At 62.1% G+C, this 57671-nt stretch carries 48 protein-coding genes and 5 tRNA genes (2 of these 53 running past the window's edge); 31 read left to right on the forward strand and 22 right to left on the reverse strand.

The features are described from left to right. On the forward strand, window positions 1-331 hold the end of the coding sequence (locus M1D89_RS10855; RefSeq protein WP_498650438.1) for a cysteine desulfurase family protein. The gene continues 836 nt to the left of window position 1, outside the view; the window shows 331 of its 1167 coding nt (coding positions 837-1167); the start codon falls outside the window, past its left edge; the stop codon is at window positions 329-331. 18 nt (window positions 332-349) lie between these two features. On the opposite strand, the gene M1D89_RS10860 is transcribed toward M1D89_RS10855, so the two are convergent. From M1D89_RS10860 to M1D89_RS10875, 4 genes are all read right to left on the reverse strand, one after another. Continuing rightward, window positions 350-835 carry a GtrA family protein gene (locus M1D89_RS10860; protein WP_498650440.1) on the reverse strand — a complete coding sequence of 162 codons (486 nt, stop codon included), beginning with the start codon at window positions 833-835 and terminating at the stop codon, window positions 350-352. Window positions 836-853: 18 nt separating this feature from the next. After that, on the reverse strand, window positions 854-1702 hold the full coding sequence (locus M1D89_RS10865; protein ID WP_498650442.1) for a fumarylacetoacetate hydrolase family protein: 849 nt from the start codon (window positions 1700-1702) through the stop codon (window positions 854-856). Window positions 1703-1802: 100 nt separating this feature from the next. Beyond that, complete coding sequence (locus M1D89_RS10870) at window positions 1803-2423, reverse strand: DM13 domain-containing protein (RefSeq protein ID WP_498650444.1); 621 nt, start codon at window positions 2421-2423, stop codon at window positions 1803-1805. 80 nt (window positions 2424-2503) lie between these two features. Then, entirely contained in the window at window positions 2504-3172 is a 669-nt protein-coding gene (locus tag M1D89_RS10875; protein WP_498650446.1) for a DUF1684 domain-containing protein, read from the reverse strand. Between the two features lie 54 nt (window positions 3173-3226). Here M1D89_RS10875 and M1D89_RS10880 point away from each other — a divergent pair, with 54 nt between their 5' ends. Together M1D89_RS10880 and M1D89_RS10885 are read left to right on the forward strand one after the other, a co-directional pair. Then, window positions 3227-4081, forward strand: a complete 855-nt coding sequence (locus tag M1D89_RS10880) for a RodZ family helix-turn-helix domain-containing protein (protein WP_498650448.1) — start codon at window positions 3227-3229, stop codon at window positions 4079-4081. Between the two features lie 69 nt (window positions 4082-4150). Next, complete coding sequence (locus M1D89_RS10885) at window positions 4151-4957, forward strand: transglutaminase-like domain-containing protein (protein ID WP_498650450.1); 807 nt, start codon at window positions 4151-4153, stop codon at window positions 4955-4957. A 15-nt stretch (window positions 4958-4972) separates the two neighbouring features. Here the strand turns inward: M1D89_RS10885 and M1D89_RS10890 are convergent, their stop codons facing one another. The 7 genes from M1D89_RS10890 to bcp all read right to left on the reverse strand — a co-directional run bounded on the left by M1D89_RS10890 (window position 4973) and on the right by bcp (window position 14056). After that, window positions 4973-5434 (reverse strand): MarR family winged helix-turn-helix transcriptional regulator, encoded by a 462-nt coding sequence (locus M1D89_RS10890; RefSeq protein WP_011775186.1) that lies wholly within the window; start codon window positions 5432-5434, stop codon window positions 4973-4975. After that, entirely contained in the window at window positions 5434-6558 is a 1125-nt protein-coding gene (locus M1D89_RS10895) for an LLM class flavin-dependent oxidoreductase (RefSeq protein ID WP_498650452.1), read from the reverse strand. Before M1D89_RS10895 ends, M1D89_RS10890 begins: the two co-directional genes overlap by 1 nt. Window positions 6559-6709: 151 nt before the next feature. Beyond that, entirely contained in the window at window positions 6710-9949 is a 3240-nt protein-coding gene (locus M1D89_RS10900; RefSeq protein ID WP_498650454.1) for an efflux RND transporter permease subunit, read from the reverse strand. Window positions 9950-10016: 67 nt separating this feature from the next. After that, complete coding sequence (locus M1D89_RS10905) at window positions 10017-11522, reverse strand: malate:quinone oxidoreductase (RefSeq protein ID WP_498650456.1); 1506 nt, start codon at window positions 11520-11522, stop codon at window positions 10017-10019. A gap of 79 nt (window positions 11523-11601) precedes the next feature. Next, on the reverse strand, window positions 11602-13269 hold the full coding sequence (locus M1D89_RS10910) for an ABC transporter substrate-binding protein (RefSeq protein WP_498650458.1): 1668 nt from the start codon (window positions 13267-13269) through the stop codon (window positions 11602-11604). 168 nt (window positions 13270-13437) lie between these two features. Continuing rightward, a tRNA-Leu gene (locus M1D89_RS10915) sits at window positions 13438-13519 on the reverse strand. 63 nt (window positions 13520-13582) lie between these two features. Further along, window positions 13583-14056 carry a thioredoxin-dependent thiol peroxidase gene (gene bcp / locus M1D89_RS10920; RefSeq protein WP_498650460.1) on the reverse strand — a complete coding sequence of 158 codons (474 nt, stop codon included), beginning with the start codon at window positions 14054-14056 and terminating at the stop codon, window positions 13583-13585. A gap of 84 nt (window positions 14057-14140) precedes the next feature. On the opposite strand from bcp, the gene M1D89_RS10925 reads away from it, so the two are divergent. Continuing rightward, entirely contained in the window at window positions 14141-14608 is a 468-nt protein-coding gene (locus tag M1D89_RS10925) for a MarR family winged helix-turn-helix transcriptional regulator (protein WP_498650462.1), read from the forward strand. 104 nt (window positions 14609-14712) lie between these two features. On the opposite strand, the gene M1D89_RS10930 is transcribed toward M1D89_RS10925, so the two are convergent. From M1D89_RS10930 to M1D89_RS10945, 4 genes are all read right to left on the reverse strand, one after another. After that, window positions 14713-14788: transfer RNA gene (locus M1D89_RS10930), tRNA-Lys, on the reverse strand. A 194-nt stretch (window positions 14789-14982) separates the two neighbouring features. Then, window positions 14983-15058: transfer RNA gene (locus M1D89_RS10935), tRNA-Lys, on the reverse strand. Window positions 15059-15175: 117 nt separating this feature from the next. After that, on the reverse strand, window positions 15176-16339 hold the full coding sequence (locus M1D89_RS10940; protein WP_498650940.1) for a PQQ-dependent sugar dehydrogenase: 1164 nt from the start codon (window positions 16337-16339) through the stop codon (window positions 15176-15178). A gap of 37 nt (window positions 16340-16376) precedes the next feature. Beyond that, window positions 16377-17354, reverse strand: a complete 978-nt coding sequence (locus M1D89_RS10945; protein ID WP_498650464.1) for a sunset domain-containing protein — start codon at window positions 17352-17354, stop codon at window positions 16377-16379. A gap of 180 nt (window positions 17355-17534) precedes the next feature. Between M1D89_RS10945 and M1D89_RS10950 the strand changes: the two genes are divergently transcribed. From M1D89_RS10950 to metG, 9 genes are all read left to right on the forward strand, one after another. Then, window positions 17535-18467 (forward strand): LysR family transcriptional regulator, encoded by a 933-nt coding sequence (locus M1D89_RS10950; RefSeq protein WP_498650466.1) that lies wholly within the window; start codon window positions 17535-17537, stop codon window positions 18465-18467. A 131-nt stretch (window positions 18468-18598) separates the two neighbouring features. Then, complete coding sequence (gene ilvD, locus M1D89_RS10955) at window positions 18599-20320, forward strand: dihydroxy-acid dehydratase (RefSeq protein ID WP_498650468.1); 1722 nt, start codon at window positions 18599-18601, stop codon at window positions 20318-20320. Between the two features lie 293 nt (window positions 20321-20613). After that, a complete protein-coding gene (locus M1D89_RS10960) occupies window positions 20614-22518 on the forward strand; it encodes an acetolactate synthase large subunit (protein ID WP_498650470.1) in 1905 nt (634 codons plus the stop codon). Window positions 22519-22520: 2 nt separating this feature from the next. Further along, window positions 22521-23033, forward strand: a complete 513-nt coding sequence (gene ilvN, locus M1D89_RS10965) for an acetolactate synthase small subunit (protein ID WP_011775174.1) — start codon at window positions 22521-22523, stop codon at window positions 23031-23033. 67 nt (window positions 23034-23100) lie between these two features. Beyond that, window positions 23101-24126, forward strand: coding sequence for a ketol-acid reductoisomerase (ilvC, locus tag M1D89_RS10970; protein ID WP_498650473.1), 1026 nt, complete (start codon window positions 23101-23103; stop codon window positions 24124-24126). Between the two features lie 289 nt (window positions 24127-24415). Then, entirely contained in the window at window positions 24416-26011 is a 1596-nt protein-coding gene (gene serA / locus M1D89_RS10975; protein ID WP_017199597.1) for a phosphoglycerate dehydrogenase, read from the forward strand. Window positions 26012-26220: 209 nt separating this feature from the next. Beyond that, entirely contained in the window at window positions 26221-29031 is a 2811-nt protein-coding gene (locus M1D89_RS10980) for an FtsX-like permease family protein (RefSeq protein WP_498650475.1), read from the forward strand. Then, on the forward strand, window positions 29028-29783 hold the full coding sequence (locus M1D89_RS10985) for an ABC transporter ATP-binding protein (RefSeq protein ID WP_498650477.1): 756 nt from the start codon (window positions 29028-29030) through the stop codon (window positions 29781-29783). Before M1D89_RS10980 ends, M1D89_RS10985 begins: the two co-directional genes overlap by 4 nt. A gap of 34 nt (window positions 29784-29817) precedes the next feature. Next, window positions 29818-31377 (forward strand): methionine--tRNA ligase, encoded by a 1560-nt coding sequence (metG, locus tag M1D89_RS10990; RefSeq protein ID WP_498650479.1) that lies wholly within the window; start codon window positions 29818-29820, stop codon window positions 31375-31377. A gap of 113 nt (window positions 31378-31490) precedes the next feature. On the opposite strand, the gene M1D89_RS10995 is transcribed toward metG, so the two are convergent. From M1D89_RS10995 to M1D89_RS11010, 4 genes are all read right to left on the reverse strand, one after another. Further along, window positions 31491-33956 carry an ABC transporter permease gene (locus tag M1D89_RS10995; RefSeq protein WP_498650481.1) on the reverse strand — a complete coding sequence of 822 codons (2466 nt, stop codon included), beginning with the start codon at window positions 33954-33956 and terminating at the stop codon, window positions 31491-31493. A 3-nt stretch (window positions 33957-33959) separates the two neighbouring features. Continuing rightward, on the reverse strand, window positions 33960-34754 hold the full coding sequence (locus M1D89_RS11000; RefSeq protein WP_498650483.1) for an ABC transporter ATP-binding protein: 795 nt from the start codon (window positions 34752-34754) through the stop codon (window positions 33960-33962). An 88-nt stretch (window positions 34755-34842) separates the two neighbouring features. After that, complete coding sequence (locus M1D89_RS11005; protein WP_498650485.1) at window positions 34843-35556, reverse strand: response regulator; 714 nt, start codon at window positions 35554-35556, stop codon at window positions 34843-34845. A 3-nt stretch (window positions 35557-35559) separates the two neighbouring features. Then, window positions 35560-36744 (reverse strand): sensor histidine kinase, encoded by a 1185-nt coding sequence (locus M1D89_RS11010; protein ID WP_498650487.1) that lies wholly within the window; start codon window positions 36742-36744, stop codon window positions 35560-35562. A 135-nt stretch (window positions 36745-36879) separates the two neighbouring features. Here M1D89_RS11010 and M1D89_RS11015 point away from each other — a divergent pair, with 135 nt between their 5' ends. The 10 genes from M1D89_RS11015 (at window position 36880) to M1D89_RS11060 (ending at window position 47495) form a co-directional block, all read left to right on the forward strand. Further along, a complete protein-coding gene (locus M1D89_RS11015) occupies window positions 36880-37932 on the forward strand; it encodes a 3-isopropylmalate dehydrogenase (protein ID WP_498650489.1) in 1053 nt (350 codons plus the stop codon). A gap of 119 nt (window positions 37933-38051) precedes the next feature. Then, window positions 38052-39164, forward strand: a complete 1113-nt coding sequence (locus tag M1D89_RS11020; RefSeq protein ID WP_498650491.1) for a branched-chain amino acid aminotransferase — start codon at window positions 38052-38054, stop codon at window positions 39162-39164. 431 nt (window positions 39165-39595) lie between these two features. Continuing rightward, a complete protein-coding gene (locus M1D89_RS11025) occupies window positions 39596-40393 on the forward strand; it encodes an MBL fold metallo-hydrolase (RefSeq protein WP_498650493.1) in 798 nt (265 codons plus the stop codon). Between the two features lie 23 nt (window positions 40394-40416). Continuing rightward, window positions 40417-41193 carry a fumarylacetoacetate hydrolase family protein gene (locus M1D89_RS11030; protein ID WP_011775161.1) on the forward strand — a complete coding sequence of 259 codons (777 nt, stop codon included), beginning with the start codon at window positions 40417-40419 and terminating at the stop codon, window positions 41191-41193. A gap of 123 nt (window positions 41194-41316) precedes the next feature. Then, window positions 41317-42837: a glutamate--tRNA ligase gene (gene gltX, locus M1D89_RS11035; protein WP_498650495.1), complete on the forward strand. Its 1521-nt coding sequence runs from the start codon at window positions 41317-41319 to the stop codon at window positions 42835-42837. Window positions 42838-42851: 14 nt separating this feature from the next. After that, a complete protein-coding gene (locus M1D89_RS11040) occupies window positions 42852-43580 on the forward strand; it encodes an HAD family hydrolase (protein ID WP_498650497.1) in 729 nt (242 codons plus the stop codon). A 137-nt stretch (window positions 43581-43717) separates the two neighbouring features. Next, window positions 43718-43789 (forward strand) — tRNA-Gln (locus M1D89_RS11045). Between the two features lie 127 nt (window positions 43790-43916). Beyond that, window positions 43917-43989 (forward strand) — tRNA-Glu (locus M1D89_RS11050). Window positions 43990-44097: 108 nt separating this feature from the next. Next, the gene (locus M1D89_RS11055; protein ID WP_498650498.1) at window positions 44098-45879 is read left to right on the forward strand and encodes a dynamin family protein; all 1782 of its coding nucleotides are present in this window, start codon (window positions 44098-44100) and stop codon (window positions 45877-45879) included. After that, window positions 45876-47495, forward strand: coding sequence for a GTPase (locus M1D89_RS11060; protein ID WP_498650500.1), 1620 nt, complete (start codon window positions 45876-45878; stop codon window positions 47493-47495). Before M1D89_RS11055 ends, M1D89_RS11060 begins: the two co-directional genes overlap by 4 nt. 11 nt (window positions 47496-47506) lie before the next feature. Here the strand turns inward: M1D89_RS11060 and M1D89_RS11065 are convergent, their stop codons facing one another. Both M1D89_RS11065 and M1D89_RS11070 read right to left on the reverse strand, forming a co-directional pair. After that, complete coding sequence (locus M1D89_RS11065) at window positions 47507-48043, reverse strand: DUF1697 domain-containing protein (RefSeq protein ID WP_498650941.1); 537 nt, start codon at window positions 48041-48043, stop codon at window positions 47507-47509. Window position 48044: 1 nt separating this feature from the next. After that, window positions 48045-48764: an IclR family transcriptional regulator gene (locus M1D89_RS11070; RefSeq protein ID WP_014922101.1), complete on the reverse strand. Its 720-nt coding sequence runs from the start codon at window positions 48762-48764 to the stop codon at window positions 48045-48047. A 123-nt stretch (window positions 48765-48887) separates the two neighbouring features. Here M1D89_RS11070 and leuC point away from each other — a divergent pair, with 123 nt between their 5' ends. The 6 genes from leuC to M1D89_RS11100 all read left to right on the forward strand — a co-directional run bounded on the left by leuC (window position 48888) and on the right by M1D89_RS11100 (window position 55461). Then, window positions 48888-50339 carry a 3-isopropylmalate dehydratase large subunit gene (gene leuC / locus M1D89_RS11075; protein WP_498650503.1) on the forward strand — a complete coding sequence of 484 codons (1452 nt, stop codon included), beginning with the start codon at window positions 48888-48890 and terminating at the stop codon, window positions 50337-50339. A 9-nt stretch (window positions 50340-50348) separates the two neighbouring features. Continuing rightward, the gene (leuD, locus tag M1D89_RS11080; protein WP_402933435.1) at window positions 50349-50957 is read left to right on the forward strand and encodes a 3-isopropylmalate dehydratase small subunit; all 609 of its coding nucleotides are present in this window, start codon (window positions 50349-50351) and stop codon (window positions 50955-50957) included. Between the two features lie 208 nt (window positions 50958-51165). Beyond that, entirely contained in the window at window positions 51166-52491 is a 1326-nt protein-coding gene (gene murA, locus M1D89_RS11085; RefSeq protein ID WP_017199616.1) for a UDP-N-acetylglucosamine 1-carboxyvinyltransferase, read from the forward strand. 11 nt (window positions 52492-52502) lie between these two features. Further along, window positions 52503-53276: a lysophospholipid acyltransferase family protein gene (locus tag M1D89_RS11090; RefSeq protein WP_498650506.1), complete on the forward strand. Its 774-nt coding sequence runs from the start codon at window positions 52503-52505 to the stop codon at window positions 53274-53276. Beyond that, on the forward strand, window positions 53273-54325 hold the full coding sequence (locus tag M1D89_RS11095; protein WP_498650508.1) for an NAD(P)H-dependent glycerol-3-phosphate dehydrogenase: 1053 nt from the start codon (window positions 53273-53275) through the stop codon (window positions 54323-54325). The genes M1D89_RS11090 and M1D89_RS11095 overlap by 4 nt, the downstream gene beginning before the upstream one ends. Continuing rightward, on the forward strand, window positions 54325-55461 hold the full coding sequence (locus M1D89_RS11100; protein WP_498650510.1) for a D-alanine--D-alanine ligase family protein: 1137 nt from the start codon (window positions 54325-54327) through the stop codon (window positions 55459-55461). Before M1D89_RS11095 ends, M1D89_RS11100 begins: the two co-directional genes overlap by 1 nt. Window positions 55462-55465: 4 nt before the next feature. Here M1D89_RS11100 and M1D89_RS11105 read toward each other — a convergent pair whose 3' ends face one another. Next, window positions 55466-55975 (reverse strand): DUF3515 family protein, encoded by a 510-nt coding sequence (locus M1D89_RS11105; protein ID WP_498650512.1) that lies wholly within the window; start codon window positions 55973-55975, stop codon window positions 55466-55468. Window positions 55976-56144: 169 nt separating this feature from the next. On the opposite strand from M1D89_RS11105, the gene thiL reads away from it, so the two are divergent. Next, window positions 56145-57158, forward strand: a complete 1014-nt coding sequence (thiL, locus tag M1D89_RS11110; protein ID WP_498650514.1) for a thiamine-phosphate kinase — start codon at window positions 56145-56147, stop codon at window positions 57156-57158. 22 nt (window positions 57159-57180) lie between these two features. After that, window positions 57181-57671 carry the start of a DAK2 domain-containing protein gene (locus M1D89_RS11115; RefSeq protein ID WP_498650517.1) on the forward strand. The gene runs 586 nt beyond the window's last position, so only the first 491 of its 1077 coding nucleotides appear in the window; its start codon is at window positions 57181-57183; its stop codon lies off the right edge, out of view.

The following is a 57671-nucleotide window of genomic DNA, read 5'->3' on the forward strand; positions in this document are numbered from 1 at the left end:
CACCGTTCCGGACGCCTTGCTCACGGGGCACCGAAGCCAACGGCTGCCTTCAGTAGCCTCTTTCTGCTTCCCGGGCACCAGCGGCGAGTCGGTGCTGCTTGAGCTCGAGCGGCTTGGGGTGGTGTGTTCCAGTGGCTCGGCCTGCGCGGCAGGATCGGACGCGCCCTCGCCGGTGCTGGTTGCCGTCGGCATCGCCCCTGAAACGGCACAAACTGCGGTGCGTTTCAGCTTCACGTCAACTGTCACTGCCGCCGAACTGGAACAGGCAGCCCTTGCCGTGGAAACCGCCGTCGGACGTGTCCGGAATCTGGCGGCACCTCAGCCAGGCTAGCACCGGCGGCCGGGCTGGTTACACGTGCCGGGCTCGCCGAAAAATCCAATGCCGCAACAAGGTAAACCGAACGGCCGTGGCCACGAACCCGGACAATGTAGTGGTCCAGAGCTCCTCCGTGACGGTGGCTTCCGGACGGAACAAGTGCAGGACGCCCAGGCTCCCGCCGGTAATGACCAGCGCAATGCAGATCACGATCACTCCACTCAGGTGGTCCTGTGCCCGCTTCTTACGGCCAGTAATTTTGAATGTTAGACGGCGGTTCAAGGCCGTGTTCATCAGCGACGTCAGGATCAGTGCCACAGCGTTGGCCAATTGGGGATCAATCCAAGGACGCAGCAAGGCATAGATGGCCAAGGAACTTGCCGTGCATACGACACCAACCCCGGTGAAGCGGATCACTTGCCGGACCACCGGGTACTTCAGGATGCCGCGATGCCGTTTGCGTTGGAGTTTAGGGGAGGGAGACGGGCGCAGCTCAGTGGCGTCCGCGGCTGTCTCCATACCTTCAAGCCTGACACACTATGCAGGCAGGTCCTCCCAGGAAGCGCCTGTGACGGGGTTGTGAAGCTCGCCGATTCCTTCCACCTTGCACACCACGGTGTCGCCGGGTTGGATTCGCGCACACTCTGCGGGGAACCCTGAGAGCACAAGGTCGCCGGGTTGGAGGGTCATGAACGAGGTCAGATAGACCATGATCTCGTCCACTTTCCAGCCGAGATCAGCTGAACCGGCGGTCCTGAGGGCGTGGCCGTTGTGGACAATGCCGATTTCAAGGTTCGAGTCATCCAGGTCCGTGACTATCCACGGGCCGACCGGGGTGAACGTGTCCTGGCTTTTGGCGCTGATCCAGAGTTCGTCGGTCTTCTGGAGGTCTCGGGCGGAGACATCATTGCCGATGGTGTATCCAAGGATTGCCGACCTCGCCGTTGCCAGGGTCAAACCTCGCGAGATACGCCCGACGACGACGGTCAGTTCAGCTTCCGGATCCACGTAACCCACGGTGGAGCTCAATTGGATTGCTTCGCCGGGTCCGATCACGCTGGATGCTGCTTTGTGGAAGGCCTGGGGCGGCAGGTCACGGCCAGGCTGACCGGTGTTGTGAGCCATGCCGAAGACGTTGACAGGTACCGACGGGGCCAGGAAGGTGAACGCGTCTTGGCTGACCACATCGCCAAGCTCCCAGCCCTCCGTGGCAGGACTGTTGGCGTTCGCCCTCGATCCCGGGAAAGGGGAGTCCACTACGGTCCACTGTGTTCCGGCGAACGAGTCGAAATCCGTGGCGTTGTTGGCCACGAAGAACTGCTCGTCCGGTGCCTGCGGCGAGGTGGGCCGGACACGGGCGAGGCGATGGGGAAGCGGCGAAGTCATGATGACATCCTACGTCCTCCCTGAGCTTCACCCTGCGTTGCGAGGCCTGTTTTACGCCCTTCGACACAATTTTGGCGCGCAGAGCGGGCCTTCCAACGCGTCAGCTGAGGGGCGCCGACCCGAACGCAACGCTGAAGCGGTCACACCATAGGACCACAGACGTCAGTCCGGCGACGTCGGTCCCAGGAGGGATGGCGTAGTTGTGGTTGCCGTGCGTGGCTTTGATTGCACCCAGATCCACGTATCGTCCGGAACGGTACTTGAACCAGTCACCGCCGGCCTCCAGGCTGCTCAACCAGACTTTAACGTCGGGCCCGTCGCTGCTGGCCAGGTTCTCGAGTCGTAGCAGATGGCTACCGTCGGCGAGCTTCACCAGATGGGCCGTGCCATGTGTCTCATGCTCCTGGGATTGGAAAGCACCCGAGCTCAGAATCAGCGGAGCTGCGGGGACGGGCGGGGTGGGAGCAGGTGCCGTGGGACCGGATGCCGTGGGCGATGGTGTGCCTATGGCTGCGGGCTTGTCGGCAGGTTCCGAGCTCGTGGAAAACGGTGCAGCTGGCAGGGCTTCGTTGAGGCTGCTGCTGGTGAAGAGGCGCCAGGGCTGGAACAGTGCGGCCCCCACCACTACCGTTGTAAGGATCACCAAACCTGCCACCGACGCAAGGATCCTGTGGGTCCGGACCACTCTCCGGAACCGGTTCAAACTCCACAGCGTGTTCATGCTCCAAGGCTAGGCTTCCCCGTACCGCTGTGGGTGCTCCATTGCTTACGGTCCGATGACGCGTTGTCAGAACTCGTCGGCTAGCCCAGATAAAGTTCCCCCACAGGTACTTCTGCCGCCAAGCGGTTTGCGGGTCCAGCCAGCGGGCACGCCCAAGCTTCGTTGTAGGCGCACGACGGGTTGTACGCAAAGTTGAAATCCAACACGAGCTCTTGTTCAGCGCCGGTTCCGCGCGTCCCATGGAACGAGCCTTTGACTGTGTCCAGCAGGTATCTTCCCGCTCCGTAGCTTCCGCCATCTTTTCCTGCTGTGGAATCACGGAAGGGCACGAAGATGCCGCCGCCATAGCTCCGTAGCCGCCAGGCCGCCAGGGAGCCCAGCCCGGGTAGCTCAAGCGTGCCGATCCTTGTAAAGGGCACCACGCCGTCAGTCCCTGTTTCGACGTTCATCTCCTGACCGGCTCCTTCGGGGGATAGTGCGGCGTACATCCGAAAGGAGGGATCGTAGTCAGCGGTTCGCAGCCCGGAAAATGAGGCTTTCATGCCCGCGGTCAGCGCTGAAGCAGGATGGGTAGCGAACATCAGGTCCCGTTCCTGTCGCCAAAAGACATGCGCGTCGAACGGGTTGGTGGCTGCGAGTTGACGCACTTTGTCGTAGAGAGCGAACGTCCGCAGGCGCCAGTCGGCAATATCAACCGCTGACATAGTGGGGATGTCGTCCTCGAAATAGTCCTGCTGATCGGGAGCCATACCCTCAGCCTAGTCCTGTGCGTGTCGCGGGATCGTCGCAGCTAGGCTGGGCTAATGAAGGGCATCCTGAACCTGCGCCGCATTCCGATGCGGTTCGCTGCCGTGGTACTGGCGGGTTTCGTACTCGCGGCCACCACCTCCTGCTCCGCTGAAAACAAAGGCCCGCGAATAACCTCCACGGCCACCTCCCAGCCCAACAGTTCGGAATCAGGGACAGGCACTGCGGAAAGCACGACGCCGGCAACGGGCACCGCGGCCAGCTCGCCATCCGTATCCCCTGGCGCAGACGACAGCGCGTCGGCCAGCGCGGAACCAAGCCCGGCCGCAACGGCGGTGTCTTGGAAGACGTACACGGACTCCGCCAAAACCGTCAGCTTTGAGCTACCGCAGGAGTGGATAGCCCAATCGGTGACGCCGGAGGCAGGCTCGCTGGCCCATGCCGTGAAGGTGGAGGTCAAGGATGCTGAAGGACGCTACATCGCCACCCTCCAGACAGGCCTGCCTTCGGCTGCGCCCGTTGCATGCCCCGCCGGGCAGGCGCGCCCGTACGTCGTGATCAGCAGCGTTCCCTTGGACGTCCCGCACTCGGATGGCCCTGAGACCATTGATCCGCGTGTGGTTTTCCGCGTAGTCCAGGGTTACAAATTTTTCGGCTCCTACGGCATCACCAACATGGTGGCGGGTGCTGACGGACAGTCCTGCGAACTGAGGAATCGTGTTCAGGGCCCTGCCGGAAAAGGCGATATCTCCTTTGGGGATGTCCTGGCGATCCATGCCTTCGCCGCTGACGAGAAGGTGGCACCGGCCAAGGCTTTCGATACTCTGGACCTGGCCGCGAAGTACGCGGTGCACGGACCTGAATTCGCCAATGTCCAACGGATGCTACTGTCTCTGAAGGTCAATCTGTAGTCCTTCGATTGGCTGATTCACACATACGGCGGCGATAGGGATGCCCGCCGCAACCCACCCCGGAGATCAATGGAACGCAATGTTGCTGCCTCGCTCGTTTTCAAGACTGCAGCCAACACCAAGGTGGCCATGGCCATAGCTGTGGCCAACAACCTTGGCTACGACGCAGTGGAGGAAACCCTGTCCATCACCATGGATGGTGCTGAGGTTCCCTTTGCCGAACTCAGCGACCACCATGGCGGCCGCTTCCACTACCTGGAGTTCACTGAGCCCAGCGAAGTGACAGTGGACTACCGGGCAACTGTTCATGGCTCGGGAGAGCCGGATACGTCGAGCCCGATGGAACTCATCAGGTACGTTCGACCCAGCCGGTACGCGGAGTCAGACAGGTTGCTGCCTACTGCCTATGCCGAGTTCGGCAGCCTGCAAGGTCCCGAACTGCTTCAAGCGGTACGCAACTGGGTGAACGGGGAATTGCGATACGTCAGCGGTTCGTCGCGTGGAACTGACGGAGCCGTGGAAACCCTGCTTCATCGGAAAGGCGTGTGCCGGGACTTCGCCCACCTCGCCATCGCCCTTTTGAGGTCCAAGGACGTTCCTGCACGCCTGGCAGCGGTGTATGCTCCAGGGCTGAGTCCCATGGATTTCCATGCTGTTGCCGAGGCACACATCAACGGAGCCTGGCACATCATCGACCCCACCGGACTCGCTCCCCGCGAATCCATGCTCCGCATTACCGCCGGACGCGATTCATCGGATACGGCGTTCCTGTCCACCGTAGGCGGCAGCCTGACCCTGAAAACACTCAAGGTCAGTGCGTCGGTCAACGGAGAGCTCCCGGTGGAGGACCCCCGGGAGCTCGTCAGCTTGCGTTAGTGCCCGCGAATTACGTTAATGACCAGCTACCGAGGCGCGGAGCTTCTCGGTCAGCCGCAAAAGCTCCCGCTGTTCCTCAGCTGTGAGCGCAGGCGCCACCAGGTGCGCGATGTCCCGCACATGTTCGCGGCCGATGGTTTTTTGAAGCTCGCTACCCGCTTCGGTGAGTGAGAGCAGGACTCCGCGGCCGTCGTCGGGCGCTGTTGTTCTTTCCACCAAACCGCGCTTCTCCAAACGGTCCACCAAGCGGCTCAGGCTGGACTGGCTCAGCAGGACCTTGTCGTTGATTTCATTGAGCCGAAGCTGGCCCGAAGGGCATGTGGACAACGTGAAGAGCACATCGTATTCCTTGACGGGCAGGGTCTTGAATGCCGGTCCCGACTGCAGCTTCCGCATCACCGCCACCTGGGAGCGGAACAACGACTCCCAGGTTTCGGCGGCGAGGCGAACGGCGGAGGACGCCGAGGGGCTGGACATCAGGCGTCCTGCCCCGCAGCGCCAGCGGTAGCGGATTCGCTGACCGTGGCTTCCAACGTGGCGGCGACGCGTGAGGCGTGCGTCGGTGCGTCCGGAACGTGCGCTGGCTTCATGGCGGCGTATTCCTTGCGGAGTACCGGCAGGACTTCTTCGCCGAAGAGATCCAGCTGCTCCAGCACAGTCTTCAGGGGCAGGCCGGCGTGGTCGATCAGGAACAGCTGCCGCTGGTAGTCACCGAAGGCCTCGCGGAATGTCAGCGTCTTCTCGATGACTTCCTGCGGGCTGCCCACGGTCAGCGGAGTCTGCGAGGTGAAGTCTTCCAAGGACGGTCCGTGTCCGTAGACCGGCGCGTTGTCGAAGTAGGGACGGAACTCCTTGACGGCGTCCTGCGAGTTCTTCCTCATGAAGAACTGACCACCAAGGCCAACAATTGCCTGGTCTGCCTTGCCGTGTCCGTAGTGCTCGTAGCGCTCGCGGTACAGGCCGATCAGCTGCTGGTAGTGCTCCTTGGGCCAGAAGATGTTGTTGGCGAAGAACCCGTCGCCGTAGTAAGCGGCAACTTCTGCGATCTGCGGCGTGCGGATGGAGCCGTGCCACACGAAGGGGGCCACACCGTCGAGCGGCCGCGGTGTCGAGGTGAAGTTCTGCAGGGGTGTGCGGAACTTGCCGGACCAGTTGACCGTGTCCTCATCCCACAGCTTGCGGAGCAGGCTGTAGTTCTCGATTGCCAGTTCGATGCCATCTTGGATGTTCTTGCCGAACCAGGGGTACACCGGTGCTGTGTTGCCACGACCGAGGACCAAATCCACGCGGCCATCGGAGAGATGCTGCAGCATGGCGAAGTCTTCGGCGATCTTGACTGGGTCATTGGTGGTGATCAGGGTGGTGGCCGTGGACAGCGTGATGCGCTCGGTCTGGGCCGCGATGTAAGCCAGGGTGGTGGTGGGCGAAGAGGAGAAGAAGGGCCGGTTGTGGTGCTCGCCCAGGGCATAGACATCCATGCCGATTTCTTCCACCTTTTTGGCGATGGCAACGGAGGCTTTGATGCGTTCGTTCTCCGTGGGCGTGTGGCCCGTGGTGGGGTCAGTGGTGATGTCGCTGACGCTGAATACGCCGATCTGCATGATGTGCCTTTCTCCCTGCCCGAGGTCCCGGGCTCTGTAAACAGTGTACCTCAAACTAGATGCATTTGCATGTATCGGCATCTGTAACAGGGCAGGGCCGGGAATTGTTCCCGGCCCTGCCTATCGAGGGGTTAGTGCGTTGGGGCGCTCGTTATTCTCCGGGATTGTGCGCCGCGCGGCGGCCTGTAACGCGCGGAATCATTCCAGTGGTCCAGTCCTGGAACTCGCCCGATCCGCTGCTGGAGCTACCGTTGCTGTCACTGCCGCCGGGTCCGTCGTCACGTTTCGTCGCAGGCTTGTCCTGCAGGGCCTTCAGCAGTTCTTTCTTCTCCCGGCGACCCTCCACAAGCTTGTAAAGGACCGGGACCAGGACCAGCGTCAACGCAGTGGATGAAACCAGCCCACCGATCACCACGATTGCCAGTGGTTGCGAAATGAACCCGCCGCCACCCGTGAGGCCCAACGCCATGGGAGTCAAGGCGAAAACGGTGGCCAGCGCGGTCATGAGGATGGGACGCAGGCGCTGCCGTGCACCGTGCGTGATGGCATCGGCAACGTTCATGCCCGTACTGCCGTCATGTGGTTTGCGGTATTGGTTGATGAGGTCGATCAACACGATGGCGTTGGTGACCACGATGCCCACCAGCATCAGCATGCCAATCAGTGACGGCAGCCCCAGTGGAACGCCTGTCAGGAGCAGCAGACCCACGGCGCCGGTAGCAGCGAAGGGCACAGAGACCAACAGGATCAGCGGCTGGATGAGTGACTTGAACGCCGCCACCATGATCACGTAGACGATCGCGATGGCTGCCAGCAGTGCCAGGCCAAGCTGCCGGAAGGACTCAGCCTGCTGGGTGGTGGCACCGCCGATAGTTGCCGTGACCCCCGGGGGCAGTTCCACTGCTGCCAGCCGCTCCTGCACTGCGGCGCTGACGCTGCCCAGATTGGAACCGGAAGGCGTCACGGTCACCCTCGCGGTCCGCTGCCCATTGCTGCTGGTGATGGATACGGGGGTATCAACCTGCTCGACGGCGGCAATCGTCTCCAGTGCGACGCCACCGCGGGCTGTGGGGAGCTGGAGCGCACGGACTGCGGCGATGCTGGTGAAGCGCGTGCCCTCGCCAATTTGCACAGGGTAGTCGTTGGTCTCGATCCGGACGGTACCGGCCGGAATGGGGCTCACGGTGGATGCGAGGAAGGCGCCTACTTGCTCTTCCGTCAAGCCCGCTGCAACTGCTTTGGCGCGGTCAACGCGGACCTGCACCACGGATTGTTTTGATGCAAGGTTCGTGGCGACTTCCGAGCTGCCCGGAACGCCTTCCATGGCCTTCACCATGGCGTCGCTTGCCGTCTGGAGGTCTGTGGAGTTCGCGGCCCTGATGGTGATGTCCACAGTGGAGGAAGTACCGAATCCGCCCTGCTGGGATCCCACAGTGACTTTTCCGGAGGCCCCCACCAGCTTGGCGCGGACCTCGTCCTGGAGTTTGCTTTGATTTACTTTCTCGTCGGTGACAACGGTGAACGTCGAGTTGGAGGACCCTGTTGACGTAAGGGCGGCGAAGCCCGTTTGGGCATTCCCTGAAGTGACCTGAACGTCCTTGATACCCTCAATGCCCTTGAGGGATTCCTCAATTTTGGCCGCCTCATCGCTGGTGGCCTGCAGGCTGGTGCCCGGCGGAAGGACTTGGCGCACTGTCATGCTGTTCTCTCCGGAACGGCCCAGCAAGTCGGTAGCCAGAAGCGGCGAGACGGCGATGGTTGCGACCAGCACCAGCGCCGCCGCGGACAACGTGATGACCGGATGTTTCTGCGTCTTCGCAAGAATGGGAAGGTAGCCGCGCTGGAGTCGACTCCGCTGTTCGGCCTCACGGGCCTTTTCGGCAGCTTCCTTTGCAGATGCTTGTGCCTCAGCGCCTTTTCGGGGGGAGGACAGGAACCAGTAGGCCAGGACCGGAACGATTGTCAGGGAAACCAACAGTGACGACAACAGTGCAATAGTCACGGTCAAGGCGAAGGGACGGAACAGCTCACCGGCGAGGTCGCCCACGAAAGCGATGGGGAGGAACACGGCCACAGTGGTCAGGGTGGATGCCGTGATGGCCCCGGCCACTTCCCGGATGGAGGTCAAGATGGCTGTCAGCTTGTGTTCGCCATAGCTGAGGTGCCGCTTGATGTTCTCGATGACCACGATCGAATCGTCCACCACGCGCCCGATCGCAATGGTGAGGGCACCCAGGGTAAGGATGTTCAGCGAATAGCCTGTGGCGGAGATGCCGATGAAGGTGATCAGCAGGGACAACGGGATGGAGACGGCCGTGACCAAGGTGGAGCGCACTGACATCAGGAAAACCAGGATGACAGCGACGGCGAAGCCCAGACCGAGGAGGCCTTCCGTAGTGAGGTCCTTGATGGACTTCTCAATGAAGGGTGCTTGGTCGAAGACCGGCGTGAAGGTCGCGTTGTTGCCGAGCTCATCTTCCATAGGGCCGACGGCGTCACGCACGGCATGCGAAATCGCCACTGTATCGCCCTCGGGCTTCTTGGTGACGGACAGCGCCAGCGTGGGCTTGCCGTTGGTGCGGGTGATGGAAGTAGCGGCGTCGTCCTCAATGCTGACGTCGGCCACGGCTCCGATGGTTGCAGCACTCTTGGTGCCGGCCAAGGGAAGTCCCTTGATGATGTCCAGGGAATCCACCGGGCTGCCGAGTTGGAGGGATAGGGTCTTGCCTTGATCCTCGATGGTGCCGACAGGAACCAGGGTCCCGTTGTTTTTCAACGCATTGCTGATGGACTGGACCGAAGCCCCTGTTGTTGCGAGGTCCGCGGGGCGGGGCTGAATCAGGATGTGTTGGCTGGACCCGCCGGTCACATCGGCGCCCCGGACGCCGTCGATCTTCTGCAACCGTGGAACGCTGAGCCGCAAGAGGTCAGCGTTGAGCTCGCTCAGGGGTTTGTCCGAGGAGACCGCCAAATAGACGATCGGAAAGTCGCTGATGTTGCCCGCGATGGACTGGGGTTCGACGTCGGCCGGCAGCACCCGCTTGGCGTTGGAGATCGCCCGGTCAATCTGGTTGCGTGCCCGGTCCAGGTTGGAGCCGTACGTGAATACCATGGTGATCTGCGAAACGCCGTTGCGGGACGTCGATGTAGTGGACTCCAGACCCTCGACGCTGTTCAGGGCTGTTTCCAGGGGTTGGCTCAGCTGCTTGTCCACAACCTCCGGGGAGGCTCCGGGCATGGAGGTCACCACGGTGATCTGCGGGAACTCGATGGAAGGAATGAGTTCCTGCTTAAGCGACCCCATGGTGATCACGCCGAACACCGCCGCAAAGACGGTGATCAGCGCGATCAGGGCCCGGTTTCCCAGGGACAGTTTGGCCAAGCGGAACATTGCATTGACTCCTGCGGTCTACGTAACGATTCGACTGACGGGAACCGGCCGCAGCCCCGGGTGTGGCCTAGCTTTGGATAGCGTTGGCCACTTCCAATTGCAGAGACCTGGCGGTGCTTGCTTCCAGTTCCGCGGCCAGGTCCGGGTTCTCATTGAGCTTGACGCCGTAGCCCGGCATCATGTCCTTGAGCTTGGACTGCCATCCCTTGAAGTTCTTGGGGAACGACTTTTGCAAGAGTTCGATCATGATGGGCACGGCGGTTGAAGCACCCGGAGAAGCGCCCAGCAGGGCGCCAATGGATCCATCGCGGGAAGCAATGACTTCCGTGCCGAACTGCAGGACGCCACCCTTCTGAGGGTGCTTCTTGATGATCTGTACACGCTGGCCGGCGGTGATCAGTTCCCAGTTGCCTCCTGCTGCCTCCGGGTAGTACTCGCGCAGGGCATCCACTTTGGCCTCGTGCCGCTTGGCAACCTCCTTGATGAGGTACGCGGTGAGGTCCATGTTGTCTTTGGCTACGGCCAACATGGGAATGATGTTTCCCGGTCGGATGGACAGCGGAAGGTCAAGGTAGCTGGAGGTCTTCAGGAAGTTGGTGGAGAAACCGGCATACGGGCCGAAGAGGAGGGAACGCTTGCCGTCCACGTAGCGGGTGTCCAGGTGCGGCACGGACATGGGCGGGGCGCCGACCGATGCCTGGCCGTACACCTTTGCGCTGTGCTGGGACGTGATGGCGTCATCCGTGCAGCGGAAGAACTGGCCGGAGACGGGGAATCCGCCGTATCCCTTGCTCTCAGGGATACCTGAGGCCTGAAGCAGGTGGAGGGCACCGCCACCGGCTCCGACGAAAACAAACTTGGCATGGATACGGCCGTGCTCGCCGGACTTGGGGTGCTTGATGGAGAGGTCCCATCCACCGCCTGCTGCGCGGTGGATGTTGGTGACGTCATGTCCGTAATTGACCTCGGCGCCGCTGCTTTGCAGGTAGCCGGTCAGTTCGCGGGTCAAGGCGCCGAAGTCGACGTCGGTGCCTTCCGCCGCGCGGGTTGCGGCAACGCGCTGCTTGCGGTCGCGGCCCTTGACGATCAAGGGGGCCCACTTGGCGATGTGGTCCTGGTCCTCGGTGTACTCCATGCTGCGGAACAGGGTGTTGGGCTTCAGTGCCTCGTACCGGGTCTTCAGGAAGTTCGCGTGGTCATCGCCAATGACGAAGCTCATGTGCGGGACGGTGTTGATGAAACCCTTCGGGGACCCGACCACGTTGCTGTCCACCAAGTGGGACCAGAACTGGCGGGAGAGCTGGAACTGCTCGTTGATGTGCAGGGCCTTGGAGGGGTCTACGGAACCATCTTTTGCAGCGGGAGAGTAGTTAAGCTCACACAGCGCAGCATGGCCGGTGCCGGCGTTGTTCCATGGTCCGGAACTTTCGAGCCCTGCTTCGTCGAGTCTTTCGAAGAGGGAGATGGTCCAGGTGGGTTCAAGTTGCTTGATGAACGCACCAAGGGTGGCACTCATGATTCCACCGCCAATAAGGACGACGTCGGCATGTTGAGTCTTGGAAATGAAGGTCACGATCAATCTCCGTTAGCGGCGGCACTGGCTGTCACAGAATATCCCCGCGCAGACTCAATACTGAAATTGCGGGGAATCGTCAAGGCTTTAGGCGGACGTTTGTGAAAACTTCGTTGAGGACGGGGGAAGCCGGGTAGCTTTCCACCTTGTTGGACAGCGCCAGGGCAGAGATGGGGAAGGCGATGGGCACAGCCGGTACCGACGCCGCGATCTCTGCGTTGATGGCTTGATACTGGGTGTTGCGGTCGTCGCCTTCGGGCATGGCCCGCGCGCGTTCTATCTTGTGGAAGACTTCCGAGTCTGCGTAGCCGAACTCGGCGCGTGATTCGCCGAACAAGGGTCCCAGGAAGTTGTCCGCGTCAGCGTAGGAGCCATTCCAACCGAGCAAGTGCAGGCCGCGGTCACCGGCCGATTGGACCCGTTGGAGGTAGCCGTCTTCCCAGTCGATGGGAACCGGCTTGATGTTGAAGCCGACAGCCACGAGTTGGCGGCTGAGTTCGGCGTAGATCTTTTCCGGGGTGGGCATGTAGGCCCGCGTGGCGTTGAGGGGGTAGTAGAACTTCAGCTCTTCGCCCTTGTAGCCGGCCTTCTTCAAGAGCTCTTTTGCTTTCTCCGGGTTGTACCCCAAGGAGGGTGCATTGTTGTTGAAGCCACTAAGTTTGGGCGGCACGAACTGTGATGCCTGCGCAGTGTTGTCGATGAAGAACTTGCGGATCAACGCTTCCTTGTCGATCGCCATTTCGATCGCTTGGCGGACCTCGGGCTTTTCCAACGGTGCCACAGCCTGGTTGATGCCGAGGTACATCACCGAGAACGGGTCGCGCTGGATGATCTGGACACCCTTCTTGACCAACTGGTCAAAGGTCCCGGAGGTCACAAGATCGTAGGCGTCGATCTTGCCGTCCAGCAAAGCCTGTTGACGCGTTTCCGCGCGATCGTAAGGGATGAAATTGATGGTTGCTATCTGTCCTCTGTTGCCCCAATAGCCCTTGTAGCTGGACAGGGTGAGCTTCTTCTCGTCCCATCCAGTGAAGACATACGGGCCCGTACCCACGGGATGACCGGCGTAGCTGGACATGGCTTGGCCATTCCGGACCTGGTCAAGGACGTTGGCCTTTTGTGCCTCCAGGGCGGCGGGAGACGATATTGCGAAGGCAGGCAGTGTCAAAGCCTGGAGGAATCCCGTGAAGGGACGCGTCAGATTAATCCGGACGTCGCTGGCCGAGACCACTTTGCAATCTTTGAAGATGGAGAACACCGGCTGGTCCGAGTAGGCCTTGAAGACGCTTTGGAAGGAGATCCCCGGCGCTTGCTTCCTGAGGTCTTCGGGGAAGGTGAACCAGCGGTTGAAGTTGGCGCATACTGCGGTTGCATCCAGTGGAGTTCCGTCGTGAAAGGTCACGTTGGAGCGGAGCGTGAAGTCGTAGCTCAGCCCGTTGTTGCTGTCCTTCCACTCCGTGGCCAGCAGGGGAGTGGTTTGGCCTGTCTCGCCGTCCACCCCCACGAGTCCTTCGAGGACTTGACGGGTGACCCGATAGGACTCTGAATCAGCGGTGACGGCAGGGTCGAGGCCAAGAGGCATGGACGCCGTGCCGAAATTGAAAGTTGCCGAGGGTTCAGCGGCGGGGGAATTACTGGCAGATGAAGTCAGGGCGGGGCCCGGTGCCCCCGTGCACCCTGCCAGTCCCAAAGCCAACACGGCAGCTCCGAACTGAATGCTTAGGCGCCGCATCTTGCTGCTTGCCACTCTTGTCCCCTCAAGCCGGTTGGAAGTGCTGTGGCCGGCTTCGGCCAGACCGCATTCCAGTCTAGTTGAACGTCCTGAGTGCACTTCCCAGCGCACCTTCAGGATGGCCCCGTCTGCTTGAGGAGAAAAATACCCCCGGTCCTGCAACCGGGGGTATTTGTGTATCTGTGCGCAAGGGGGGACTTGAACCCCCACGCCCGAAGGCACAGGAACCTAAATCCTGCGTGTCTGCCAATTTCACCACTCGCGCTGGCTGGCAACCGGGCCGCCTGGTTTGGCGGTCAATCCCATATACCGGCCTCCAGTGTACCCGCTACTTGTCCAGCTTGAGATCCCGCCGGAGCTTGGCAACGTGCCCCGTAGCACGCACGTTGTATTGCGCCAGGGAGAGCTTTCCATCGGGATCAACCACAAAGGTGGATCGGATCAGCCCCATATAGCTGCGGCCGTAGTTCTTCTTCTCGCCCCAGGCCCCATACGCCTCGGCAACGGAGTGGTCCTCGTCCGAGAGCAGGCGGAAGGTCAGCTGTTCTGCCTCACTGAACTTTGCAAGCGCTTTGACGGGGTCGGGGGAGACTCCCACCACTTCGTACCCTGCGGACTGCAGGGACCCCAGCGTGTCGCGGAAATCGCAGGCTTCCTTGGTGCATCCGGGGGTCGAAGCGGCCGGATAGAAATAGAGGATGGTTTTCCGTCCCCGAAGGTCCCTCAGGCTCATGCTTTTGCCGGTTTCGTCCTGAAGTGTGAAGTCCGGGGCGGTGTCGCCCGGGATAAGTCGTTCAGCCAAAATGTGCTCCTTGCCAGTGATCGCGATTTCCCAGTTTAGTGCGGGAAGCCGCGTCCTCACCGCTTCCGCGCATATACTGTCGGCATGCCAGATATGGAGAGATGGCCCACCACCCGATTGCTTTCGACAGCTGCACGCCTGGTGGAAATCTCGTGGAACGAAAAATTGAAGTCCATCGGCCTTACCCACGCCGGTGTCATTGCCATGCAAGTGTTGGCTGCCAAAGGTGCCATTACGCAAGCGGCTTTGGCCGAAGTAGCGCGGGTTAAAGCCCAGACAATGGGAACCACTCTTGCGAGGCTTGAGCTGCACGGGCATGTCACCCGACAACGCAGTGATTCCGACCGCAGAAGTCACGTGGTGACCCTTACCGACGCCGGCGTTGCGGCTCTTGCAGAAGCAGTAAAGCTCGAGCAGGATGTCTTGTCGCCCGTTGCAGTGGACACCGCCCGCCTCCGCGAGGAGCTTCGGATCGTTGTCCGGGGCCTTGCAGGGTTGCCGGCGCCGGAGCAGGAATCCCACGAGGTTGACACCGACCTGCCTCAAGTCTGACCAAAGCCTGTGGCCGGGGTTTCCTTTGGAAACCCCGGCATGGAACCCGGGCATGGAAACAGAAAGGCTCCGGATCGTATCTACGATCCGGAGCCTTTCCTCTTTGGTGCACCCCCCGGGACTCGAACCCGGAACCCATTGATTAAGAGTCAATTGCTCTGCCAGTTGAGCTAGAGGTGCAGCTATTGTTTCGGGTTATCCGGTGAATTCGCATTCCCCGTTGACCTCCGCAACGACAAATAACTCTACACCACTATTTGGTTGCTGGAGACCAAAAGGGGCAATGCGTGATGCACGCCATTTGCTTGCGCCCGAAAAGAGTATTGAACAACGAAAAAGGCCTTGGAGTGATATTCACTCCAAGGCCTTTCGCTTGGTGCACCCCCCGGGACTCGAACCCGGAACCCATTGATTAAGAGTCAATTGCTCTGCCAGTTGAGCTAGAGGTGCAGCTGTTGATTTTGATCGAACCCGGAAGCTTTTCTTTCTCCGGCGATCTCCGCAACGACATGTAACTCTACACGACTTCCACCGAAGAGGGAAATCGGCGGCTTGTCGCCTCCGGCTTCACGGGCCGAGCTTCAGAATCACCGCAAAATCAGGGTTTCTGTTGTTGCTGACAACCCAGAGAGTGCCGTCGGGGGCTCGAGCTACGTCCCTCAGCCGCCCGTACTGTCCTGTGAAATAGGCCACAGGGGTGCCCGCGTTCTCGCCCTCGAGCGGAACCGCCCACAGTCGTTGACCACGAAGCGCACCCGTATAGGCAATGCCATCAACGATTTCGAGACCACTTGGTGAGGCGTCCGACGTTGATGGCCAGACGACCTTCGCATCAATCAGCCCGCTTCTGCCCGGCGCGCCGGTCACGGTAGGCCAACCGTAGTTTCCGCCGGGCGTGATCAGGTTTAGTTCGTCATCCACGTCCGGCCCGAACTCGCTGGCCCAGAGGCGTCCGTCCGTGTCCCACGCCAGGCCCTGCACGTTCCGGTGGCCATAGCTGTAGACGGGGTTATCGCCGAAGGGATTACCCGGGGCCGGGCGACCCTCCGGAGTGAGTCGAAGGATCTTGCCTCCCAGTGCGTTTGTATCCTGGGGTTGCTCCCGGCGCTGCGAATCGCCGGTGCCTACGTAGAGGAACCCATCCGGGCCAAAACGGATTCGACCACCGTTGTGGGTTGAGGCCTTGGACATTCCGGAGAAGATCACTTCAGCCTCACCCAGAGCCAATTGACCACCTGTATCCTCGGTCAATTTCATCCGCGCAATCCGGTTGTCGCTTGGTGAAGTGAAGTATGCGTACAGCCACCGGTCCGTTGCGAAGTCGGGGGAGAGGGCCAAGCCGAGCAATCCTCCTTCTCCGCCGGGGTCGACGCCGGACACCTCACCTATGGTGGTGGCCTGGCCGTCTCGGATGCTCTTCACCTGGGCGGAGTCCCGCTCGGACACCACAGCTGTGCCGTTTGGCAAGAAGACAACTGACCACGGCAGCTGCAATCCGACGTCGAGCTTTTGAGCGACTTCCGGGATCTGTGGCGGTGCGGGCGTTGTTTGCGTGGTTCCGGGGGCGGATGTCGCTGAAGTGGCTGTCCCCTCCCGGGTGGCTGACGCGTTCGGTGTTGCCGCGGTCCCCGGCGACGATGGACTGCCGGTGCATCCCGTTACCGACAGGAGCAGCACAAGCGCGGAGGCGGGTATGAGTCGATCACGCCTTACCAGAGAGTGCCTGCCCATGTTCTTGCCTGCCTGTATCCTGGCCGCCGGGTTCTCCTCAGTGCCTGCTGCGGCGAGGTGGGCGGAAACCGGCAGCCTCCGCATGCGCGGATGATTCGAACCACACATCGGCAACAGCGTCGTCATACCCGGCTGTGTCTTCGTCGTGGTACGTCATGGCCGAGGCGTTGGCCTTGACGGGATAGGCATCCCCTGGTGCGCTGGAGGATCCGGTGCCGTAGGGATGCTCGACGGCCAGGTGCCCGGAGCCCGCCGAATCTTCGGCCGCTGCAGACTCTGCGCCCGGCAGGGTGGGTGAGTGTGCATCGGTGTACTCGTGGTGATGGACCGGAGTGCCGCTCGCATCTGTCCAGGAAGACTCCCACTCAGCCTTGTCTGCTGCCTCGTTGGAGGCGGCAGCGGGAGAACCCGCATCCCAATCGTCCACGTCGCCGGCGTCGGCGTCGGCCGCATGGATCTTTGTGTCTGTGTGCACCACGGGTTCCGCCACCACTGGTTCGTCAATCACGGGCTCGGCCACTGCAGGGGTTTCGATGATTGGTTCCGCCACGGTCAACCCGGGCGTGGTGGCCGGCTGAACATCGGAGGCTGCAGCGGCTGGTGAATCGTCGACGGCGGTGCGCGGCTCGGCTTGCACGTCATCGGTGACGGGGGAGGCCCCGTGGATTTCTTCGGAAGGTCCGGGTTCGGCAACGTCCGGTTCGGCAAGGTCAGGTTCGGCAACCCTTGGCTCCTCGACAGTCGGGCCGCTGCCCTCGGCTGCGGTCTTGCCCAGATTGGTTACCCCTGCCAGGCCGGCCACACCTGCTGCCGTTGCCGCGGGGTCCGGCATGGAGGCCGTGTTGCTGGGCTCCATCGCTGCCGGGGCAGTGGTGCTGGTTGTCCCGGAAAGGCGATCGTCGGCGGGGGCATGGCTTGGGGTGGTATCGATGTTTCCTGTCTTGTTGCGGTTCATTAGCCACCAAACAATTGCGACGACCAAAACAATGACAATGACCCAAATTAACCAGTCCATGGTGGAGGCCCTTCTGCTCACTGGGGTGAAGCTCGTGGTAATGCCGACGTTACGTGCCTGCTTATGGGCTGTCCAGCGTTTGACCTGCTGGTTCGCCCGAATTGTCAGCCCCCTTACTAATTCGGGACCCAAGAAAATTCATGGTCAGGCATTTCTCCGTGAGTCGCCTAGTCTGGCTCCATGGACTTCAAAAGGCTGCAGATTCTGCGCGAATTAGCGGACCGGCAAAGTGTTGGCGCCACAGCCGAGGCCCTGAATGTCACAGCCTCGGCGGTATCACAGCAGCTGAAAACGCTGCAGGCGGAGATTGGTGTTGTCCTCGTGGAGAAGGTGGGCAGGAGCGTTCAGCTGACCGAAGCAGGACTGGCCATGGCGGCAGCAGCATCGGACATAGCCACAGCCATGGCCAGGGCGGAGTCCACCATTGACATCTACCGGAAGGGTTGGCAAACACGCGTCTCCGCAGCCTTCTTTCCCAGTGCGGCGGAAATGCTCCTTCCAGGAGTGCTGCACCGCGTTTCCTCTGTGGATGGACTGACTTTCGATGCACATTTCGAGGATCCGGGAACTGCCCATTTCGCTCCCTTGGTGGCGGACTACGACATTGTGCTGGCGCACAGCGTGGATGGGCCTGAGGTTTTTGCCCGGCGGGGCCTCACTGTAGTGCCGCTCCTGGAGGAAGCGCTGGACGTCGCCATGCCGGCCGGCCATCCCTTGGCCGCAAAAGTCCGGCTTAGCCCCCAGGACGTTGTTGACTATCCGTGGATCGGCGTCCCGGAGGGCTTCCCGTTCGACACCGTCCTTCGCCAGATCGAACTCCATGCAGGCAGGCAGGCCTTGAGGGGCCAGCGATATCCGGATCTGAGGGTGCTTGAGGCTTTGGTGGGCGCGGGGCACGGCATCTGCCTTTTGCCCCGATACACTGCCCGGGCAAGTGCGCGGCGGGGACTCGTTCTTCGGCCACTTACCGACGTCAAGGCAAGCCGAAGCATCGTGGCATTGTCGCGGCAGGAAGTTGCCGCGCGGGCCACCATCGCCATCGTCCTGGACATGCTCAAGAGCGAAGCTGAATCCATTGCCAAGGAACTCAATGAGTCACGCCCCAACGTCTAAGGTACAGACCACCCCGACGCGGACCATTGCTTGTGGTCAGAGTGGGCGCAAAACCGCAACATTCGGCAGTTTAGGCTTAACCCGGCGTGCAGCAACGTTCGCAAACGCCCCGTGCACATAGACTTTGGACCATGAGTGACACCACCCGAATTGCGACAGACAACACCCCGGACATCAAACCCCGCAGTCGGGTGGTGACCGACGGCATTCACGCGGCTCCTGCCCGTGGCATGTTCCGTGCGGTGGGCATGGGGGACGACGACTTCGCCAAACCCCAAATTGGTGTTGCCAGTTCGTGGAACGAAATTACCCCCTGCAACCTTTCCCTGAACCGCCTTGCGCAGGGCGCCAAAGAAGGCGTCCATGCTGGCGGTGGCTTCCCGATGCAGTTCGGCACCATTTCTGTCTCGGACGGTATTTCCATGGGCCACGAGGGAATGCACTTCTCCTTGGTTTCCCGTGAGGTCATCGCCGACTCCGTGGAAACAGTGATGCAGGCCGAGCGCATTGATGGCTCGGTGCTCCTGGCGGGCTGTGACAAGTCCCTTCCGGGCATGCTCATGGCTGCTGCCCGCCTGGACCTCGCGTCCGTCTTCCTTTACGCAGGCTCCATCATGCCGGGCTGGGTCAAGCTGGAGGACGGCTCGGAGAAGGAAGTCACCCTCATTGATGCCTTCGAGGCCGTGGGTGCCTGTGCCGCCGGCAAAATGAGCATGGAAGACCTCACCCGCATCGAAAAAGCTATCTGTCCTGGCGAAGGTGCCTGTGGCGGCATGTACACGGCCAACACCATGGCCTGCATTGGCGAGGCCCTGGGCATGTCCCTTCCCGGTTCAGCCGCCCCGCCGTCGGCAGACCGCCGTCGTGATGATTTCGCCCGCAAGTCCGGCGAAGCGGTAGTCAATCTGCTGCGCCTGGGCATCACAGCGCGGGACATCATGACCAAAAAGGCGTTCGAGAACGCCATCGCCGTCACCATGGCCTTTGGCGGTTCCACCAACGCTGTCCTGCACTTGCTCGCGATTGCCCGCGAAGCCGAAGTCGAGCTGACGCTGGACGATTTCAACCGCATCGGCGACAAAATCCCCCACCTGGGGGATCTCAAGCCCTTTGGGCGCTACGTTATGACCGACGTGGACAAGATTGGCGGCGTGCCGGTCATCATGAAGGCGCTCCTCGACGCCGGACTGCTGCACGGTGACTGCCTCACCGTTACCGGCAAGACGCTTGCCGAAAACCTGGCCTCGATCAACCCGCCGGACCTTGATGGCAAGATCCTCCGTGCCCTGGACAACCCCATCCACAAGACCGGTGGCATCACTATCCTTCACGGTTCCATGGCCCCCGAAGGCGCCGTAGTGAAGAGTGCCGGCTTCGATGCTGACGTCTTTGAAGGAACTGCGCGTGTCTTCGAGCGCGAGCAGGGCGCCCTCAGCGCGTTGGACAACGGCGAAATCAACAAGGGTGACGTGGTGGTCATCCGCTATGAAGGACCCAAGGGCGGCCCCGGTATGCGCGAGATGCTGGCCATCACCGGAGCCATCAAGGGTGCGGGCCTTGGCAAGGATGTCCTGCTGCTTACTGATGGCCGCTTCTCCGGTGGTACAACAGGTCTGTGCATCGGGCACGTTGCGCCGGAAGCCGTCGACGGCGGCCCCATCGCCTTCGTGAAGGACGGCGACCGTATCCGTGTGGATATTGCTGCCCGCTCCTTCGATCTTCTGGTGGACGAAGCTGAGCTCGGGGCCCGCAAGGAGGGCTGGGAGCCGCTGCCAGCCAAGTTCACCAAGGGCGTGCTTGCCAAGTACGCCAAGCTTGTCCACAGTGCCTCCACGGGAGCGTACTGCGGGTAGTTCCTGCTTGGACTTCGGCTGCCAAGGAGCGGCCGGAGTCCGGCAGGCGGACATAGCTGTCCAAATAGTGAGATACGATAGTGGTCAATTGACACGTATCTCACTTTGAGGGAACACTGAACGCATGATCACATTCGTTACCGTCGGCATCGTCGTCCTTACCAAGCGCGTGGCTTAGCCCGACTGGTAACGAACCGTCACGCGCAAACCCCTCGAAGAGCCGGAAGGCTGAGGGGTTTTTTTATTCCCCGAAGCAAGACCCACCTATTGAAGATCCACTAAGGAAGAGTCCGATGAGCAAAGGATCGCCGATCAGCCCCTCGCTGATGGCTGCAAAGTCCGCTGGAGCCCACAAAGCTCCGGAAAAGGTCGACCGTACGGCTGAGGCCGTCGTCGTCGACGCTGCTGCACCTCTCTCTCCTGTACTTGGGCCGAACACCGTTGTACCCCCAACGGTGATGTCCGGCTCGCAAGCAATTGTCCGTTCGCTCGAAGAACTCGGCGTGGACGATATTTTCGGTTTGCCCGGTGGCGCGATCCTGCCCACCTACGACCCCTTGATGGCCTCCAGCATGAATCACATCCTGGTCCGTCACGAACAGGGAGCCGGCCACGCCGCGCAAGGCTACGCCATGGTTACCGGACGGGTTGGCGTTTGCATCGCCACCTCGGGACCCGGTGCCACCAACCTCGTTACCGCCATCATGGACGCCCACATGGATTCCGTGCCAATGGTGGCCATCACCGGCCAGGTTTCCAGCGGAGTCATCGGCACCGATGCCTTCCAGGAAGCGGACATCGTGGGTATCACGATGCCCATTACCAAGCACTCGTTCCTGGTGACTGACCCTAATGACATTCCGCATGTCATGGCTGAGGCTTTCCACCTCGCGTCCACTGGCCGCCCAGGCCCCGTTCTGGTGGATATCGCCAAGGACGCCCAGGTTGGCCAGATGACCTTCTCCTGGCCGCCGAAGGTGGATTTGCCGGGCTACCGCCCCGTAGTGCGCGGCCACAACAAGCAGGTCCGCGAAGCGGCCAAGCTGATCGCTGCCGCCAGCAAGCCGGTCCTCTATGTAGGCGGCGGTGTGGTCAAGGCCCACGCCTCCGCAGAGCTCATGGAGCTCGCGCTGGCTACCGGCGCTCCCGTGGTCACCACCCTGATGGCGCGAGGTGCATTCCCTGATTCGCATCCGCAACACGTTGGCATGCCGGGCATGCATGGTTCTGTCTCCGCCGTAACTGCGCTTCAGCAGGCCGACCTGCTGATCACCCTCGGTGCCAGGTTTGATGACCGTGTCACCGGCGTGCTGAAGACCTTTGCCCCGTTTGCCAAGGTCATCCACGCTGACATCGACCCCGCGGAAATCTCCAAGAACCGCACAGCCGATGTCCCGATTGTTGGCTCGGTTAAGGAAATCATTCCCGAACTCACCGAGGCCGTGAAGACGCAGTTCGAACTGAGCGGAACCCCGGACCTGGACTCATGGTGGGCCTTCCTGGGCAACCTTCGCGACACGTACCCGCTGGGATGGACCGAGCCCGAGGACGGGCTCACCGCCCCGCAGCGCGTGATCAAGCGCATCGGTGAGCTCACGGGTCCTGAAGGCATCTACGTAGCCGGCGTTGGCCAGCACCAGATGTGGGCCGCCCAGTTCATCAAGTACGAACGGCCTCACGCCTGGCTGAACTCAGGCGGCGCAGGAACCATGGGATACTCGGTTCCGGCAGCCATGGGCGCCAAGGTCGGTGAACCGGACCGTGTGGTCTGGGCCATCGACGGTGACGGCTGCTTCCAAATGACCAATCAGGAGCTGGCCACCTGCGCCATCAACAACATCCCGATTAAGGTCGCCATCATCAACAACTCCTCGCTGGGCATGGTCCGCCAATGGCAGACGCTGTTCTACGAGGGTCGCTACTCGAACACGGATCTGAATACAGGCCACGACACCATCCGGATTCCGGACTTCGTGAAACTGGCCGATGCCTACGGTTGTGCCGCACTGCGTTGTGAGCGCGACGAAGACATTGATGCCACCATCCAGAAGGCACTCGAAATCAATGACCGTCCCGTGGTCATCGACTTCGTCGTCAGCCCGAACTCGATGGTGTGGCCCATGGTGCCTTCGGGCGTCAGCAACGACCAGATTCAGGTTGCCCGCAACATGACCCCGGAATGGGAAGAGGAGGACTAGGCATGAGCCGTCACACACTGTCCGTTCTGGTAGAAGACAAGCCCGGCGTGCTCACTCGCGTGGCCAGCCTCTTCGCCCGGCGTGCGTTCAACATCAATTCCCTGGCTGTGGGACCCACCGAGGTTCCAGGCATGTCCCGCATGACGGTTGTCGTCGACGCCGACGGCGACCTCATCGAGCAGGTCACCAAGCAGCTCAACAAGTTGGTCAACGTCATCAAGATTGTTGAGCTGACTTCCGAATCTTCCGTACAACGTGACCACATCCTGGTCAAAGTACGTGCGGATGCCGCGACACGTCTGCAGGTTACCCAGGCTGCAGACCTGTTCCGTGCCGCCGTCGTCGACGTGTCCACAGACTCGTTGGTGATTGAGGCAACCGGTACCCCCGAGAAACTCGCTGCGCTGCTTTCAGTGCTCGAGCCGTTCGGCATCCGTGAAATCGTGCAGTCCGGCACCTTGGCCGTTGGACGGGGATCCCGCTCCATGAGTGACAGGGCGCTCCGTTCCGCGTGAGCGTTGCGTCCAGTACCGCAGCACCACTATCAATATCTACGAAAACCACTCAAGAGGAGTTACGCAAGTGACTGAAATGTTCTACGACGACGACGCAGACCTGTCGATCATCCAGGGCCGCAAGGTAGCCATCGTTGGCTACGGCTCCCAGGGCCACGCCCACGCACTGAACCTGCGCGATTCCGGCGTCGAGGTTGTTATCGCGCTGAAGGACGGCTCCAAGTCGGCCGCCAAGGCACAGGACGCAGGCTTCACTGTCAAGAACGTTGCGGACGCCGCCGAATGGGCAGACGTCATCATGATCCTGGCACCGGACCAGCACCAGCGCTCCATCTACAACGACTCCATCAAGGACAAACTGACCGAGGGCAAGGCACTTGCCTTCGCTCACGGCTTCAACATCCGTTTCGGCTACATCGAAGCTCCGGCCGGCGTTGACGTTATCCTGATCGCCCCGAAGGCTCCGGGCCACACTGTGCGCCGCGAATTCGAAGCCGGCCGCGGTATCCCGGACATCATCGCTGTTGAGCAGGACGCAACCGGTTCCGCTTGGGACCTGGCGAAGTCCTACGCCAAGGCAATCGGCGGAACCCGCGCCGGCGTCATCAAGACCACCTTCACCGAAGAGACCGAGACCGACCTCTTCGGTGAGCAGTCCGTTCTCTGCGGCGGCGTTTCCCAGCTCGTTCAGTACGGCTTCGAAACCCTGACCGAAGCCGGCTACCAGCCGCAGATCGCCTACTTCGAGGTTCTCCACGAGCTCAAGCTCATCGTTGACCTCATGTGGGAAGGCGGCATTGCCAAGCAGCGCTGGAGCGTTTCCGACACCGCAGAGTACGGCGACTACGTCTCCGGCCCGCGCGTCATCACCCCCGAGGTGAAGGAAAACATGAAGGCTGTCCTCGCCGACATCCAGAGCGGTGCTTTCGCCAAGCGCTTCATCGACGATCAGGACAACGGTGGCACCGAGTTCAAGGAACTGCGTGCCAAGGCAGAGCAGCACCCGATCGAAGAGGTCGGCCGCGAACTGCGTTCCCTGTTCTCCTGGCAGCAGCAGGACGCTGACTACGTTGAAGGTTCCGCAGCGCGCTGATCCTTTGGTGCTGGCCTAACGGCCGGTGCACTACGACGCCCGTCCGGACAACATAGCCGGGCGGGCGTCGTCGTTTCTCCGCCAACACCATTTCTCCAGTGAATTGCCCAGCCTCATGGGCTGTGAACTTCTTCACAACGGGTACCGGTCCGGCCGTAACATCCCTCCCCGGCACCGGAAACCCCGCCCGGATTCGATATTCTGGGCTGGTCCCGGCGCCGTGCCCCGGGCCACGCATCCGCTCCTTGTCCAGTTCTGTCCAAAGTTGTCCAAAGTAAGGTGCCACCCCGTGTCAGTCAGCAAACCCGTCGTCCTCCTCGCCGAGGAACTTTCGCCCGCCACAGTCGAGGCATTGGGCCCGGACTTTGAAATCCGACAGACCGACGGCGCCGACCGTTCCCAGCTGCTGTCCGCCATTGCCGACGTCGACGCCATCCTGGTGCGTTCGGCCACCCAGGTGGATGCCGAGGCCATCGCTGCGGCCAAGAACCTCAAGGTCATCGCCCGTGCCGGCGTGGGGCTGGACAACGTTGACATCAAGTCCGCAACGCAAGCAGGCGTCATGGTGGTCAACGCCCCGACGTCCAACATCGTTTCTGCCGCAGAGCTCACCGTAGGCCACATCCTGAGCCTCGCCCGCCACATTCCGCAGGCCAGCTCTGCTTTGAAGAACGGCGAGTGGAAGCGCTCAAAGTACACCGGCATCGAACTCTTCGAGAAGAAGATCGGAATCATCGGCCTTGGACGTATCGGTGCCTTGGTGGCAGCACGCCTCCAGGGCTTCGAAACCGAAATCCTCGCCTATGACCCCTACATTACGGCTGCTCGCGCAGCCCAGTTGGGCGTCAAGCTTGTCACCCTTGACGAACTTCTGGAAAACGCCGACTTCATCACCATCCACATGCCCAAGACGCCGGAGACGGTAGGCATGCTGGGCGCGGACGCCTTCCGGAAGATGAAGGAATCGGCGTACGTCATCAACGTGGCACGTGGTGGCCTCGTGGACGAAGAAGCGCTGTACACCGCTCTGAAGGAAGGCCAGATCGCGGGCGCCGGCGTGGACGTCTTCGTCAAGGAACCCAGCACCGACCTGCCGTTCTTCGAGCTCGACAACGTCGTTGTCACTCCGCACCTCGGCGCGTCCACGGATGAGGCGCAGGAGAAGGCCGGCGTGTCAGTGGCCAAGTCGGTTCGCCTTGCCCTTGCAGGCGAACTGGTGCCCGATGCCGTGAACGTTGCCGGAGGCGTCATCGCTCCGGATGTTCGCCCGGGTATCCCGCTGATCGAAAAGCTGGGCCGGATCTTCACGGCGCTTACCCACGCGTCCCTGACCCAGATCGACGTAGAGGTGGCCGGCGAAATTGCCGCGCTGGACGTCAAGGTACTTGAACTGGCTGCGCTGAAGGGCGTCTTCGCTGATGTGGTCACCGAGCAGGTCTCCTACGTGAATGCTCCGGTGATCGCGGAACAGCGCGGCATCAACACCCGGCTGATCACCACCCCCGACGCCGAGGACTACCGCAACGTCCTGACCATCCGTGGTGCCCTCAGCGATGGTTCGCAGATCTCTGTTGCCGGTACCCTCACGGGTCCCAAGCAGGTGGAGAAGCTCGTAGGCGTCAACGGATACGACGTCGAAATCCCCATCAGCGAGCACCTGGTTGTTGTGGCCTACGCCGACCGTCCGGGTGTCATTGGCACCATCGGACACATCTTGGGCATGAACAACATCAACATCGGCGGGATGCAGGTTGCGCGCCAGACCGAAGGCGGCCAGGTTCTCGCGCTCCTGACCATCGACAGCTCGGTTCCGCAGCAGGTGCTGGAAGCCATCAAGGCCGGTATCGGCGCAGAGATGGTTCGCGAAGTGGACCTGGAGGACTAGCACTGATCTTCATCAGCTAGGTTCGCGTGCCGGCGACACACCATGGCACGCAGGAGTGGCCGGTCTGCTTACAATGGCTGGGTCCGGGATTCGGACCCGGCAGCAGGCCGGCCACAACTTTTTGCACATACCGCCCGGTCTTCCTCTGTGTCTTTTGAGGAATCACGGTGCGTGTGTGCGCGCCCGCAATCAAGGTCTCAGGGAGCCCAATGAACGCCGTCCAAAGGTTCATCAGAAGCCGTGTGCTGCTGCTGACCGCGGCCATTTTGATCGTCGCCATGTGCTTGTCCGTCCTCGTCCAGAGCCAGTCGCAGGCGGCTCTGAACAGGACAGTGGACGAGAACTCGCGGGGACTCTACGACATCCTGGTCCAGGCAAAGCCTGACCAATCACAAGATGGCGACGGCGGTGCATTGATTCAGCCGGAAATCGCCAACGGCCAAGGCGGCATCAGCTTTGAGCAGCTGGAGAAGATCCGGACCATGGGTCAAACGGCCGTGGCCGCACCTATCAGCCTGGTTTCGCGCGTATCGCAGAACCTTGAGGCTCCGCGCCTCAACGCCATGGACTACCTGGGCTATAACGCGGGCCTTGCCGGCGCAGTGACGGCGGGGGATCCGTCCGCCATGGATTCGAACAAGTGGCCTGCAGCGGAATCAGTACTGCCTGATTCCCCCAAGAAGTACCGCCTCACCGCCTCGGCCACGAGCTCGGACGGAGCTAACGAGAAAACCCTTTTCAAAACCAGCGCTGAAGGCACCTTGGGCAAGGGTCGCCTGATCCAGGAACAGACTGCTGGCGGCACCAATGTCCGGATCGCCGGCCCTGAGGGCGAGACAGGTGTTAAGTTCCCCGCTCCCGCCCTGGGCTCGGAGCACAATCTTTTCAATCTCTCCGTGGCGCTTCCCCTGGCGCCTGAGGTGACAGAGTCCGTCGTCGCCGTCGACCCTGCCGCTGAGCGGGCGCTGCTGGGCTCGGCAGGAGACTTCCTGGCACCCTTGGAGAAGGCTCCTCCGGCGGATGCCCGTGACGCGGGCGCCATTGGACGACACTTCGAGAGTCTTTTCACCACCGGCCTCAGCATGGACCAGCTGGAAGAAGGCCCCGATTTCCTGGGCGTCAAGCTCAAGCACTGGGCGCCGCTGATGACACAGTACCAACAGGCCAAGCGCGACGGCCTGCTGACGGAGGACTCCCAAGCCATTCCGCTGATTGTCCGTTCAGGCACATCCCTTGACCTGCAGTACTCGGTGAAGATCGAGGAACTTGACGCAAGCGGCAAGGTGGTCAATGAGGTGGGCACTGTAACGCGTTCCCTGGACAAGGACTACCTTCCGTTCGTGTCCAAGTCCCCGTTCGCCCTCGAATGGCCCGGATCAACCGATCACAGCAAATTGCTGGGCAGCACGGCCTCCTTCAGCCAGGGTTTGTACAACCCGGCCACGTGGAGCACGGCATTTGCCGCAGCACCTCAGTACAAGGACGGCGACGAAGCCTCCAACGGCGCATCGGATAAGAGCGCCACACCGGGGGACTGGGTAACGGTGAACCGTCTGCCGGAGAAGTCGTCCTTCGGGGCGCCCGTGGATCAGACCCAGCGTAAGCCGGTTGAGGAACGCTCCTACCGGGAAGACCTGGAAACAGGCAAGAAGCCGGCCACGCCGCTGCCCATGGTGTACGGCACCTTCGACCCTGCCGCAGTGAAGTCTGCTGCCGGGGACGTCAACAAGCTGCCCTTGGGCGGCTACGACCCCACGCCGATGACTCTCACCAAGGACGCTGAGGGCAAAGAGGTTGAGGGCACGGAACTGAAGCCATCGCTGAGTGCTACAGGCTTGGTCAGCCAGTCCGCCGGCGCCATCACCGATTACTACGGACTGGCAGCTGCGCGTGGTTACGACACCAATGCGGACGTCATAGACGCTATCCGTGTCAAGGCGTCAGCCACCGGAAACTGGAAGACGGCACAGCCCGAGGTGGAGAAGTTGGCCACCCAGATCCGCGAGCTCGGCCTTGAGGCTACCGTCGTGGCGGGTTCCGCCCGTGAAGATGCCAATATTTTTGTCCCCGGCTACAGCAAGGACGACGCCGGCAAGGAATCGCCCCTGGGCACCGTCCAGCAGTCGTGGGTGCGACAGGACGCAGCCGATGCCGTCTCAGGTTCCCTTACCGGAACCAACATCACCCTTCTCTTCCTGACACTGCTGGGTGCAACGCTCCTGACAGGTGCTTCCACAGTCAGCTACATTCGACAACGCCGAAGCGAAGCCGGAATCCTCCGCGCCATGGGGTGGACCCAGAAACGGATCCGCTCCTGGGTCCTGGAAGAATTCGCTGTGGGAGCTGCCGCCCTCGCAGCAGCGGGACTCATCCTCAGCTTGCTGAGCTGGAACATTGCCACCGTGATCGTCTCGGTCACGATGCTGGTCATCTACAGCGCTGCTGCATTGCTCGCCGCCCAGCAGTTGCGCCACCGCGTGGTGATTGATCAGGAACCGCAGCATGACGAACGCCTGGTGACCGTTGACTCGCCCCTGACGTTCGCCAACAGGCAGCTCACCACCAACCGCTTCAACTCGATCTCCCTGGCTGTGGCAGTGGGTGTGTTCGGTGCCGCAGTGGGTGCCCTGATCGCACTCCTGATCGACATTCCCCGAGCAGCCGGTGCCAGCGCCCTGAGTGGTCTGGCCGCTGCCAGCATCGCGTTGCCGAGCGTCATCCTCGCTGTATTCGGTGTGGTGGTTGGCCTCCTCCTTACCCTGGTCACCGGTCGCTTCGAGCTCCACGCCAAACGGGAGTACCTCGGTACGTTGCGTGCCATGGGCTGGAACCCGGACATGCTTGGCCAAGTCCGCTTCTTCGAAAATGCACTTGTGGGCACAGTGGCACTTCCCTTGGGTGTCCTTGGTGCCCTGGGGCTGGGATTGCTCCTGGCTCCCTACGCGGCTCTTTGGGCCGGGCTGGCCGGTCTGCTGGCCGTAATTTGCTGGATTCCGATTGCAACGAAAGTAGTCAAATGACTGACAACCTCAACCCCGAGCTGAAGGCCACCCCGGAATCCGCGGACGAGTCGCTGCAGACCCGTGCCAACACCATCGTGAGGGCCACGGATCACGCGACTCCCTTGGAACTGAGTCGGGTCACCATCCACTACGGCGGCGACAAGGGCGGTGCCGAGGAAGTCGACGTCGTGGACGACTTCAACCTCACCCTTCACGCTGGTGAGATGCACTGCATCGCCGGACGAAGCGGTTCCGGTAAGACCAGCATCCTGACGGTGAGCGCGGGACTTACGCTTCCGACGTCGGGCAAGGTCTTCTGGGAAGGCCAGCCGTTGGACACCATGGGCGACGACGAGATCGCGGACCGCCGACGGGCCCTGATTGGTTACGTGGACCAGGGCGGCGCCTTGATCGACGGAATGAGTGCCTTGGAGAACGTCCTGCTCCCCGCCGTACCCGACGGCGAAGTGGAACAGCGTACGGAGATGGCGAAGGACCTCCTGGACCTGGTGGGCCTCGGACGCCGTATGCGCCACCGTCCCGCGCAGCTCTCCGGAGGTGAACGCCAGCGTGTCGCTATCGCCCGTGCCCTGATTTTGGGCACCCGCGTTCTGGTGGTGGACGAGCCCACGGCCAGCCTTGACCGTGCAGCGGCCAACCGCATTATCGGCATTCTCAAGGACACCACCAGCGATGGCATTGCCGTCCTGGTTGCTTCCCACGACCATGAGTTGGTCCGGCTCAGCGATACGCTGACCGAACTTAACTAAGCTATTTCATCCCAAAAAAAGGTAACTTCTTAGAGTGACGTCTCCAGAGAAATCCCCGTTCTACATCACCACCGCAATCAGCTACCCCAATGGCGTGCCGCACATCGGCCACGCCTACGAGGTCATCGCGACTGATGCCATGGCGCGATTCAAGCGCCTTGACGGCCATGAGGTATTCTTCATGACCGGAACGGACGAGCACGGACTCAAGATGCAGCAGTCAGCCGAGAAGGAAGGCATTACTGCCAAGCAGCTCGCTGACCGCAATTCGGCAGCCTTCAAGCAGATGAGCCAGGACTTGGGGATCTCCCACGACCGCTTCATCCGCACCACGGATAAGGACCACTACGCAGCTTCCCAGGCCATCTGGAAGAAGATGGAAGCCAACGGTGATATCTACCTGTCCAAGTACGAGGGCTGGTACTCCGTCCGCGACGAGGCGTACTACGTCGAGGACGACACCGTGGTGAAGGAAGATGGGCTCCGCTACTCCAAGGAGACGGACACCCTTGTCACCTGGACTGCCGAGGAAAGCTACTTCTTCCGGCTCTCCAACTACCAGGACAAACTCCTTGCCCTGTATGAGGAACAGCCTGAATTCGGCGCGCCGCAATCCCGCTTCAATGAGGTCATCAGCTTCGTGAGGCGTGGCCTGGAGGATCTGTCCATCAGCCGTACCACCTTCGACTGGGGCGTTCCCGTCCCGGGTGACGAGAAGCACGTCATGTACGTCTGGGTGGACGCGCTCACCAACTACCTGACCGGCGTTGGCTACCCGGACATCGAGTCGGAATCCTTTAAGAAGTTCTGGCCGGCCGATGTCCACGTCATCGGCAAGGACATCTCACGCTTCCACGCCATCTACTGGCCCGCGTTCCTCATGAGCGCCGGACTGGAACTGCCCAAGCGCGTCATGATTCATGGCTTCCTCACCAACAACGGTGTGAAGATGTCCAAGTCCTTGGGGAACGTGGTGGCACCCCAGGATTTCGTGGCGCAGTACGGCCTGGACCAGTGCCGCTACTTCTTCCTCCGTGAAGTTCCCTTCGGAGCGGATGGCAACTACAACCACGAAGCCATCGTGGGCCGCATGAACTCGGACCTGGCCAACAACTTCGGCAACCTCGCCCAGCGTTCGCTGTCCATGGTCGCCAAAAACTGCGAAGGCAAGGTTCCCGTTCCAGGCGCGTTGACACCTGAGGACAGCGCCTTGCTGGCTCAGGCGGGCGAACTGTTGGGCACTGCCCGTGCCGCCTTCGACAAGCAGGAATTCAGCAGGGCACTCGAGGCGATCTGGACTGTCCTCGGCGATACCAACGCCTACTTCGCGGAGCAGGCTCCGTGGGTGCTGCGCAAAACCGATCCGGAACGCATGAACACGGTCTTGTACGTCACCTTGGAGGTTGTCCGCATCGTGGCGATCCTCGCCCAGCCGGTCATGCCGTCGTCGGCCGCGAAGCTCCTTGAGGTGCTCGGGCAGCCTGAAGGCGAGTCGCGTCAGTTCGCCGCCGTCGCCACCCCGATTGTTGCCGGCACGGAATTGCCCGCCCCGACGCCAGTCTTCCCGCGCTACGAAGAACCCGCCGAGGCCTAGACCCTCTTTCACATAACAGTCATAAACACGAAACGCTCTCTCACTTCCTTCCGGTCCCGTCCGGGGGAGTGAGAGAGCGTTTCTTGTTACAGGGCGATGAGGTGGGAGGGAGTCTAGGCTGTGGCCAGTCCCTCCACCGGTGACAAGCGTGCCGCGCGGCGGGCAGGGACCACCGAAGCCAGGAGTCCGGCCACCACGGCGACCCCAAAGACAGCCGCCAGCTGGAACCACGGCACGGCCGGAACAACAGTGGCTACACCTCCCAGGCTTGCCTGCGCGCCGAGCCAGCCATAAACGATGCCCAAACCCGCCCCCATGATCGCAGCCACACCCGCGACGAGCACGGCCTCGATGGCCAGCATGCCGCGGAGTTGGCCCCTGGTCAGCCCCAAGGCACGGAGCAGCGAGTTCTCGCGCGTCCGTTCCAGGACCGAAAGCGACAATGTGTTGGCAACACCGATCAACGCGATGACCACCGCGACACCAAGGAGCCCTGTGACTACCAGCAACAGGACATCGATGATGCTGTTGAAGGTCACCCGCTCAATCGCGGCACCGCTGACAGTGCGCTCATGCACGCCCAACTCTGCGGCGATCTCCTTTTGGATGGCCTGAACCCGGTCCGCAGACACGGAATCATCCAGTTTCACCCACACCATGCCGGGCGTTTCCGGCAAAGTACCTGCGGACACGCTGGAGCTTTCCACGAAGGCAGGCACGTGGCGGGTACGCAGGACTTTGGCATCGAGCGAAACCGTGCCGGTCGCCGTCGTGATGCTTGCCGGTCCTTCGGGGGAGTCCTCAGGCAGGTACACCGTGCCCGCGGACGGCTTCAGGTGGTTATCCCGCACCACGGATGCAGCGTCGGCGGCGGAGAGACCGTAGATGGTCATGCCGCCGTCCGGCCATGCCTCGTTGTTCAGGGTTCCCAACGGCTGCAGCAGCACTGCAGCACTGACGCCGTCGAGCGCTTTGATCCGGGATACAGCCTGGGTGGGATCACCGGCGTCCACCGCGGTCTGGGCGGACAGGTCCACCGGGTAGTTTTCCGCCAAGGTGTCGTTGAAAGCGTGCCTGGAGGTAGCCGCCCCGGTCATCATGAGGGAAACCAAAGTGACGCCGATCAGCAGCGCGGCGGCAGTAGCGGAGGTACGGGCAGGGTTTCTCGTCGCATTGACGGCGGCAAGCTTGCCAGGCACGCCGGCCGGCGCGGCCAGACGGCCGGCCAGGGCCACCACGGAGGGGATGAACAGGGTGGAACACAGCAGGATGCCCACAAACGAAACAGCACCACCGAGCAGCGCCACCAACAACGAAACAGTCATGCTGCCGTACACTAACAAGGCTGTTCCGCCCAGCAGGGCCACCAAGCCCAGGACAAGGCGAATCCTGCCACGGCGGTTGCTTACGGAGGCGTCGTCTGCCGGGCGGAGGGCGGCGAGTGGCGCGACGGCGGTGGCCGCCTTCGCGGGTACCAGCGCAGCGACGACGGTCAGAAGCGTTCCTGCCACCAGGCCGGCAATGATGGCCGACGGCGGCACCGCCAACGTCGCGAACGCCTGCTCGGGCTGGGACTTAGCCCAGGCGATCAAGCCGGTCATCAGGCCTGTGGCAGCAAGGACACCCAAAACGGACGAGATGAAACCAGCTACAACGGCCTCCAGCATGACCGACCCACGGATCTGTGCCCGACCGGCGCCCAGGCAACGGAGCAAGGCCAACTCCCTGGTCCTTTGAGCCACCAGCACTGAGAACGTATTGGCCACCACCAGAGTGGAAACGAGGATGGCCACTCCTGCGAAGGCGAGCAGCACGACGGTCAACTGGTCCTGGCCTGCACTGAGCATGGCCACTGTGGAGGTGACCTTCTCCTGCGCCGTTTCCAGAACGGGCGCAACGGCACCTGCTGCTTCCATACGGTGTGCAATGTACTCCTTGGCGGCGGTGACGTCTTCGCCGGGCTTCAGTGCGAACTGTAGGCCCGAGTACCCGGCGCCAGCGTCCTGGACCGCGTTCAACACTGACTCAGAGCCCACCAACTGGGCAGCCGATGACGAGAAGGGATCGTTGGTGGCCTTGGTCAGGCCCGTAATGGTTACCTTTGCAGTCTTGACGGGTCCTGCACCCCGCAGCTCCAAAGTGCTGCCGACTGTGAGGCCCAGATGATCCGCCGTCTTGACGTCAATGACGGCTTCCGAGGCGCCCGATGGCATGGACCCGGAGGACAGCACTGCACCCTCCAGGGAAGCCGGCGCCGCATTGCGCAGCCGGCCGTATTGTTCACCCCCGCCAGCCTCGAACGTTACGTAGGTGGAGCGCTCGGCATAGCTGTCCTGCACTGCGGGTGAGGAAACCGCCGCGTCCACTGCTTCCTGCGTGAACGGCTCCCCGTTCTTGGAAGTAGCCACAACATCGGCGTTGCGGTACGCCTCGCCTATGCTCGCGCCCAGTGACGCATTGGTGCTCGCGCCCACCATGAGCGTGGCCGAAAGGAACATGACAGACAACATGACTGCAAGCCCGATGGCCACGAAACGCCGGAAATGGGTGGTCAATTGGGAAAGGGCAACACGCAACATGCCTTAGGCCCCCAGCTTGCCGAGCGCAGCCAGCACGGAGTCGGCAGTGGGATCGTGGATCTCGCCCACCAAGCCTCCATCGCTCATCAGCACCACGCGGTCCGCGTAGCTCGCTGCCACGGGATCGTGGGTGACCATGATGATGGTTTGCCCCATCTCCTGGCTGCTCCGGCGCAGCAACGCCAGGACTTCCCCGCCCGCCCTTGAATCCAGGTTTCCTGTAGGTTCGTCGCCGAACACGACGTCGGGACGCGTCAGCAACGCCCGGGCTACAGCCACGCGCTGCTGTTGGCCGCCCGAGAGCTCATGCGGCCGGTGCTTCAATCGATCCTTGAGCCCAAGCGCTGTGACAATGGTATCCAGCCACCCGGCGTCGGTGGTGGTTCCCGCCAAGGCGAGTGGAAGGGTGATGTTCTGCTCGGCGGTCAAGGTGGGCACCAGGTTGAACGCTTGGAAAACGAAGCCGATCCGCTCCCGGCGCAGAGCGGTGAGCTGGCGGTCATTAAGCCCCGTCAATTCGGTGCCGCCCAGCACAATCCGTCCGGAATCGGCCGTGTCCAAGCCAGCAAGGCAATGCATCAAGGTGGACTTGCCGGAACCGGACGGCCCCATGATCGCAGTGAACTTACCGGCATCGAAGCGCACTGATACCTTGTTCAAGGCAGTGACGGTGGTATCAGCGCGGCCATAGCTCTTGGTCAGCTCATGGGCCTCCACAGCGGGACGAGCCTTGGCGTCTTCCCAGCCTGCGGGTCGTTCGGTTCCTGACGGGTGGGGGAGAGGCGTGAATGTTGTCATGGTTCCACGGTATGTTTCCTGCCAGTCCAGCCGGATCGGGCCGCGGGCCCATTATTCCGGGGCCATACTCATACCGTGGTCTGAGCTGCTAGATGCCAGGGGCCACAACGCCGGTTTCATAGGCGATGACCACCACCTGGACACGGTCCCGCGCGCCAAGCTTCGCCAGGATATGACCTACGTGGGTCTTGACCGTGGCCTCGGAAAGAAACAGCCCCGCCGCGATTTCCGGGTTCGATTGTCCTTGCGCGATCAGCTGGAACACTTCGCGCTCTCGGGCTGTAAGGCGCTCGACGGCGGCAGCGTGCTCAGTCTGCTGCGGTGTCTGCGTCCTTAGGAGCGGCGCCACGTGGTCAAGCAAGCGTCGGGTGGTGGAAGGAGCAATCACGGCGTCCCCGCGGTAAACAGTGCGGATGGCCTCGAGCAGTTCCTCCGGAGGCGCGTCCTTCAGGAGGAATCCGCTGGCACCGGCTTGGATGGCTGCAAGGGCGTACTCGTCAAGATCAAAGGTTGTGAGGACCACGATTTTGACATCTGCCCGCTGCGAACCGGCGGGCTGTGACGCTGCCTGTTCCAGGATGCGACGGGTCGCTTCAATGCCGTCCATCCCTGGCATGCGAACATCCATCAGGACCACGTCGGCAGCGGTGCCGCTCAGGGCTTGGACCGCCTCGATCCCGTTGCCGGCCTCAGCAACCACTTCAAGGTCCGGCTGCGAATTGATGAGCATGCCAAAACCCGATCGGACCAATTGCTGGTCATCGACGAGAGCTACCCGGATGGGTGCGGGAACTTCAGGCATGGATCAGGCCTCCGAATACGGGATAAATGCGGACACACGGAAACCGCCGCCCTGTTCAGGCCCCGCGGTCAAGGAACCATCGTAGAGGGAGACGCGCTCACCCATTCCCAAGAGACCGTTACCGCCTCCTGCCGTGGGGGGATCAGCAGCGGCGCCCCGGCCGTCGTCGATGATGTCCAGTTGGAGGCCGCGGGCCAGCCACGTCAGGGTGACACTCGCCGTCGCCTTCGGTCCTGCGTGTTTCATGACGTTGGTCAGGGCTTCCTGGATGATTCGATAAGCCGTGAGTTCAGCGCCGGCTGGTAGGGCCCTGCGGGGTACACCGGTCTGTTCGAACACCACCTGCAGTGTGGCGGCGCGGAAACCGAGGAGGAGTTCGTCAAGATCGGAAAGCCGGGGTTGAGGGCGGGTAGGGGAGTCGTCGTCGGAGCGGAGCACGCCCAGCAGTCTTCGCATCTCGCCCAGCGAATCCCGTCCCGTGGCCGCAATTGTGGCCAGCGCCTCGGTTGCGAGTTCGGGTTTCGCGGCGGCAGCGTATCGGGCTCCGTCTGCTTGGGTGATGATGACGGACAACGAGTGCGCCACGATGTCGTGCATTTCCCGGGCGATGTGGGAACGTTCATCGGCGGCGGCCAGCTTGCGCTCCTGCATCTGCTCCACTTCAAGTCTGCGCGTGCGATCCTCAAGAGCCTGAAGCTGCAACCGGCGTACGCGCGTGAGATCGCCCAGCGTCCAGCTCACCAGCACCAACATCCAAATCAGGACGGTATAGAGCGCACCGATGGTGAGGCCCAGGATGCCGGACTCAGCTGTGGTTGAAAAGAGCCGGGTAGTGAGCATGACCCCACCCAAAAGTCCGGCCAGAAGAACCGTGCGGCTCGCCCACGCGGGGCCATAAGCAGCCGTCGCGTAGATGACCAGTGGGACGGCGATTTGGCCCGCCACGGGTTCGGCGCCCACCGCCCATTGGATCAGGCACACCAGAATGACGACGCCGGCCGCCACGGCCGGGCGTGTGCGCCGCCATGCGAGGGGAAGCAAGAGGCTGCAGGACAAGAGGAACAGCCAGGGCCGGTCCGCGACCAGATATACGGGACCAAACAGGAGGATGAGGAGGCACATGGCCGTCATATCAACCTTGAAGCGGTTGATCCGGAACCATTCGTATAACTCGTGCCTTCTATCCACGCTATGACTCTATGTGCTTGCTCCCGGCGCCGACATCATGCCGTGGTCTGACTCTTACCCGATCTACAGGCAAGCCAGTGTTCGAAGAGTGAGACGATTTTGACCAGCATGTGGATTGCTTGGCTAGATAGAGCTATGAGTGCAACGTCCATCAATCTCGCTGTCATCCCTGGCGACGGCATTGGCCCTGAGGTCATCGCCGAAGCCGTCAAGGTCCTCGAAAAGGCTGTAGCCGCCGAAGGCGTTGCCCTTGAGCTGACCAACTACAAGCTTGGTGCCCAGCACTGGCTTGAGACCGGCGAGACCCTCCCGGACGAGGTCCTGGCGGACCTGCGCACACGTGATGCCATCCTCTTCGGAGCAGTGGGCGCAGCCCCGGGGGATACCCGCATCCCTTCCGGCATCATCGAACGCGAGATGCTGCTCAAGCTTCGCTTCAGCCTGGACCACTTCGTGAACCTGCGCCCGTCCCGCTTGTACGGCACCGTCGGCAGCCCCCTGGCACACCCCGGCACCATCGATTTCATCGTGGTCCGCGAAGGCACCGAGGGTCCCTATGTGGGCAACGGCGGCACGCTGCGCGGTGGAACGCCCCACGAAGTGGCCACGGAAGTTTCCCTCAACACAGCTCACGGTGTGGAGCGCGTCGTCCGCGATGCCTTCCGGCGCGCCAACGAGCGTCCGCGCAAGCACGTCACGCTCGTCCACAAGCACAATGTGCTGGTCTTCGCCGGGCATCTGTGGAAGCGCACGGTTGAGGCCGTGGCCCAGGAATTCCCCGAGGTCACCCACGACTACCTGCACATCGACGCCGCTACCATCTTCATGGTGACCGACCCCTCCCGCTTTGATGTCATCGTCACCGACAACCTGTTCGGCGACATCCTCACCGACCTCGCCGCTGCCATCACCGGCGGCATCGGCCTGGCGGCATCGGGCAACATCAACATGGACCGCACCGCACCGTCCATGTTCGAGCCCGTCCACGGCTCAGCCCCGGACATCGCCGGACAGCAGAAAGCCGATCCCACCGCGGCCATCCTCTCCGCAGTGCTCCTACTGGACCACCTTGGCTACACCACGGCGGCCCGCAAGATCGAAGCGGCAGTAGTCGCCGACGTCGAAAGCCGCACCGGTGAGCCACGCAGCACGGCTGCTATTGGCGATGCCATTGCGGCCGCACTTTAGGCCCATTTCTCAGGCGTAAGCTTGTGTTGAATTATTTACCTGCTTCCCTGGTCCATAGCTGAACCACACCCTTTTTGGGGCCCGGTTCGCCCTGCCAGGTAGCTGACTGTGGAGGAAACATGACTCAGACTGCCCATGGCGTCGAATTCAGCCAGCAGCTTTCGGATACCCCGAAGTCTGCTGAGGAGCGTGCAGCCGTCCTGGCGAACCCGGGCTTCGGCGACTACTTCACCGACCACACCGCCGTCGTCGACTACAAGGTTGACGCCGATGGCAATGGCGGTTGGCAGAATGCCCGGATCGAGCCTTACGGACCCATCTCCCTGGACCCGTCGGCTGCGGTCCTGCACTACGGCCAGGAAATCTTCGAGGGCCTTAAGGCGTACCGTCACGCTGACGGCTCCGTGTGGACTTTCCGTCCTGAAGCCAACGCGGCACGTCTGAACAAGTCCGCGCGTCGCCTCGCCCTCCCGGAACTGCCCGAGGAGTACTTCCTGGGCGCCATCCGCGAACTCGTCCAGGCTGACAAGGAATGGGTTCCTTCCGGCGACGGTGAAGCCCTCTACCTGCGCCCGTTCATGATCGCCACGGAGGCTTTCCTGGGTGTGCGTGCTGCCCGTGAAGTGTCTTTCCGTGTCATCGCTTCTCCTGCCGGCAACTACTTCGGTGGCGAGCTCAAGCCCGTTTCCATCTGGATTTCCCGCGAGTACGCCCGTGCGGGCCGCGGCGGAACCGGTGCTGCCAAATGTGGGGGCAACTACGCAGCTTCCCTGATCGCGCAGCAGGAAGCCGAAGCGAACGGCTGCAAGCAGGTACTGTTCCTGGACCACTTCAACGACGACGCCGTAGAAGAACTGGGCGGCATGAACGTCTTCTTCGTCATGAAGGACGGCTCCCTGGTCACTCCCGCCCTGAGCGGCACCATCCTTGAAGGCGTCACCCGCATGTCTGTTATCCAGGTGGCCAAGGACATGGGCCGTGAAGTCACCGAGCGCAAGATCACCCTGGATGAGTGGCGCGACGGCGTGGCCTCCGGCGAGATCACCGAGGTCTTCGCTTGCGGCACCGCAGCTGTGATCACGCCGATCGGTGTGCTCAAGGACGCCACCGAATTCATCGGGTCCGAGGACGCGAAGGCCGGGGAAACCACCATGGCCATCCGCCAGCAGCTCCTGGGCATCCAGACCGGAACCGTCGAGGACAGCCACGGCTGGTTGACCCGCCTGGTCTAAGTTCCGAAAAAACAGAACGCACGACGGCGGCCCTCCCACTTGGCAACAAGCGGAAGGGCCGCCGTTCTGCTTCCCCGGACGCTCTATCAGATCCCTCGGGTTTGGGGCGGACGCTCTTTCACCTCCCTCGGATTTGGGCCGGACGCTCTATCAGATCCTTCGGGTTTGGGCCGGACGCTCTATCAGATCCTTCGGGTTTGGGGCGGACGCTCTTTCACCTCCTTCGGGTTTGGGGCGGACGCTCTATCAGATCCTTCGGGAGGCTTTCGATTGGCGACGGCGGCACCTTGGTGAGACGACGGCGTCGGGCGTTGGTGGGCAGGGTTTGGTATGTGAGCGAGGGTTGGTGGGAAGGGCTTGGTATGTGAGCGAGGGTTGGTGGGAAGGGCTTGGGATGTGAGAGGGGGTCGGTTCAGTGCCAAGATGGGACAGTGACTTCAGAATCAACGGCGACTTCCAATGAGAGTTCCCTGCAACGCAGCAGCGAACTCACCCGCTTCCGATTGGCACCCAACCCCGGCCCGATGAGCCTGGACGGTACCAACTCATACGTCATCGGCGCCCCCGGATCCCGCTATGTGGCGGTGGTAGACCCGGGCCCGGAAGATGAACAGCATTTGGCTGCATTAGCATCGGCAGGTGTTGTGGATGTAGTCCTCATCACGCACCGGCACGCGGACCACACTGAGGCGTCCGCACGTTTTCACCAGATCACCGGGGCGCCTGTCCGTGCTGCATTGGGGGAGCATTGCCACGGCGGCGAGCCGCTGATGGACGGCGAGGTCCTGACGGCGGGCGGCGTCGAGATCCGCGTCATGGCCACCCCGGGTCACACATCGGACTCCGTCTGCTTCCATCTCCCGGATGACGGCCCCAGCGGATCCGTTCTCACCGGGGACACGATTCTGGGCCGTGGAACCACGGTGTTGGATTATCCGGATGGCCGGTTAGGCGACTACCTTGCAAGCTTGGACCGGTTGGAAGCGATAGGACCCGCAACACTGCTGCCCGCACATGGGCCCGTGCTCACGGCCCTGGACGAAAAGTGCCGTGAGTACCGTGATCACCGTGAGCAGCGGCTCGACCAAATCCGGGCGGCGTTACAACACCTCGGTACGGATGCATCCATCGCTGCGGTCACGGATGCCGTTTATCCCGACGTCGACCCTTCCGTGAGGTGGGCGGCAGAGACTTCCGTTGCGGCCCAGTTGGATTACCTCCGAAGCTAAACCCGGACTGTAGGCTTGAGCCCATGCGTATCGCCAGGTTTGTAGTTGATTCTGATCCCCTTTACGGCGTTGTTGAAGGCGAGCCCGGCAGTGAGGAAATTACTGTCATCAACGGCGACCCCTTCTTCAACGGCGTCGAACGTACCCATGTGAAGCACAAGCTGGAGGACGTGCGGCTCCTCGCCCCGATCATTCCCCGCAGCAAAGTCATTGGCGTCGGCCGGAACTTCGCCGAGCACGCGGCCGAACTCGGTAACGAGGTTCCCCAGCAACCGCTGCTCTTCCTGAAGCCCAACACCTCGGTGATCGGCCCGAACGATCCCATCATCCTTCCCGAGTTCTCCGAGGAAGTTTCCTTCGAAGCTGAGCTTTGCGTAGTCATCGGCCGGATCTGCAAGGACGTTCCCGAGGACCGTGCGGACGATGTCATCTTCGGCTACACCTGCGGCAATGACCTCACCGCCCGCGACGTCCAGAAGACCGACCTTCAGTGGGCGCGGGCCAAGGGATTCGATACCTCCGCGCCGCTGGGTCCGTGGATCGAAACCGAACTCGACCATGAGGACCTGTCCATCCAGGGCCGGCTCAACGGCGAACTCCGCCAGGACGGCAGCACCAACCAGATGATCCGGGGCGTACGCGAGCTCGTCTCGATCGTTTCGCACGCGTTCACCCTGCTTCCGGGCGACGTCATCATGACCGGCACTCCGGCCGGCGTCGGCCTGGTCAGTGAAGGCGACCGCTTTGAAGTGGAAATCGAAGGCATCGGCCGGCTCTCCAACCCGGTGGTTCGCCGCTAGGCTCCCAGCCAGGCCTTAAACCTCGACGGCGGCACGCACCTTTCACACGAAAGGCGCGTGCCGCCGTCGAGCGTTTCCGTACGGGAATCCGAGGCATCGCCAAGCGGTAAAGTTGGAACCACTATGACTACTGCTTCTGCGTCGAACGCTGCCTCCAGCGCCATTCCTGCCGTCAACGCCGAGACTCCGGTCCGCGTCCGTTTTTGCCCGTCACCCACGGGAACGCCGCACGTTGGCCTGATCCGCACCGCCCTGTTCAACTGGGCCTATGCACGCCATACCGGCGGCAAGCTGATCTTCCGCATCGAGGACACAGACTCGGCCCGCGACAGCGAAGAGAGCTACCACCAGTTGCTGGACGCCCTCAAGTGGCTCGGCATCAATTGGGATGAGGGCGTGGAGGTTGGCGGACCGCACGAGCCTTACCGGCAGTCGCAGCGTGGCGACATCTACCAGGATGTCATCGCCAAGCTGAAAGCAGGGGGACACGTCTACGAGTCCTACTCCACGCCCGATGAGATTGAAGCCCGCCACAAGGCGGCCGGCCGCGACCCGAAGCTGGGCTATGACGGCTTCGACCGGCACCTGACGGATGAGCAGCTGGCACAGTTCAAGGCCGAGGGACGCGAGGCCGTCCTCCGTCTCCGCATGCCGGACGAGGACCTGACATTCAACGACCTCGTCAGGGGCGAGATTACCTTTAAGGCAGGCTCGGTTCCCGACTTTGCCGTTGTCCGCGCCAACGGTGCTCCGCTCTATACGTTGGTAAACCCCGTTGACGATGCCCTCATGGGAATCACCCATGTCCTGCGTGGCGAAGATCTGCTGAGCTCCACTCCGCGTCAGATTGCGTTGTACCGGGCGCTTTACGCCATTGGCGTGGCCGAGTACATGCCGGAATTCGGTCACCTTCCCTACGTCATGGGCCAGGGCAACAAGAAGCTTTCCAAGCGCGACCCGGAGTCGAGCCTCTTCCTGCACCGCGAAAGAGGATTCATCCCCGAAGGCCTGCTCAACTACCTGTCGCTGCTTGGCTGGTCACTGAGCGCGGACGAGGACATCTTCACCGTGGAGCAGCTCGTGGCTAACTTCGACATTCATGACGTCCTGGGCAACCCCGCCCGTTTCGACATCAAGAAGGCCGAAGCCATCAACGGAACACACGTGCGGATGCTCGCGCCTGAAGACTTCAAGGAACGCCTGGTTCCCTACCTCCGAGCTGCTGGTTTCGTTGGGGAAATCCTGACTCCGCGGCAGGAAGAAATCCTCGCTGAGGCAGCTCCTCTGGTCCAGGAGCGGATCACCCTTCTGGGTGAAGCTCCCGAGATGCTGGCCTTCCTCTTCAAGGCCGATGACGCCATCGATGTTGCGGACGATGCCCGCAAGGGTCTTCCGCAGAACCTGGAAGAAGTACTGGATGCTGCCCTGGCTGCGCTGGAACCCATCGGGGAGTGGACAGCGGAGAACATCCAGACGGCTCTGAAGCAGGCTCTGGTTGAGGACTTGGGTATCAAGCCGCGTGCGGCGTTCGGGCCTGTGCGCACCGCTATCTCAGGTCGCCGGATCTCACCGCCGCTGTTCGAGTCGATGGTGATCCTCGGCAAGGATTCCTCACTCGCCCGTGTCCGCGCCTTCCGCGGCTAGCAACGGAACCAGTCATGGCTATCTCAAGTACTTTCGGCACCATCCGCGGTGTCCTCTTCGACATTGACGACACCTTGGTGGACCTTGAGTACGCCATGACAACAGCACTCCGGGATGTCAGTGAACATCTCCTACCCGGCCTGGACCAGGCCGGGTGGGTGAAGTTCGGGCGCATCTTCACCCACGAAACCACACACTTCTACGACCGCTACCTGGCCGGCGAGCTGACGTTCAACGAGCAACGCCTGCTGCGAGGCAGGGCTGCTTTGGGTCATTTTGGCGTGGAGCTTCAGGACGGCGCGGAGTCCCAGGCATGGGTAGCCGAGTATCACCAACGCCAGACGGCGTACGTCCGGGCTTTTGACGACGTCGAAGGCGTACTGGACGCGCTCGATACTGCCGGCATCCCCTACGGCGCCGTCAGTAACAACGTGCATGATTACCAACGGGCCAAGCTGGATGGTGCAGGCCTTTCAAGGATCAAGATCCTCGTGGGTACGGACACGGTAGGTGTGCCGAAGCCGGATCCGGCAATCTACCTCGAAGGCGTGCGCCTGCTGGGTACCCGTCCGGGGGAGACCCTCTATGTGGGTGATAACAGGTTGCTTGATGCTGACGGCGCAACAGCGGCGGGCCTGGTTGGTGTGTGGCTCAACAGGACGGCAGAAGTGGTGGAGGAGTTCACCGGCCGCCAAGTGGATTCGCTGTCGCGGTTGCTGGTCGGGGCGGCTACCCCGGCGTAAAACCCGTGTGATGCAGGTAACGGCTTTTCGATTTGTGCAGGTGGCAAGACTCCGGTAGAGTCATTACTCGTGCTGAGGGGCACGGAGGGAAAAGCTGAGGGAAACCAAAGCACTGAACTCCGGTCCGAAAGCCGCTTTGGGATATGGTGTAATTGGCAACACTACGGTTTCTGGTACCGTCATTCTAGGTTCGAGTCCTGGTATCCCAGCTCTGAAAATCCGCGTCAACACGCTGGAAATTCAGAAGTTTCAAGTCGTTGAGTCGATTTGGAGCGTAGCTGAAAGTATGAAATACTCATTCAGCTTGATCGCCGGAAACGGTGACAAAAAGTGCAAGGCCCCATCGTATAGCGGCCTAGTACGCCGCCCTCTCACGGCGGTAACGCGGGTTCGAATCCCGCTGGGGTCACAAACAAATCCCCCGGAACCACGGTTCCGGGGGATTTCTTTTTCCCCATTTCTGTCGTCTGTGCCTGCGCCGCACCTGTGACGGGGATCGGGCTGGCATGATGATGCTGTGACCGCAAATGATGATGAGACAACACCCCGGGCTACCCAGGCTGCCCAAGGTGCGGCAACCGCCGTCGAGGCCTTGGAAGCTGCCCGCGCGGAACTTGCGGCCACAACCCTTCCGCTCGCGGTGCCGGAGGTCCGGGAGGCCCGTCAGTGGATCCGTGAATCCCTGGCCCAGCTCGACGACTATGTGATTCCCCGCTACCGCAGCCTCGACGCTCCGCTGCTGGCCGTCGTTGGTGGTTCCACCGGCGCAGGGAAGTCCACGCTGGTCAACGCGCTGATCGGCTACCCAGTGACCCGTGCCGGCGCTATCAGGCCCACCACTCGCCAGCCCATCCTCCTGCATCATCCTCTGGACGCCGAATGGTTTGAAGGTCACCGGATACTTCCCAACTTGGACCGTATCCGCGGCACCGTATCTGCGAATCCTCTGCCGGCGCATCAGGCAGGTGCCGCTCCCGACGCTCAGGCCATCACGTCTTTGGTGCTGGTGGGACATGAGTCAGTGCCCCAGGGAGTCGCCCTTCTGGATGCGCCCGACGTCGACTCCATCTCCGATGACAACCGCCGGCTCGCCGGACAGTTGCTTGCTGCCGCTGACCTCTGGGTGTTTGTCACCACGGCAAACCGCTATGCCGACGCCGTACCTTGGCGCCTGCTCTTGGATGCAGCTTCGCGGGATATCACCGTAGCGGTGGTCCTGGACCGTGTGCCCGCAGCTGCGGAAGACGAAGTGAGGACTGATCTCCAAGCAATGCTCGACCGGCAGGGGCTGGCGGACGCGAAGCTCTTCGTCGTTCCGGAGAGTGCGTTGGATGGACTGGGCATGCTTCCTGAGGAGTCCGTAATTGGCTTGCGTCAGTGGCTGGGTGCCTTGGCAGCCGATGCAGTCGGACGCGCGGAGGTGGCCAGGCGAACACTGAATGGCGCAGTTAAAGCCGTCAGCGTCCGGCTGGAGGGGATCGCGGGTGCTGCTGCGGCCCAGGATGCCGCTGCCCGCGACCTCCAGGCAAGCTGCGTTGCCGAGTATGAGCAAGCTCTCTCGCGCATTCTGGAGGCCACCAAGGACGGGGCGCTTCTCCGCGGCGAAGTGTTGGCGCGCTGGCAGGACTTCGTGGGAACAGGTGAGTTCTTCCGGGCACTCGAGCAGAACATTGGCCGGATGCGGGACCGTGTAGGGGCCTTCTTCCGAGGCGAACCCGCTCCCGCTGTGAAGGTTGAAACCGCGATCGAGACCGGGTTGCAGGCGGTGATCCTGGACGAAGCAGCCAACGCAGCCGAAAACGTGGACCGGCGCTGGCGTTCGGATGCTGCGGGTCGGGAACTCCTCGGCGCCGAAGATCTTTCAGGCACCAGTGAGGGTTTCGATGCGAAGGCCGCAGCAGCTATTCGGTCCTGGCAGGAAGGACTGATGGAGATGATCCGCACGCAGGGCCAAGGGAAACGAACCCAGGCCCGGTGGTTGTCCTTTGGCGTCAACGGGCTCGGCGCTGCGCTGATGGTGGTGGTGTTCTCCATGACAGCCGGGCTGAGCGGCCTGGAGATCGGTATCGCAGGTGGAACGGCCGTTGTTGGACAGAAGCTGCTGGAGGCGGTGTTCGGTGAGGATGCCGTACGTCGCCTGGCCCAACAGGCCAGGGATGATCTGCACACACAGTGCCAACGGCTCCTGGACGACGAGAGGCAACGGTTCCTGGATCGCCTTGAAGCAGCCCATCCGAACTCCGGAGACGACCTCGCCCGGCATGCCCAAACCTTGCGCCGCCTGGCGGGGGCCGCATGAGCCGCCACGGCCAAGTCCGCGAGTCTTCCCAGCTGCAGCGCAGGCTTGAATCGCTCAACACTGCCCGGGAACTGGCTGAGGGCGTCCTTCCGGACCCCGAACTGCAATCTGTATACGAGGTCTTGGAGCGTGCCACGTCGCGGCGGTCATTGTCAGCAGGGCACACTGTGGTGGGGTTTTTCGGGGCGACGGGTAGCGGAAAGTCGTCGTTGTTCAATGCTGTATCCGGCAGCGAGCTCGCAACCGCCACTGCGCGGCGTCCCACCACGTCTGCGCCGTTGGCGGGCATTTGGGGCGAAGAAGGCAGCGGCCCGTTGCTTGATTGGCTGGACGTCAAAGAGCGGCATACGCTTCCGCCGGTTCCTGGGCTCGCAGACGAGAACAGCGGCCTGGTGCTGCTGGACCTGCCCGACTTCGATTCCACCAGGGTAGAAAACCGGGAGATTGTTCAGCGCATGGTGGGCATGGTGGATGTGCTGGTGTGGGTTTTGGACCCGCAAAAGTACGCCGACGCTGCTGTGCATAATGACTTCCTTCGGCCCATGGCCTCCCACGGTGCCGTCACGCTGGTTGTCCTGAACCAGGTGGACAAACTCAGCCCGGACGATGCAGCCGCCGTGATGCACTCCTTGGAAGGGATTCTGGCGCGGGACGGACTGGGCAAAGTGAGGGTCCTCAGTGCCTCGGCGCTAACCGGCGACGGCGTCCCGACTCTCCGCGGGGCAATCAGGAACGTCGTGGTCCAACGGGAGGCAACAACACAGCGCCTTTCAGCCGACGTCACCAAGGCCGCGGCGGAACTCGCCCGGGCCTCCGGCGAGGGCGAAGCCCGTGGCATCAAGGGAAACACGAAGGCCCGCCTCGCGTCGGAGCTGTCGACGGCGGCAAACGTACCGGTGGTGGTGGACGCCGTGCAGCGATCTTTCGCGCGTGAGTCGGCCAAGAGGACCGGGTGGCCCGTCACGCGGTGGCTGTTGCGTTTCCGACCCGACCCCTTGCGGAGGCTGAACCTGGGCCGGGATGACACCAAGCCTGAACTGAGCCGGACGTCGCTACCGCCTGCGGGTGCGCCCGAGCGGGCACGGACAGATGCTGCCGTCAGGGACTTTGCGGATGAGGCGTCGGCCGGCGCGCCCGGTCCTTGGCGGGCGGCTATCCGCAGCGTGGCAAGGGACGGGCGGGAGCAGCTGCCTGACGCGTTGGATCAAGCAATTGCGGGCACCGACTTGAAGACGGGCAAACGTCCCCTGTGGTGGATCCTTTTCAATACCCTTCAATGGATTGCGCTTCTGCTCGCAGCAGGCGGCCTTGGGTGGCTGGGTGTGTTGGCCGTACTCGGCTACTTCCAAATGCCAGTGCCCGAGGTCCCACGAACAGAAGGGTGGCCCTGGCCTACGCTAATGGTTGCCGGGGGAGTGGTGCTGGGAATCGTCCTTGCCATCACTGGAAGGATTCTTGGAGGCTGGGCTGCCCGGGTCAGGGCATCGGGGGCATCGAAGCGTTTGAAGGCCGCCGTGGCAGTAGTTGCCGAGCAACGGATCGTAGAGCCTGTCGAGGTGGAAATCACGCGTTTGAAAGCGTTCAACGCGGCGCTGAAGGCCGCCCGCTCCGGTTAGGGCTGTGCAGCTTAGAGGGCTGCAGCGGCATCCCTTACTTTGATGAGCGTTCGCAGATTCCTTGTCGTCGTGCTGGCTTTGTAGCGTGCCTTGGCGGAGAGCTTGCTGAAAGGGCTGTCCAGCGTCCCGCCGGCGGGAGCCAGCCATGCGGAGGCTTCCGGGCCCAGCCGCACTTGTTCCACGCCGTCCAGCGCTTCGCCTGCTTGAAAGAGTTCATCGAGCATGGCTGTGTCGGAGGTGAGGGTGATGTAGCTGTGCGTGGATTTGTCGTCCGCCGGGTACGGGCACGCGTCCACCAATTCCGCTAGCCGTGCGGCAGTGAGGACAACCACCCAGGCATCGTAACCAAAGGTCTCCCTTAGGCACTTCTCGAACTGGACCTTGACGTCCTTGGCGCTGAGTTCACTTTGAAGCACCACATTTCCGCTGGCCAGCAGGGTCTTGACCTTGGTAAACGGGTAGTCCTTGAGGGCTGATGTGAGATCGGCCATCTTGATGTTGATGCCGCCCACATTGATGCCGCGGAGGAATACGGCGTAGTTACTCAGGCTAGTCATTGTTCTTGCGCAGGGCTTCGGTCAAAACCCGGGCGGCGTTGCAAACCACCTCGGCGTGAAGGCGGCCCGGCTGGCGGGTGAGGCGTTCAATCGGACCTGAAATGGACACAGCCGCGATGACCCGGCCTGACGGTCCACGAACGGGGGCTGAAACCGAGGCGACCCCGGGCTCGCGTTCGCCGAGGCTCTGACCCCAGCCCCGGCGTCGTACGCCTGCAAGGACGGTGGGGGTAAAGCGGGCGTTTTGCAGCCCTTCGAGGAGGCGGTCGTGGTCTTCCCATGCCAGCAAGACCTGCGCCGCAGAGCCTGCCTTCATGGAGAGCTGGGTGCCCACCGGAATGGTGTCCCGCAAGCCGATGGGACGTTCTGCGGAGGCCACGCAGACGCGCCAGTCGCCTTGGCGGCGGAAGATTTGCGCGCTTTCGCCTGTGGCGTCCCGGAGTTGAATGAGAACGGGTCCGGCGGAGGCAATCAGCCGGTCTTCACCGGCAGCGGACGCGAGCTCCACCAACCGGCTTCCCAGGACGAAGCGTCCTTGGATGTCGCGGCTCACCAGTCGATGGTGAACCAGAGCCAGCGCGAGCCGGTGAACTGTAGGCCGGGCAAGGCCCGTGGCTGCTACAAGTTGCGCGAGAGTCGTGGGCCCTGCCTCAAGAGCATCGAGTACTTGGGCCGCTTTATCAATGACACCGACTCCACTAGAATTGTCCATGTAATGATATTGCCGTCTCAATATCTGAGATGCAAGTTGTTTCGCTGGCCTATTTTGCGGCGGTGCTGCTTCAGTGGAACAAGAACAACGCAACAAGCCAACCGCAGTGAAGGGAGCAAGGCCGTGGGAAAGACACTGGCCGAGAAAGTCTGGGACGCGCACGTAGTGCGCAAGGGTGAGGGCGAAGGAGCCAACGCCCAGCCAGACCTTCTCTTCATCGACCTGCACCTCGTCCACGAAGTGACGTCCCCGCAGGCGTTTGAGGGCCTGCGCCTGGCTGGCCGGCCGCTGCGTCGCGTCGACCTGACCATTGCTACGGAGGACCACAACACTCCCACGCTGGACATCGACAAGCCAATTGCGGACCTGACCAGCCGCACGCAGATTGAGACACTGCGCGCCAACTGCAAGGAATTCGGCGTCCGGCTGCACTCCCTGGGTGACAAGGAACAGGGGATCGTGCACGTCGTGGGGCCGCAGCTGGGGTTGACCCAGCCGGGCATGACAGTAGTCTGCGGCGACTCGCATACTTCAACCCATGGGGCCTTCGGTGCGTTGGCCATGGGAATCGGCACGTCCGAGGTGGAGCACGTCATGGCCACCCAAACCCTGTCTTTGAAGCCATTCAAGACCATGGCCATTAATGTTGAAGGCACCCTGCGTCCCGGCGTCACCGCCAAGGACATCATTCTTGCCGTCATCGCCAAGATCGGGACAGGCGGCGGCCAAGGTTATGTTCTCGAATACCGTGGCTCTGCCATCCGTGCGTTGTCGATGGACGCTCGGATGACCATTTGCAACATGTCCATCGAAGCCGGTGCCCGCGCCGGCATGGTGGCTCCGGACCAGACCACGTATGACTACATGCAGGGCCGCCCCCACGCGCCGGAAGGCGCCGATTGGGATGCCGCCGTCGAGTACTGGAACACGCTCAACACGGACGCCGACGCTACCTTCGACGTCGAAGTTGACCTTGACGCCGATACGCTGGAGCCATTCGTGACCTGGGGAACCAACCCCGGCCAGGGTGTGTCGCTGTCTGCCAAGGTACCGTCGCCGGAGGACTTCGGCGACGAAAATGCCAAGGCAGCTGCCGAGCGTGCCCTGCAGTACATGGGTTTGGAAGCCGGTACCCCCATGAAGGATATCCGCGTGGACACCGTCTTCCTGGGATCCTGCACCAATTCACGCATCGAGGATCTGCGCGCTGCTGCCGACATCATTCGTGGCCGCGAAAAGGACCCCAAAGTCCGCATGCTGGTGGTACCGGGTTCCGCCCGTGTCCGTCTGGAGGCAGAGGCGGAAGGCCTGGACAAGGTCTTCAAGGACTTCGGTGCCGAATGGCGTTTTGCCGGTTGCTCCATGTGCTTGGGCATGAACCCGGACCAGTTGGAGCCGGGCGAGCGTTGCGCCTCAACGTCCAACCGCAACTTTGAAGGTCGCCAGGGCAAGGGCGGCCGCACGCACCTGGTCTCGCCTGTCGTGGCGGCAGCTACAGCTGTCCGAGGCACGCTGAGCTCGCCGTCGGACCTCGAGTCCGCTGCGGCAGGCACACTGACCGGAATCGCAGTCTAGGAGGATCCCATGGAAGCATTCACTACCCACACCGGCATCGGCGTTCCACTGCGTCAGAGCAACGTGGACACCGATCAGATCATCCCTGCTGTGTACCTCAAGCGCATCACGCGCACTGGCTTCGAAGACGCCTTGTTCGCTGCTTGGCGGAAGGACGAGTCCTTCATCCTGAACCAGGCCCCGTTCAATGCCGGCTCCGTGCTGGTGGCTGGGCCTGACTTCGGTACCGGGTCATCCCGCGAACACGCCGTTTGGGCGTTGAAGGACTATGGTTTCAAAGCCGTTCTGTCCTCCCGCTTCGCCGATATTTTCCGTGGCAACTCCGGTAAGCAGGGACTGTTGGCGGCCCAGGTGGCGCAGGATGACATTGAACTGATCTGGAAGGTCTTGGAAAACCATCCGGGCACCGAAGTGAAGGTTGACCTGGTCTCCAAGACGGTTGAATGCGGCAACGTGGTAGCGCCGTTCGAGATTGACGATTACACCCGTTGGCGCCTCCTGGAAGGCCTCGATGACATCGGCCTGACCCTCCAGCATGAGTCAGACATCACGGCGTACGAGGCGACGCGGCCATCGTTCAAGCCGAAGACGCTTCCGGCGAAAGTTGATGCCCGATAGCCCCTCTTTTCAGGCCGCGACCTGCGGATAAACGGACCGGCAGGCCTCCCTCGGGAGCGTCTGCCGGTCCTTTTTCATTCGCGAACAACGGAAGCCTGATACGCGGGGTGTCGGGCGGTTCCATTTCGGATCGGTAAAGCGAGCTTCTATGCTTAGCTGGAGCCTTTGTAAGTTTGGGGGGCGAGTAGTCGTGAGGAAACCGGTATAGATGAGTAGTGTTCTGACAATCCGCGGTGGCGTCCCGTTGACCGGGCGAGTGACCGTTCGCGGTGCCAAGAACCTGGTGCCTAAGGCCATGGTGGCGGCGTTGCTGGGCAGCGAACCATCGGTGCTGAGGAACGTGCCGGAAATCAAGGACGTCGAGGTTGTCACCAGCCTGCTGCAGCTGCACGGCGTGACTGTTGTGAAGGACCCGGTATCGGGTGACCTCACCCTGGATCCCAAAGATGCAAAGACGGCCTCCAGCACGGCAATCGATGCGCACGCCGGCGATTCGCGGATTCCCATCCTGCTGTGCGGACCGCTGATTCACGCGATCGGCGAGGCTTTCATCCCGGATCTGGGTGGCTGCAAGATCGGCGACAGGCCCATCGACTATCACCTGAACGTCCTGCGGCAGTTCGGCGCCGTGGTGGAAAAGCGCCCGGGCGGCATCCACATTTCTGCCCCGAATGGTCTGCATGGAGCCAAAATTTCGCTGCCGTATCCATCGGTGGGGGCCACCGAGCAGGTGCTTCTGAGTGCAACGCGTGCCGAGGGCATCACCGAACTCATTGGCGCGGCCACGGAACCCGAGATCATCGACCTCATTGCGGTCCTGCAGAAGATGGGCGCCATTATCAGCGTCCAGACTGATCGGACCATCCGGATTGAGGGCGTCAAGGACCTTCGGGGCTACAACCACCGGGCACTCCCGGACCGCAACGAATCCGCATCCTGGGCCTCTGCCGCCTTGGTTACCCGCGGCGACATTTTTGTTGAGGGTGCTTCCCAGCGCGACATGATGACGTTCCTGAATACCTACCGCAAAGTTGGTGGCGGAATGGACATCGGCGATGACGGTATCCGCTTCTACCACCAGGGCGGGAAGCTCTCCCCGCTCGTGCTGGAGACGGATGTCCACCCGGGCTTCATGACGGACTGGCAGCAGCCGCTGGTGGTGGCCCTGACTCAGGCCGAGGGCGTTTCCATCGTCCACGAAACTGTCTATGAGAACCGTTTCGGATTCACGGAAGCCCTTGCACGGATGGGTGCGAACATTCAGGTACACCGCGAGTGCCTGGGTAGTGTTCCCTGCCGGTTCGGGCAGCGGAACTTCCTGCACTCAGCAGTGATTTCAGGCCCCACCCCGCTCCGGGGCACCGACATTGACATCCCCGACCTCCGTGGTGGTTTCAGCCACCTCATCGCAGCGCTGGCTGCTACGGGTACGTCACGCGTTACGGGCATCGACATCATCAACCGCGGTTACGAGCGCTTTACCGAGAAGCTGGCCGGCTTGGGCGCCGATTTCGATATCACCACCACCAAGTAGCGGGGGCTCCTTTGAAGGAATCGGCCAAGAGCCGTGCAACGTTCATGCTGCTGGCGGGCCTGGCGCGTCCGTTGATGAATGTCCTGATGGCCAAGAAGTGGGAAGGTGTGGAGAACCTTCCACCCGGCGGATTCATCGCAGTACCAAACCACTGCACCGAGATCGACCCCATCGTCATCGGACACATGGTGTACAACCAGAAGCGGCCACCGCACTTCCTCGCGAAGACGGGCCTCTTCAAAGTGCCCGTCCTGGGTGCGCTCTTGCACGCCACCAAGCAGATTCCGGTTGAACGCTCGACGGCGGGTGCGAACCGCTCGCTTCACGTCGCCAAAGAGGTGGTGGACGCCGGTGGTGCCATCATCATCTACCCCGAGGGCACCCTTACCCGTGACCCCGACCTTTGGCCGATGAAGGGCCACACCGGGGCCGCCAGACTTGCGCTGCAGACCGGAGCCCCTGTGGTGCCCATGGCGCACTGGGGTGCACAAGAAGTTTTCCCGCGGTATGCCAAGCGGTTCCATATCTTCCCGCGCAAAACCGTTCGCGTACTTATTGGCAAGCCCGTTGATCTCAGTGCGTTCAGGGAACGGCCGCTGGACCGAGCAACACTGACCGCGGCCACTGAAGTCATCATGGCTGCCATCACGGAACTCCTTGAAACCCTTCGAGGTGAACCTGCCCCGGCTGAACGCTGGGATCCGGCTGTCCACAAACAGTCCAAGCACGGCCGCTTCATTCAAGGTGGTTCTCCTGATGCCCGCGAAGGGGAGGACGGGAAATGACTGCAGTGGAAACGAATGTCTCCACACCGGATATCGTGGCTGTTTTGGGTGCAGGTTCGTGGGGAACCACGTTTGCGAAGGTCCTGGCCGATGCCGCGACGGCGACCGGATCTGAACGCAGTATCCGGATCTGGGGTCGTCGGGCGGAAGTCGTGGAGCAGATCAACTCTTCGCATCGCAATGAGCAGTACCTCAAGGACATTGAGCTTCCACCATCCGTCACAGCATCCACGGATATGGAGGAGGTGCTCAAGGATGCCACCCTGGTGGTCCTCGCCGTGCCTGCCCAGTCGCTACGGCCTCAGCTCGGGGAGTGGAAGGCGTTCCTTTCGCCCGATGCCGTGGTTGTGTCCTTGATGAAGGGCCTGGAACTGGGCACGGACGCCCGGATGAGCGAAGTCATCGCCCAGGAGCTGGGTCTTCCAGCTCCCCGCGTGGCAGTCGTGTCGGGCCCTAACCTGGCCATGGAGATCGCCAGGGAGCAACCAACAGCGTCAGTTGTTGCCTGCAGCGACGCAGACACTGCTGCTGCCATAGCTCTGTGCTGCACTGCGCCTTATTTCCGGCCGTACACCAGCACTGATGTTGTGGGGGTCGAAATCGGCGGGATTGTGAAGAATGTGATTGCACTTGCCGTGGGCATTTGTGAAGGCCGGCAGATGGGCGACAACACCAAAGCTTCGGTGATCACACGCGGACTCGCTGAGACGTCCCGGCTTGCGCTGGCCCTTGGCGGAGAAGCCCACACCATGGCCGGTCTTGCCGGGCTCGGTGATCTTGTTGCCACTTGCTCCTCAGCCCTGTCCCGCAACCACACCGCTGGCCGGTTGCTGGGTGAAGGCCTCACCCTCGAGCAAGTGGCCGAACAGATGACGCAGACGGCAGAGGGCATCAAATCCGGCCCCGCCGTGCACGAGCTGGCCGGCAAATTGAATGTTGAAATGCCCATTACGGCTGCCGTTGTGGCGGTGCTTGAAGGCAGAATGTCCGTTGATGACCTGGGGCCACGACTGTTGGCCCGGGCACTGAAGTCCGAAGGCGACTACTGATGGTGACTGACCAATCCACCCCTTTGACGGGCCGCCCCCGTGTAGCGATTCTCTTTGGGGGGCGCTCCAGTGAACATGCCGTCAGCTGTGTCACAGCAGCTGGTGTCATGGGGGCGATCGACAAAGACAAGTACGAGGTCATACCGATTGGCATCGCCAAGTCCGGGCAATGGGTACTCGCCTCCGGCGACACCAGCGACTGGTCCTTGAGCTCGGCAGCGCTTCCCGAGGTGGCGCCGTCGGGCAGGACCGTCACCTTGGCAGAAGTGGGTGGTGAGCATCAGCTCATCGTGACCGAGCCCAACGCCGTTCCCCAAGAACTGGGGTCCGTGGATGTTGTCTTCCCTCTGCTTCATGGGCCATGGGGCGAAGACGGGACCATCCAGGGCCTCCTTGAGCTCTCAGATACCCGCTATGTGGGCGCCGGTGTGCTGGCCTCGGCCGTAGGGATGGACAAGCATTTCATGAAGGTGGTGTTTGAATCCGCCGGACTGAGCGTAGGACCGTACGTAGCTGTCACAGACCGCGAATGGACCACGGACGCCGAGGCTGTCCGCAAGCGGGTGGACAAGCTCGGATACCCTGTGTTCGTCAAGCCTGCCCGCGCGGGTTCGTCCATGGGTATCTCCAAGGTCGACTCGATGGAAGGGCTGGACGCTGCCGTCGAGGAAGCCCGCCGCCATGACCTGAAGCTGGTCATTGAAGCCGGCATCGTGGGCCGCGAGATCGAGTGCGCCGTCCTTCAGGGTCGTGGCACGGCTGCGCCCCGTACTTCCATGCCGGGTGAGATCGCGGTGGCTGCCGGTGAGCACCAGTTCTATGACTTTGCCGCCAAGTACGTTGAGGACGGCGCCGCCGCCCTGAGTTGCCCGGCTGACATGCCGGACGAGGCAATCGCACGCGTGCGTGAACTCGCCGCCGTCGCTTTTGACGCCGTCGGGGCGGAAGGCCTTAGCCGTGTGGATTTCTTCTACACCCCCACCGGCGAGCTGATCATCAATGAGATCAACACGATGCCCGGCTTCACGCCTAAGAGCATGTACCCGCAGATGTGGGCGGCATCCGGGCTGGCTTACGGGGACTTGATCGACGAACTGATCCATCTGGCTCTGACACGCAAGACGGGGCTGCGCTAAAGCACTACTGCGCGGATGGCAGGTTCTGCAGATCTTCCTGGCCCACGCACTTTCCGGTTGCCTTGATCTTGCCAACCGCGGCTGCCAACTCAGTCAGGACAGTTGCTGAACTGATGTTCGCCGCCTCTAGTTTGACCGGATCTATCAAGATCTCGGTGGCTGGTTCGCGACCGAACGTGGTCAGGGTGTAAACGGGATCGCCTTCCTTGATGACCCAGTCAATGTCGTTGACGCTCACACAGCGGTCCGTGGTGGGTCCGGGAACGTTCACTCCGCATCGGAGGATGACCTGCGAAGGATCTCCCCAGGCAGCTGTCGCCTGGCTGTTCGTTTTACGGAGGGCAGCATCCCCGATCTGGTCCGGCAGCGCCACCATCATTGGCGCGCAGGCAGGATTGGCTGCGTCGGAGGCTGCAGTGACGTCTACGGCTGGCGCGCAGGCCGATAAAGCCGTGACGGAGGCGGAGGCCAAGGCGATAGCCAGGGCGGTCCGGGGAAGGGTCTTTCGGTGCATTTATCCAGCCTATCCCGCAAGCGCTGGCAGGCAGATTCGCGTTGCCCGGGTCACATTCCCGCTGGAACTGCCTTCCGGAGAGCCGCATTATTCTGTCGGTGGATCGCGATAGCGTAGAGCGGTGCCATGAGAAGACACGGGCGCCGTGCCAAGAGAAGAGTTGACAGCAGTGCCAGAAGAACCGTTGACCGTCCAACACCTGTCGGAGTCCGAGCTCCTCGCGCGGATTTTCCCGCGCCTTCACCATAGCCCCGGAGTCCTGCTGGGACCCGGTGATGACGCCGCCCTGATAGCAGTGCCGGATGGCAGGGCGCTCATCTCCATCGACACCCAAACGCAGGACCAGGACTTCAGGCTTGAGTGGCGTAACGGCTACCGGACCACGGGATTCGACGTCGGCTGGAAGGCCGCAGCGCAAAACCTCAGTGACATCAACGCCATGGGCGGCAGCGCCACGAGTCTCGTTGTCAGCCTCACCATGCCGCCCGACACGCCCGTCGAATGGGTTGAAGCGTTTGCTGATGGGCTCACTGCGGCAATTGTTGGCTTGGGTGCTGCGGATTGCTCGGTGGCGGGCGGAGACCTTGGAAGAGGTCGCGAGCTGGCGGTGACCGTCGCCGTCGTCGGAACGCTTGCCGGTGTGGCGCCAGTGCTGAGGTCCGGTGCCAAACCCCGGGACATCGTGGCGGTTTCAGGGACGCTGGGAAGGGCAGCTGCGGGCTGGGCGCTGCTGGAAAGCGACATTCCGTTCCACAACCTGTCTCCCGAGTTGCGGAGCTTGGTGGACAACCAATGCCGGCCAACGCCACCATTGGCCGCCGGACCCCTGGCTGCGCGAGCGGGTGCCACGGCCATGATGGACATCTCCGATGGCCTGCTGCGTGACGGCAACCGCATGGCCGGGGCGAGCAACGTGGTCCTCGATTTCGATCCCGTTGCTTTGAAGACTTACACAGTCTCATTGGAACCGGCAGCTGCCATTCTGGGAGGGGAAGCCATGCGGTGGGTGCTTGGTGGGGGAGAGGACCACGGTCTGCTCGCTACGTTCCCAGCAGGAATTCAGCTGCCGCAGGGCTTCACTGCGATAGGCTCGGTGCAAGCCGTTGTCGAGCCGCCAGGCAGTGGCGTCCGGATTGCCGGGCAAACTGCTGACACCGTTGGATGGGATCACTTTGCAGACTAAGATCGCCGCGAATGCACACGCCATGAAACGTTGGCTCGGCAAGGCGGAGGTGGTCCTCGGCAACCACAGCGACCGTCTCAATGCGATCAACATCTTCCCTGTCGCGGACGGTGATACCGGAACCAACCTTTATCTCACTGTTCGGGCAGCTGTCGCTGCCCTTGGCGGAACTGCGCCGGACTCCACTGAAACCGGCAACGACGTCGGCGCCGTACTGTCCCGTGCCGGGCAGGCAGCCATGGAGCAAGCCCGGGGCAATTCGGGCACACTCTTTGCTGTGTTTCTGTGCGCCGCGGCAGAGCCATTGGCCGGAAAAACCCGCCTCAGCGCACCCCTGCTGGCCACCGCGCTGAACAGGGCGCAGATCCGTGCCTGGTCTGCCCTGAGTGAACCTGTGGCAGGCACCATGCTTTCGGTTTTGGAAGCGGCCGCTCATGCCGCTCAAGCCGTGGACGCATCCCAAAGTGGCGACGACAGCAACCATGCATTGGGGCTCTCGCTCGACGCAGTGGT

The organism is Arthrobacter sp. D3-18 (assembly GCF_054408525.1).

What these genes read in the sequence shown, in the direction of transcription:
- M1D89_RS10980 (WP_498650475.1), top strand. Translation starts at nt 26,221, where the DNA reads ATGAACGCCGTCCAAAGGTTCATCAGAAGCCGTGTGCTGCTGCTGACC.
- M1D89_RS10860 (WP_498650440.1), bottom strand. Translation starts at nt 835, where the DNA reads ATGGAGACAGCCGCGGACGCCACTGAGCTGCGCCCGTCTCCCTCCCCT.
- M1D89_RS10945 (WP_498650464.1), bottom strand. Translation starts at nt 17,354, where the DNA reads ATGGACTGGTTAATTTGGGTCATTGTCATTGTTTTGGTCGTCGCAATT.
- M1D89_RS10940 (WP_498650940.1), bottom strand. Translation starts at nt 16,339, where the DNA reads ATGGGCAGGCACTCTCTGGTAAGGCGTGATCGACTCATACCCGCCTCC.
- ilvD (WP_498650468.1), top strand. Translation starts at nt 18,599, where the DNA reads ATGAGTGACACCACCCGAATTGCGACAGACAACACCCCGGACATCAAA.
- M1D89_RS11000 (WP_498650483.1), bottom strand. Translation starts at nt 34,754, where the DNA reads ATGACAACATTCACGCCTCTCCCCCACCCGTCAGGAACCGAACGACCC.
- M1D89_RS10925 (WP_498650462.1), top strand. Translation starts at nt 14,141, where the DNA reads ATGCCAGATATGGAGAGATGGCCCACCACCCGATTGCTTTCGACAGCT.
- M1D89_RS10885 (WP_498650450.1), top strand. Translation starts at nt 4,151, where the DNA reads ATGGAACGCAATGTTGCTGCCTCGCTCGTTTTCAAGACTGCAGCCAAC.
- M1D89_RS10985 (WP_498650477.1), top strand. Translation starts at nt 29,028, where the DNA reads ATGACTGACAACCTCAACCCCGAGCTGAAGGCCACCCCGGAATCCGCG.
- M1D89_RS11040 (WP_498650497.1), top strand. Translation starts at nt 42,852, where the DNA reads ATGGCTATCTCAAGTACTTTCGGCACCATCCGCGGTGTCCTCTTCGAC.
- murA (WP_017199616.1), top strand. Translation starts at nt 51,166, where the DNA reads ATGAGTAGTGTTCTGACAATCCGCGGTGGCGTCCCGTTGACCGGGCGA.
- leuD (WP_402933435.1), top strand. Translation starts at nt 50,349, where the DNA reads ATGGAAGCATTCACTACCCACACCGGCATCGGCGTTCCACTGCGTCAG.
- M1D89_RS10895 (WP_498650452.1), bottom strand. Translation starts at nt 6,558, where the DNA reads ATGCAGATCGGCGTATTCAGCGTCAGCGACATCACCACTGACCCCACC.
- M1D89_RS10865 (WP_498650442.1), bottom strand. Translation starts at nt 1,702, where the DNA reads ATGACTTCGCCGCTTCCCCATCGCCTCGCCCGTGTCCGGCCCACCTCG.
- M1D89_RS10890 (WP_011775186.1), bottom strand. Translation starts at nt 5,434, where the DNA reads ATGTCCAGCCCCTCGGCGTCCTCCGCCGTTCGCCTCGCCGCCGAAACC.
- M1D89_RS10960 (WP_498650470.1), top strand. Translation starts at nt 20,614, where the DNA reads ATGAGCAAAGGATCGCCGATCAGCCCCTCGCTGATGGCTGCAAAGTCC.
- gltX (WP_498650495.1), top strand. Translation starts at nt 41,317, where the DNA reads ATGACTACTGCTTCTGCGTCGAACGCTGCCTCCAGCGCCATTCCTGCC.
- M1D89_RS10875 (WP_498650446.1), bottom strand. Translation starts at nt 3,172, where the DNA reads ATGGCTCCCGATCAGCAGGACTATTTCGAGGACGACATCCCCACTATG.
- M1D89_RS10880 (WP_498650448.1), top strand. Translation starts at nt 3,227, where the DNA reads ATGAAGGGCATCCTGAACCTGCGCCGCATTCCGATGCGGTTCGCTGCC.
- M1D89_RS11060 (WP_498650500.1), top strand. Translation starts at nt 45,876, where the DNA reads ATGAGCCGCCACGGCCAAGTCCGCGAGTCTTCCCAGCTGCAGCGCAGG.
- M1D89_RS11100 (WP_498650510.1), top strand. Translation starts at nt 54,325, where the DNA reads ATGGTGACTGACCAATCCACCCCTTTGACGGGCCGCCCCCGTGTAGCG.
- M1D89_RS11020 (WP_498650491.1), top strand. Translation starts at nt 38,052, where the DNA reads ATGACTCAGACTGCCCATGGCGTCGAATTCAGCCAGCAGCTTTCGGAT.
- M1D89_RS11015 (WP_498650489.1), top strand. Translation starts at nt 36,880, where the DNA reads ATGAGTGCAACGTCCATCAATCTCGCTGTCATCCCTGGCGACGGCATT.
- M1D89_RS11030 (WP_011775161.1), top strand. Translation starts at nt 40,417, where the DNA reads ATGCGTATCGCCAGGTTTGTAGTTGATTCTGATCCCCTTTACGGCGTT.
- M1D89_RS10950 (WP_498650466.1), top strand. Translation starts at nt 17,535, where the DNA reads ATGGACTTCAAAAGGCTGCAGATTCTGCGCGAATTAGCGGACCGGCAA.
- M1D89_RS11105 (WP_498650512.1), bottom strand. Translation starts at nt 55,975, where the DNA reads ATGCACCGAAAGACCCTTCCCCGGACCGCCCTGGCTATCGCCTTGGCC.
- M1D89_RS11070 (WP_014922101.1), bottom strand. Translation starts at nt 48,764, where the DNA reads ATGGACAATTCTAGTGGAGTCGGTGTCATTGATAAAGCGGCCCAAGTA.
- ilvN (WP_011775174.1), top strand. Translation starts at nt 22,521, where the DNA reads ATGAGCCGTCACACACTGTCCGTTCTGGTAGAAGACAAGCCCGGCGTG.
- M1D89_RS11005 (WP_498650485.1), bottom strand. Translation starts at nt 35,556, where the DNA reads ATGCCTGAAGTTCCCGCACCCATCCGGGTAGCTCTCGTCGATGACCAG.
- M1D89_RS10900 (WP_498650454.1), bottom strand. Translation starts at nt 9,949, where the DNA reads ATGTTCCGCTTGGCCAAACTGTCCCTGGGAAACCGGGCCCTGATCGCG.
- M1D89_RS10995 (WP_498650481.1), bottom strand. Translation starts at nt 33,956, where the DNA reads ATGTTGCGTGTTGCCCTTTCCCAATTGACCACCCATTTCCGGCGTTTC.
- M1D89_RS10870 (WP_498650444.1), bottom strand. Translation starts at nt 2,423, where the DNA reads ATGAACACGCTGTGGAGTTTGAACCGGTTCCGGAGAGTGGTCCGGACC.
- M1D89_RS11095 (WP_498650508.1), top strand. Translation starts at nt 53,273, where the DNA reads ATGACTGCAGTGGAAACGAATGTCTCCACACCGGATATCGTGGCTGTT.